This window comes from Eudoraea sp., from assembly GCF_039969275.1.
Classification (GTDB): domain Bacteria; phylum Bacteroidota; class Bacteroidia; order Flavobacteriales; family Flavobacteriaceae; genus Eudoraea.
Genome location: NZ_JBDVOC010000013.1, coordinates 1 through 57,671, shown reverse-complemented (window position 1 = coordinate 57,671; position 57,671 = coordinate 1). Strand labels below are relative to the sequence as shown.

Genomic DNA, 57,671 nt, shown 5'->3' with positions numbered 1-57,671 from the left:
TTCAGGATCGCCTCCATCCAGAGCCTCCACATAAATCAAGCTTGCAGGCAAGTCATTCCTCCAGCTAAATCTTCTTTTCCCTTTGCGGACAGCCATAAAACCCTTTGGCAGATCTTCAATCAAAGGAACCTTTATAACGGTCTCAACCTTTTGGCCATCCTTCGAATAAATAACAGTTTTGGAGGGAAATCTGCGATAAGGCACCAGGTATGAAAATGGTTTTTCAACAGTTGTTACCATTACGTATTCTCCATCCGGAGAAAACGTTATATTACTGTACATAGCTCCTTCAAGCCATTTTTCACTTTTTCCATCCAATGTAACTTTATAAAGCTCTGATAAAGCAAGTTGTTCAAAGTTATGCTCATCATTTTTATTTTTTAACAAATCCTGATAAGTTCTGTTTTGTGCTTTTTTTCCATCATTTACAGAGACCGTAGGGCCGGTAGGTACCGCGTTCTTTGTATCAATAAGTTCCAGCCTGTCAGGGGAAATCATTTTTACCAGGATGGCATTCCCATCCTCAAACCAGTTTATCACATTGCGAAGGTTGGCATTTGCCTTTGGTTCGGTCAGTTTTTTTGCTGTTTGTTCAATGATATCGACTACCCAGACTTCCACTCCCGAAGATGTTGTATTTGTGAATGCCATCTTCTTTTGATCAGGGGAGAAAGTAAAGTTGGCTAACTTAGGTTCTGATGGCAGTCCACTCACTTGAATTACCTCTGATTCATTATTTATGAGTGGTTTTATTTTTAAATTATTATAATAAGTCACCCTGCTTCCAATATTGGTTGTGGGATTAATTCTTAATCCTCCCAATCTCAATTCTTCCTGGGATATTTCTTCGATGCTTTTGAAGGCATCCCGATATAGAAAGATCATGAATTCTTTGTTGTCGTCAACAATTACAGATGGCGCCCGGGGTACATCTACAAGTTCAAGTATTTCCTTAGAAGGTTTTTGATAAGTAAGTGATTCCTGGGCTTGAACTTTTACTATTAATAATAAAAGAACTACATAAATTGAGTGTTTCATATTCTTTATTGTTTTCAGATAACTGTTTTGATTATTAAAAATAGTGCTTTACAAATCATATATTCTTCAGCTGGAATAAATGTATTAAAAAAGTGTAAGCTTGAAATACTTGCGCTGAGTAAACTGATTATTATTTGATGATATTATTTATCCGACCAAACTGCAAGTTCATTTTCAGAGGGATCAACAAAATGAAATCTGCGACCACCTGGAAAAGAAAAAATATCTTTTGTGATTTTACCACCAGCCTCGATAATTTTATTTTTTATCAAGTCAAGATTATTATGATATATAACAATTAATGCACCTTTTATAATTTCATTTTCAGTTTTTTCAAACCCTCCATTAAGTCCACTTTCCGAAAAAGCTGTATATGTTGGTCCATAATCTGTAAAGGTCCAATCAAAAGAGGCCATATAAAATTCTTTAATTTTTTCAAGGTCTATCGCTTTGAATTCAACATAATTAATATGATTATCTTTTATTTCCATTTTAACAGATTTAATTTATTATACTTTTATTAGATTCTTTTCCTTGAGTTTTAGCAAAGATTCAGATGCTAGTTTCCCGGGAGTTAGCGCGAACTTGCAACTCGTGCTTTTGCAATAAAAACCAGCATCGTTTGACTGGATTTATTCTTAAAAAAACTCAATAATTTTATTTGAAAAGTATACTTAGTTCTGACCTGTCTAATATAGTCCGAGCTACAAGCTCGAACAAGCGACTTTTTTTATTATAGCCAAGAATTTACAAAGGCTTTAACAGCACTGCTAAAAAGGTGTAGTTAAAGCCAATTATAGGTTATAACTATTTTTTACTTTTCTCCACTGCCGGTGGTGTCCATTCTTTATTTATTACACGCTGTTCAGGTGTATATAAGCGCAATGCTATTCTGAATAAGCCTGAAGGAGGACATGGCAACCAGTTACTTTCCTTGTCTTTGCCTGGAGATTCATGCTGGATATAAATGGTTAAGGAACCATCATCTCCATATTTCATACCACTTCGGTCACCAACGGCGTAACGATTTATTTCATTGTCTACCAAAAAGCTTTCTGCATCATACATGGTTAATGACCAAAATGCGATAGCCGGAGGCTCTTCCCCTTTTTTAAAGGTTAAAGTATAGTTGTTGGCCCCATCGAAGGCATTGCCTTCTGAATCTATCGGTGTATTTGGATAAAAAGCGTCCTCCAATAAATTTCCACCAACACCAACTAATGTCCAGGAAGCGCGATATGCATAACGTGTGCCAAAGCGTCCCATATCATAGGTCAATGACCAGTTGTTTACACTTTCTCCTAAATTACTAATACCTGCCATCATTTCTTTTTTACCTAGGGCAACACCTTCCTTAATGGCTGTCACAACTTCTGAATCAAAATTGCTCATTGAGAAGTCAGCTCCAGGTTTAATGCCTAATAGTTCAATTTTTTTCATCATTGCAGCATCGGTTTCATAGGGGGGGTTATCAACCAATAACTGATTCAATTTCTTAAAATATTCTTCTTCACTCATCATCATTATTTGTTGATTAACGAGCTTAGTTCCATCAAAACCTTCTTTTAGTGGAACCATTTCGGGTGGAGAATAATTTTTCCCCCATTGTGAAAGGGGTGTAAGTTTATATTGATCTTGCAAAGCATTAACAGCAGCATAATCTGAAGTGCCACTACAATACGTACGACCTCCAATCAACGTAATAGTAGTTGGTGTTTTCAATACTTCCATTCCTTTTGGCAATTCCCCCTTCCAATTCGGGCCTACAATTACATAATCAGCCGCTTTCCCGCCATGGGATCTGGAGCCAGGTGCAGCAGGCACTCCATTCCAGGCATCGATTAACTGCATAATCCAATAACGGTCCCCCATATCCGGCATTGATAGAATTACCGGTTCTTTTGTTAAGTCAAGACTGGCTAAAGAGTATAAATTATCAACATTAAATCCAACAATTGAACGATTGGATGCGTCAACGAATTCGCGAAAATGAGCGAACTGATTTACAGGTGCTTTTGCTCCTTCGGGTGTGGTTACATAGGAATTGAAATCGAATTGTATATCGATTAAGATTGCCGGAAGACCGAATAAGAACGCGTCTTTTGCAAGAACTTTAGCCTGCTCTGGGCTCAGTTCGGTTTGCTGACTACATGAATTGTTTGATAATCCTATTATAAGGAACAAAACAATTGAAATAAGAATTGAATTTTTCATCGTTATTCTTTTAAAGTTTGATTTATAGTTTTCAATTTTGTTTTCTGTCCAAACATTAATGGAGTGTCTAAAAGTGGAATACTATACCTAATGAGGGACCTTGAAGAAGCACATCGTATACGAAGAGATCCGTTCCACTGCCTTTTTCATATTTCATAGCATCCCATCTGTATGCAACAGCCACTTCGAATAATTTTGAAAATTGATATCCAGCAAAGGGATTGATTTGATATGCATAGGTTGAACCAATTCCAAATCCCCCAAATCCTGCGTGTATTCCAAGGCGCCATTTGCTTTCATTAAAACGTGTCATAAAACGAGCAACAATCAATGGGTCAAACCAAGTTTCGTCCATTGATAATTCTGAGCCTGGGAGAACATATTCACCGGGAGCAATTGTTAATGCAGAGCTAATTGAATTAATTCTACCTCCAATTCCAACTTCAGCCCAGGAATTAAGCCGATACATTCCGGCAACTGTAACTGCCAGTTGTTTCAGATTAATAGTGGCTTTTCGGCTAAGCAATGGCGTTACTCCTTCTGCTCCCAAATCTACATAGTACCCATCAAGAATGATTGCCCATTTACCGTTATTAGCCTCAAAGTATAACATGCCTCCAAGATCAAGATTATTGAATATATCCTCAGTGCTTGCACTAGCATCCGCTGGAAGCCCTTTAACAGTAATTTCTCCGCTCATATTAGGGAACAGGAGGTATGGAGCAGCAATAAAATTCCAGTTTTTCTCTTTAACCGCTTCCTCTTGAGCGCTTAATGGCAAAGTATAAAAGACTAGCAGAAAAATTGAAATTACAAGAACTGAGAAATTAAATTTGTTAAGTTTTGTTTTCATAATAATAAGAATTATTGGTGTAATTATTAGGCTCAAAAATTCTACATTTATTTCATGGTTAATTTATATTTAAAAGGCTTCTCCAATTCTAAAATATAATCCCCAATCGTCTTTTCCTGCGGCAATATCCATCCCAACGTTCATATGATTTTCGGGAAAAACGGTATAACGAAATCCGGCACCAATAGCGGGTAATAATTTGCCATCATCTTCTGAATTTATTCCATTGAAAACCATAGCAGAGCCAATGAATCCAATAAACCCAATTTTTTCATACGGATTCCAACGATATTCTGCTTGGAGCGCAACTATTTGTTCGCCTCTGTACTTTCCCTGTGAATAGCCCCGAATGTCTTTTCCTCCAACAACAAATTCCTGATTAAAACTTAATTCACCGATACCTGCACCTCCATAAAACCTTGCGGCTAACACATCCTGCTTTTTGCGAAAGGCAAAGAACTGATTATAATCTAATTCTACCTTTTGTGATATCAACTCATTACCCATAAATTCGGGGAATGTGCTATAATTTAAATTAGTTATCATCCCATTATATGGATAATAAACCGCATCTCTACCATCGTATGATATTATGGCTCCTAATCCTTTTAATATCTCTGTTTGTTCCTGTCTTGGAATTATTTCACCATCCGGTGACTCAAACTCCGGAATGACAGTTATCATTTTAGCATATTTATAATTTAGCCCAGCGTACAAATTGCCAATTACCTTACGCTGTAATTCAATTAGAAAAAAATCCGCATCTACATTGTAGTCTATATACCCTATATCAAATGGTCCGGACATAAAAAATTGATAATTTGTGACACCTATCCCACCTACCAGGGTAGCTCTATATTTGTCTTCATTAAAGTAGGTTTTGTTAAAAAATATCCCTAGCCAAGATTTATTGGTAGTATACATAAAAAGCCCTCCTGTTATAGACTGAGGAGAAATAGTATCTTTTTCACTTAGATTATACATAACCATTGGTAGCGCCCCTAATGTAAATCCTAAAGTTCGATCATAATTGATATACGGAACTGGGGCAAACTTACCATTGTGTCTCTTCCAGTAAGATGACTTAACATTATCGGATTGTTCTGTCTCAGATGATATTTCCTGAGCAAGAAGAATAGATTGGTTAGCTAAAATGAAAATTGCCAAGGTTAGTGATTTCAAGTACATGAGAGTATTATTATAAGGCAAAATTGGGGTATAATACATTCAAATAATATGACCTAAGTCAGGTTTGTCTGTACGTTGTCAAACAATTTTTAGAGTAGTAGCAAATCCTCTAACTTGCATCGAGCTTAGTCAGGAACAGTTTGCCAATATCCCCGTTAATTGGAGGAAAGACCCGGAAGACGTTTACTCTTTGGATTGTAATTAGGCGGTTATTAATTAAACTTTCATTACAATTTTGATCTTCTGCGCTCGTGTAGTACAAATTCCATAAAATTGTCTTATCCCCACCCTCAGAGTATGGTCTTTAATGTTCCCAATCTCATTTACATTTTTTGGATAACCTCCGGTCAAAAACAAAGAATTTAATTGTTTTAGGCTATGGATAAGGGTTTTGTGAAAAACAACTACTTTTCTGAAATCTGTTATAATGTCGGGAGAAATTCGGGAACAAAAAACCATTCAATTGTTATTCAACCTGACAGCTTTTAATTTGGTAGCGGGGACTGGATCGGAAGCGGTCCCGATAGTTCCTTCTCCATAGTATTACGAAGGAGAAGCTATCGGGAAGGCTTTACAAAGAAAACCGTGATATACTTTATCGTTATTTGGAATTTGGTGCTTGGAATTTTTAAAAGCGTTCTGGATTCATTTCGTTGCTAAGCAACGAAATGGGCCTTGGGAGTGGAACTAAGAAAGTATTGAAATACTTTGTTGTTATTTGGAATTTGGTGCTTGTAATTTTTAAAAGGGGTCTGGATTCATTTCGTTGCTAAGCAACGAAATGGGCCTTGGGAGGAGCTTCACAAAGAAAGCCATCAACCTCGCTAAACCGAGGTTGATTCTTTTCCTTCGTTCAAAAGCTCAAGTAAACTTGGCTTTTTCGCAAAGAAAAAGCCACCAACTTTCGTTGATGGCTTTCTTTGTAGCGGGGACTGGACTCGAACCAGCGACCTTCGGGTTATGAGCCCGACGAGCTACCTACTGCTCTACCCCGCGATGTGAACTTTCAATATTTTTACTGGCAGTCTTTTATGTTCTTTTCCCAAGTACGAGTAGGTACCCTGTCCTGAGGAATCGAAGGATACTGCTCTACCCCGCGATGTGGACGGCAAATATACGATGCTTTTTTAGTTAAATCAAAACTTAGTACTGGAATTATTTATCCCAACCACGCCCCAAAAAAGCTTAAATTCCATAACTTCGGAGCTTTAGTTTGTTTATGAAAATATTTAATGACTTTTTAGCAGCCGTACTTCCTTATACCGAATGGGTAATGCTCCTTTTAATTGTTGGTGGAGGCCTTTATCTGGTTGCGTACTCCAAATTACTTCCATATCGCTATTTTAAACACGCCATTCAAATAACCTCCGGAAAATATGATCACCCTGATGATCCTGGTGAGGTTAGTCATCTCCAGGCTTTGTCCTCGGCTGTTGCAGCTACCGTGGGATTGGGAAATATTTCAGGTGTGGCCATTGCTATTTACCTTGGCGGGCCCGGGGTTGTTTTCTGGATTTGGATGACAGCCCTGATAGGAATATGCATTAAATTTTATTCCTGTAGCCTGGCTATTATGTTCCGCGATAAGGATAGCGAGGGAAATTTGCAGGGAGGTCCCATGTACTACATTACAATGGGAATGGGTAAAAAAGCAAGACCCTTAGCGGTCTTCTTTTGTATTGCGGGCCTTTTTGGAGTGCTACCCGCCTTTACAACAAACCAGTTTACCCAAACATTAATGGGGGTGATTAACCCAAACGAAACCATTGCCGTTTTTGGCGATTTTAATTGGAAATTGGGAATTGGCATTGTGTTAAGTATAATAACTTCATTCGTTATTTTCGGAGGCCTTAAAAAAATTGCTAAGGTCGCTACGGCGATTGTACCCTTTATGGTCCTTTTATATTTGTTAGCTGTTATTATTATTATGGCTATGAACGCGGGGCAGATTTGGCCCTCTTTAGAATTAATTCTTGTAGAAGCATTCAATTTTAAAACAGCTGTGCAAGGAGGTTTATGGGGTCTTATCATTATCGGGATTAGACGAGCCGTTTTTTCCAACGAATCCGGGGTTGGGAATGCGCCTATGTACCATGGGCAGTCTAAAACAACAGAACCCATACAGGAAGGTTTAGTTGCTATGTTGGGCCCGTTTATAGATACCATTGTAGTGTGTACCTTAACGGCAGTGGTAATTATTTTGAGTGGGGCCTATTTAGATGCGGAGAGTAATGGAATTGTCATGACCCTGATCGCGTTTAAGAAATCACTCTTTGGTTTTGGCGATGTGCTTTTAATGGTCATAGTCTCTGCGTTTGCGCTTTCAACCCTGTTCACCTATTCCTATTACGGTACCAAATGCCTTTCATTTTTGACCAATGTTAAAGTAGGTAAACTCTATAATTATATTTATGTTGGGAGTATTACTTTTGCAGCGGTGGCTTCTGTAGATTTAGTGGTGAATTTGATTGACTTGTCCTTTGCACTCATGGTAATTCCCAATATGATTGCAGTGCTTTATTTATCGCCAAGAGTAAATATTGCGATGAAAACCTATTTTTCAAAAATGAAAGTATAATGGCTCACAAAGCAGGTTATGTGAATATCATTGGAAATCCCAATGTAGGAAAATCAACCCTTATGAACGCTTTTATTGGGGAGAAGCTTTCAATAATCACGGCAAAGGCTCAGACCACAAGACATCGGATCCTGGGTATTGTGAACGGTGAAGATTTCCAGCTAATTCTTTCAGATACCCCGGGTATTATTAAACCGGCCTACGAGTTGCAGGATTCAATGATGAAATTTGTAAAATCTGCATTTGAAGACGCGGATATCCTCATTTACATGGTTGAGATTGGTGAAAAGGCATTAAAGGACACCTCTTTTCTGGAAAAGCTTAAAGAAAGCAAGATTCCTGTGCTGCTATTACTTAATAAAATTGATGCTTCAGATCAACAAACGTTGGAAGAGCAAACACAATATTGGCAGGAACAACTTCCCTCTGCAGAGATTCATCCAATTTCTGCCCTGAGAAACTTCAATGTTAAGGAAGTGTTTGAACGTATTTTGGAATTATTGCCGGAAGCTCCTCCTTACTTTCCAAAAGACCAGTTAACAGATAAACCGGAACGATTTTTTGTGAACGAAATTATCCGTGAAAAGATTCTGGAACACTATAAAAAGGAGATTCCATATTCTGTTGAAATTGAAACAGAAGAATTTTTGGAGGATGAAAAGATAATCAGGATTAGATCGATTATTATGGTAGAACGAGAGTCTCAAAAGGGAATAATTATAGGGCATAAAGGAGCTGCGTTAAAAAGGGTAGGAGTAGCTTCCAGAAAGGATCTGGAAAAATTCTTTGATAAACAGGTGTATATTGAACTCTATGTAAAAGTTAACAAAAACTGGCGGAGCAACCCCAATCAACTTCGCAGGTTTGGGTATGATCAGAAATAAGTCAGCTTAAGTCTAAAACCTCTCTCATAAAATGGAACAATTGATTCATTTGTGGTTTACCTTTTCTTCTACCTGCTCTTCCAAAAGCGTATAATACGAACCATATTAAAACCATAAAAATCATCGCGCCCAGTTGGAGTCCGTATGATTTATCTAATGAGGCACTGGAATAGGCCCAAATACCGAAGATTATAAAAAATGTTCCCACCCCAAAATGTAAAAACATAAAAAATGTCCAAAGAGTGGGGTTGGGGCCGAATAAGCCATATAGCTTAGATTTTTCGTTGTCTATTTCGTTAATTTCCAAATGAAGTTGGGGAGACCAAAAATGAACATCTTTTTTTTGAAATTTTATAAAGACATGATCATCTATACGATTTATCAGAAAAGGTTCATTCCTTTCCTTTTCAAAAGACTCCAGTGCACTTTCCTTTGGCTGTTGAAGCTCCAAATTGAACCTTGGCCTTAGAACAATGTCATTGGGTAATGCTTTCATGCCTAGTTTTGTTTGCTCATAAAAGATACCTATTTCTTTTGAAACATCCATCTCAGAGCTATCTAAATATAACAGATCACAGTCCGATGCCCTATCTTTTATTTTTTATCTAGTTTCTTTAACACTAACTTTGCGGCCAAATTAGCAAGTATGGGCGCTATTGTAGCCATAGTAGGGAGGCCGAATGTGGGGAAATCTACATTCTTTAATCGTTTAATACAAAGACGTGAGGCCATTGTAGATGCTGTAAGCGGGGTAACGCGTGACAGGCATTATGGTAAGAGCGACTGGAACGGTAAGGAATTCTCATTAATAGATACCGGAGGCTATGTTCTGGGGAGTGATGATATCTTTGAACAGGAAATAGATAAACAGGTAAAATTGGCCATTGATGAGGCCGATGCAATAATTTTTATGGTAGATGTGGAAACCGGTATTACCGGTATGGATGAGGATGTAGCCAATTTATTGCGCCGTGCCCAAAAACCTGTTTTTTTGGCTGTTAATAAAGTAGATAACGCCAAAAGGGCGGAGGACGCAGTTGAGTTTTATGCACTCGGATTAGGAGATTATTACAACCTTTCCAGTATTAATGGCAGCGGCACGGGAGAATTATTGGATGCCCTTGTTGAGGTATTACCGGAAACCGAAGAAGTTGAAGATGAACTGCCCAGGTTTGCTGTAGTTGGGAGACCCAATGCAGGGAAATCTTCTTTTATCAATGCATTGATTGGTGAAGAAAGGTATATTGTTACAGACATAGCAGGCACCACACGTGATAGTATAGATACGAAGTACAACCGCTTTGGTTTTGAGTTTAATTTAGTAGATACAGCAGGTATTCGCCGAAAAGCGAAGGTAAAAGAGGATCTGGAATTTTATTCTGTCATGCGTTCTGTGAGAGCCATTGAGCACTGTGATGTTTGTTTACTATTGTTAGATGCTACCCGTGGATTTGACGGTCAGGTAGAAAACATTTTCTGGTTAGCACAGCGCAACAATAAGGGAATAGTGATCCTGGTTAACAAATGGGATTTAGTGGAGAAGGATACTCATGCAGTTAAGCAATACACCCAAAAAATTAAGCAGGCAATAGAACCCTTTACAGATGTTCCTATCCTTTTTATGTCCGTTCATACTAAACAGCGTATTTTTAAGGCCATAGAAACGGCTGTAGAAGTCTATCAAAATCGTTCTAAACGAATTCCTACCAGAAAACTTAATGATGTGCTGCTGCCCATAATAGAGCATACACCACCACCGGCCTACAAGGGGAAATATGTAAAGATTAAATATATTACCCAACTGCCTACCCCTTATCCGCAATTTGCTTTTTTCTGTAACCTGCCGCAATATGTACGGGAGCCTTACAAGAGGTTTTTGGAGAATAAATTGCGTGAGAATTTTGATTATACAGGAGTACCGGTTACGATATATATGCGGAAAAAATAAGGTAAGGCAGTATTTTTTCAAGAACAGGTATTTGCTTACCATCCACCGGAGGCACCGCCTCCGCCAAAGCCTCCACCACCGAAGCCACCGCCGAATCCGCCGCCACCACCAAAACCACCACTTCCGAACCCTCCTCCGGAAGATGAGCCACCATATCCGCCTCGGCCCATATTGCTGAGGATGATAATATCCCAAAGGTTTATTCCTTTTTTACGGCCTCCTCCTTTGCCTCCGCCACCTCTTCGGTTACGACTGCTAAGGATAATGATGATAACAATAAAAATAATAATGGGCAGGAATGCTCCAAAAGGGAAATTCCCGTTCCCCTCAGGAGGGCGTTCTTCTCTGAACTCACCGGTTAACACACTAAAGATGGCATCGGATCCTTTATCTAATCCTGCATAGTAGTCTCCTTCTTTAAATTCAGGAATAATAACATTTTCAATTATCCTTTTAGATAATGCATCTGTTAGCGATCCTTCCACACCATAACCGGTGTTAATGGCAACCCTTCGGTCTTCTCTTGCCAGAAGAAGTAGAATGCCATTATCCTTTACTGCTTGTCCAATTCCCCATGCTTCTCCCCACTGGGCACCCAGGTAGTTAATATTTTCACCTTCGGTTGATTTTATTATGGCAATAACAATTTGTGTGGAAGTGCTGTCAGAATAGCCGATAAGCTTCTGTTCTAAAGCATTTTTATCGCCAGGCGACAATAATCCTATAAAATCGTAAACACTGGTTTGGAGTTTTGGTTTTTCAGGGATCGTAAATTGAGCAAAAGCAGAGGTTCCCCACATCAGGAACAAAATAAGACTAACCTTTAGATACCTCATTGCTCAATTCATTTGTGTCATTCGGTTTCCATGGAAAGTGTGCCTTCAATTCTTCTCCGGCCATCAGAATTCCTTTAATAATCCCTTCTTTGAATTTCCCTTCTTTGAAACTATTCTGAATAACGTCTTTAGTGGAATTCCAAAAGTCATCCGGAACTACATCATCAATGCCTTTATCTCCGCAGATTACAAATTTTTTATCCTCCACCGCTACATAAATCAGCACTCCATTACTTTCTCGGGTATTATCCATTTTTAGTAGGTGAAAGACTTCCTGGGCCCTAACATAATGGTCTAATGGGGAAGATGGCTCTATATGTACCCTGATCTCTCCGGAAGTATTTTTTTCCGACTCCAGAATAGCATCTACGATCTCCTGTTCTTCGTCGGTAGTTAAGAAATCTTCTACAAGGGACATAGGCGCTTAATTACTCGAATTCAAAATTCACATCAGGGGCATTTTCAGAACCGGGATTTGCCTGGTAACGCGCCATTTCTTCAAATCCGAACCAACCTGCTAAAATTTTATTGGGAAATTTTTTAATATAGATGTCGTAGATATTTACTTGTTCATTATACCTATCCCTTGCTACATTAATCCGGTTTTCAGTTCCTTCTAATTGAGATTGTAATTCAAGGAAATTTTGATTGGCCTTTAAATCCGGATATCTTTCTACAGTAACAAGTAAACGTGATAATGCCGAAGACAATCCTGTTTGTGCTTCCTGGAAGGCAGCCATTTTGTCTGGCGTTAGATTATCTACATCTATTGTTGTTGAAGTAGCCTTTGCACGGGCTTCAATAACATCGGTTAAAGTACCTCTTTCGAAATCGGCCGCACCCTGTACCGTTTTCACCAAATTCCCAATAAGATCATTTCTTCTTTGATATGAACTTTCAACATTAGACCATGCAGTTTTGGCATTAGCTTCATATTCTACTGATGTATTATTAAAGCCAACTGCCCATTGATAAATTGCAAATGCAAAGACCAGGAGGACAATTACGGGAATTAACCATTTTTTCATAATCGTTTAATTAAGGTTATAGTATATGTTTAAAGTTGACCTTTTATTTTGATCAGTTCCGCCCTGATGCCCTCAAGCTTTTGTATGATCTCAAAATTTGATAAAGTCTTTTGTCTTTCCTCGCGCAAATGAGTTTTAGCACCTTCAAGAGTAAATCCACGCTCCTTAACCAAATGATATATTAGTTGGAGATTTTGAATGTCTTTTGGAGTGAATTTACGATTGCCTTTTGCATTCTTTTTTGGTTGGATAACATCAAATTCTTTTTCCCAGAAACGAATCAGGGAAGTATTTACATCAAAAGCCCTGGCGACTTCGCCAATCCCATAATAACGTTTTTCCGGTAATTCTATATGCATTAATCCAGTGATTGATTTTCCTGATTTGCGTATTTAAGCATGTTTTCAAATTCTTCGGCAGATAAACTTCCGTAATAGAAATTTATAGGATTTATGCGTTCTCCTTCTTTCCATACCTCATAATGCACATGAGGTGCTTCAGATCTGCCTGTGCTTCCAACAAAACCTATAAGGTCTCCCCGCTTCACTTTTTGACGCCTTTTTACATTGTATTTACTTAGATGACCGTATAGGGTCATATACCCGTATCCATGATCTATGCGAATATGCTTACCGTAACCAGAGGCATTATTATCTACGCGTTTCACGACACCATCTCCGGAGGCATAGATGGGTGTGCCTTTGGGAGCCGTAAAATCCATACCCCGATGCATTTTTCTTGCCTTAGTAAAAGGGTCTGACCGCCATCCAAATCCGGAAGCCATACGTGTAAGTTCTTCGTTATTTACTGGTTGTATGGCCGGGATGGCCGCCAAAAGTTTTTCTTTTTCCTCAGCCAGTTTGGTTATTTCATCCAGAGACTTAGATTGAATTACCATTTGTTTTTGTATGATATCCATTCGCTCTGTAGTGGAAACAATCATCTCAGAATTATTGAATCCTTCCAGAGATTTGTACCTGTTTACTCCTCCAAAACCAGCCTTGCGCTGTTCTTCAGGAATAGGATTGGCCTCAAAATAAAGACGGTAAATGTTATTATCTCTGTCTTCAATGTTACCCAGAACATACTCCATTTGCTCCATCTTTTTATTAAGAAGCTCAAATCGTAACTCATAATTTTTGGCTTCCCTTTGTAGAGAGAGTTCTCTGGGTGTATTTAAAATATTGGTATTTAGCAAAAGGATTAAACCAAGCAAACCGGAAATGATGGAGCCCAGGGTAAAGAGGGAAATATTCCTGTAGCGCCTGGATTTTTTTGGCTCTATCTTTCGATATGAAAGGGTGTCCGGATCGTAATAGTATTTTACCTTAGACATGAATGGATTTTATCCTATTTTTGTGCTTTCGTCTTATCAAAACAAACAAATATAAAAATTGTTTTGAACAAACAGTTAAATTTAATAAAACCTTGCCATTTTAGATGACTTCCAAGGAAATAAGAGCAAAATTTTTAGATTTTTTTAAGGAAAAAGGCCATAAAATTGTCCCTTCTGCACCTATGGTCATCAAGGATGACCCTAGCTTGATGTTTACCAATGCCGGAATGAATCAGTTCAAGGAGTTCTTTTTAGGCAATTCAGCCATAAAAAATCCAAGGATTGCAGATACGCAAAAGTGCCTTCGCGTGAGTGGTAAACATAATGATCTTGAAGAAGTAGGTAAAGATACTTACCATCATACGATGTTTGAAATGCTTGGAAATTGGAGCTTTGGAGATTATTTCAAAGAAGAAGCCATAAACTGGGCATGGGAATTCCTAACCAAGGTTTGTAAAATTGATAAGAATAGTCTTTATGTATCTGTATTTGAGGGTAGTTCGGATTCTGACAAACTGGAAATGGACATGGAAGCTTTTAATTTGTGGAAAAATATTGTGCCTGAAGACAGAATTATTAAAGGAGATAAAAAGGATAATTTTTGGGAAATGGGAGAGCAGGGACCATGCGGTCCTTCTTCGGAAATACATGTAGACATACGTTCTAAAGAAGAAAAGGAAAAGATTGACGGTGCTTCATTGGTAAACAAGGATCACCCTGAGGTAGTAGAGATTTGGAACCTGGTTTTTATCCAATACAATAGAAGAGCAAATGGTACACTGGAACCTCTTCCTGAAAAGCATGTGGATACCGGAATGGGTTTTGAACGTCTCTGTATGGTATTACAAGGTGTTCAATCCAATTATGATACTGATGTTTTTGCTCCCATCATACGGGAAATTGAAACAATCACCAGTATAGATTACAGAAAAAATGAAGATACAGATATTGCCATAAGGGTTATAGCCGATCATATTCGCGCGGTAGCCTTTTCTATTGCAGATGGTCAATTGCCAAGTAATACTGGAGCAGGTTATGTTATTCGGAGAATTTTGAGAAGGGCTATCAGGTATGGCTTTACGTTTTTGGATACCAAGAACCCCTTTATGTTTCGTTTAGTAAATGCACTTGTTTCCGGCATGGGTGAGGCTTTTCCCGAATTAAAGGAACAACGTAACCTTATAGAAAATGTGATTCGGGAGGAAGAACACTCCTTTTTAAGGACCCTGGAACAAGGTTTGCTATTACTGGATAGCGTTATTGCCAATACAAAGGGTGATACTGTAAATGGCAAAAAAGCATTTGAATTGTATGACACTTACGGATTTCCTATAGACTTAACCGCGCTAATTTTAAGTGAAAAAGGATTGAAATTGGACGAAAGCGGTTTTGAATTAGCGATGAAAGAACAAAAGGACCGTTCTAAAGCTGCATCTGAAGTTTCAAAAGACGATTGGACAGTTCTTATAGAAGATGCCCAACAGGAGTTTGTTGGCTATGATTCCTTAGAAGCCCAGGTAAAACTGGTAAAGTACAGAAAGGTAGTTTCTAAGAAGGAGGGAAGCCTGTTTCAATTGGTCTTCAATTTAACCCCTTTTTATCCGGAAGGTGGTGGCCAGGTCGGTGATAAAGGCTACCTGGAAGTACCTAACGGGGATGTAGTGTACATTTTAGATACAAAGAAGGAGAATAATGAAATAATACATTTCTCAAAAAATCTGCCTAAACATCCGCAGGAAGTCCTCACGGCCGTGGTAGATAAAAAGCAAAGGGAACGCACGGCTCGAAATCATACCGCTACCCATTTATTACACCAGGCCCTTAGGGAAATTTTGGGAAATCATGTTGAGCAAAAAGGTTCTGCGGTGCATTCGAAATACCTGCGATTTGATTTTTCTCATTTTGCAAAAATGACACTGGAGCAGCTCCACGATGTAGAAAATTTTGTAAATATGAGGATAGATGAACAACTACCCTTGGAAGAGCAGCGAGCGATACCAATGCAAAAGGCATTAAAAGAAGGGGCGATGGCCCTGTTTGGAGAAAAGTATGGAGATGCGGTACGTACAATAAGATTTGGACAGTCTATAGAACTATGTGGAGGCACACATGTTCCCAACACGGCAGATATTTGGCATTTTAAAATTGTTTCAGAAGGTGCAATTGCAGCAGGTATTCGCAGAATAGAAGCCATTTCTTCAGACGCGGTTAAAGATTTCTACCATGAAAACAACAGCAAGCTTTATGAGATAAGAAATCTTTTAAAAGGCACCATAGATCCAGTCAAGGCTGTTAAAATACTTCAGGAAGAAAATGCAAAATTGAAAAAGGAGGTGGAAGGTCTTGTACGATTAAAAGCTAAAAATCTTCAAACGACCTTAATCCGGAATATTGAGGAAATAAATGGCGCGCAATTTCTGGCACATAAAGTAGATTTAAATGCTTCAGGCATAAAGGACCTATCTTTTGAAATGGGGAAAGACCGGAAAAATCTTTTCCTTTTACTCGCATCAGAGCAGGACGGAAAAGCGACCTTATCATGTTATATATCTAAGGAACTGGTTGGATCAAGAAACCTTAATGCAGGACAAATTGTACGAGAATTAGGGAAATATATTGATGGTGGTGGAGGTGGTCAGCCATTCTTTGCTACAGCCGGAGGTAAAAATCCGGAAGGGATTCCTCTGGCTATGGAAAAAGCAAAGGAGTACCTAAAATAAAACATATGCGATTCTTTAAATCTACTACGGTTAATTGGAAATATATTGTGGGTGAAATCTTATTGATATTTTTTGGTATTAGCCTGGCTATTTGGTTTAACAACTGGAATGCCTCGAACACCACCAATGCGAATAAAAGAATTGCTATTGATAAGTTTGAAGAAGAGATACAAAATAATTTAAGTGAATTATACAGTGCAAGGGAAGTAAATCTTAAAATTCCAAAAGCAATTAAAGCCTATGAAGAAATCGTATCTGAGTCTTATGGACAGGCTGTGTCCAGCATTTCTGAAATGAAAAACTTTCAGGAGAACTATCCGGAATTTTTTATAATAAAAGATTCGTCACGAATCAATGACTCTTTATACAGGTATCTTGGGGATACCAGAATTCAATTGGAGCTTACTGCGTTATCGCAAATTGCATGGGAAACTTCAAGAAATATGGGAATAACCAATGAATTTGGTTATGAATGTCTCTATGGTCTGGAAAACATGTACAATGTTCAGCGCCTGGTTCAAAATGAAATGAATAAGGCCGCTGAGGCTCTACAAAATAAAGAAATTGAGCGTCTGAACCGAATTCTGGGAACTTTGAATCAGTTAGATGAACAATTAGAAGATGCTTATAATTTAATGTTGAAGAATATTGCTGATTGCATGTAACCTTACCAGGCAGACAATATGAAACTTCAAACAATAGTTCCATTACAATATGAAAAAGAACGGATAGATTATCAAAGTTCACTTTTACTCCTGGGCTCCTGTTTTATTGAAAATATTGGAAGGAAACTCAATTATTATCAATTTCAAACCCTTCAAAACCCTTTTGGCATATTGTTCCACCCAATAGCAATAGAAAACTTAATGATTCGTGCAATAGAGGAAAAAGCTTATGTAGACGCTGATGTTTTTTATTACAACGAACGCTGGCACTGTTTTGATGCGCATTCGGACCTAAGCGATCCATCTAAAGAGAACCTACTTAGCAATTTAAATAGTGCCCTTATTAATACAAGAAAACAGCTCGGGAAGTCTACTCATATAATAATTACCCTTGGTACAGCCTGGGTTTACAAAGATGTTAAAACTCAGAAAAGGGTAGCCAACTGCCATAAACTGCCGCAAAAGCAATTTAAGAAAGAGTTACTTACAGAAAGTGAAATTGAAGAATGTCTTAACAGGATAATATTAAAGATCAGTACGGTAAATGAAAGTGCTTCGGTAATTTTCACAATTTCCCCGGTAAGGCATTTAAAGGATGGATTTGTAGAAAATCAACGAAGTAAGGCAAATTTAATTTGCGCCATTGGAAAGATTGTGGAATTGGCCTCATCAAATAAAAACCTGTCCTATTTTCCGGCCTTTGAAATTATGCTGGACGAGCTAAGGGATTATAGATTTTATGCCGAAGATATGGTGCATCCTAATAATCTGGCAATTGACTATATCTGGAAAAAATTCAAAACTGTCTGGATATCTGAGAAGGCAGAACCAGTAATGAAAGTAGTTCAGGAAATTCAGAAAGGATTAGCCCATAGGCCTTTTAATAAAAAGGCAGAGCAGCATCAATTATTTTTGAAGTCGCTGGAAGAGAAAATTTCGCATCTTAAAAATGATTACCCATTTATGAATTTCGATATATGAAGCGAATTTTAGTAGGAATAGTAATCGCCATGGCCATGATTTTGATTTTTCAATCCTGGAACAAAGGCAAAGAGGAAAAATCTATTTTAAAGGAGAATAGTCTACTTATTCAACAGCAGATAAAAAATGTTTCCAAGATAATAGTCACCGAAGGCCACTTTTCTGAGGTATACAGTTATAAAGATTCGGAACAGCTGTTTGGTCCTTATTTTACTGCAGATAAGAAAGCTTTAGTAGTGGTGAATGCAGAAGTCACTGTTGCTTATGATCTAAATGAGGTTAATTTTGAAGTAGACGAAGCCACTAAAACCCTTAGGATAATGAATATTCCCGAGCCGGAGATTAAAATTAATCCGGATTTTGAGTATTATGATGTGACCGCGGATTATTTTAACCAGTTTGGCGCCGAAGATTATAATAAGATCAAGAATAATGTAAAGACTTCCCTGTTAAAGAAAGTGAAAGCTTCTTCTCTGCAAAAGAATGCAGAGAACAGATTAATAAGCGAACTCTCCAAATTCTATATACTGACCAATTCATTGGGATGGACGCTTTCCTATAATAATGAAATTGTTGACGAAGACATTTTCGAAATTTTCCCTTCTAACTGATTTTATTAAAACCAAAAGGTTGTTTCTTAGTCAAATTGTTCAACCGCCCATTTGATATATTGTTCCCAGTCATATTCGGTAACATCGTGTTTACCGGTTCGAATGTGATAGGCCACCGTATTTTGGATTGGAGAATTCACGTTGGGCATTTCATTTGATGGGATGCCTGTTTTTCCAAATAATGAATAAACTGGAGTAGCGTAGTATGCGGAAAGAAATTCTCCTTTAGGGTCTGCCCATTCATCTTCTTGTGCACTAGCAACATATAAAGGCCTTGGAGCAATTAAAGCAAGTAATTCATGTTGATCTACGGCCAGGTTCTCTTCTGCATTGTTGTATTTTTTGAAATTCTCTGAGAACCAATAAGGAAAATTATTATTTATTTGAGCCACAGTTTCCCCGAATTTACGTTTAGATAAGGCAGCTCCGCCACAACCTGAATCATTAGAAATTACTCCTGCAAACCTTTCATCCATTGCACCGGCCCATAATGCAGCTTTGCCCAATCTTGAATGGCCAAAAACAATCACTCCAGATTTATCAACTTCCATATCATTTGCCAGGTAATCCATGGCTCTGCTCAAAGCCCAGGCCCAGGCTCCAATGCCTCCCCATTCATCTTTGGCCGGCCTTTTCTGTCCTTCTGTATAGAACAATGAATGAAGACCATCTGTAAAATCATTTTTGTCAGGATCTATTTCTCCATAGTAAATAGTTGCCAAACCATAACCGGCTTCTATCATCTTGGTTATCGCCCATCTACTGGATCGCATTCCCCTGCTCTCTTCAGTTAAGGTATGGTTATTTATGCCCATTGATTCATTATTCAGAGACCAGGCTTTGGAGATAATAATATCAGGATCTTTATTAACGGTATGATTTCCATGAAAATTATACCCCAAAAAAAGAGGGGCCCGGTCAATCTTTTTTGGCAGGTATAAAAGCATCAGAAAGCTTAGAGTTTTACTATTTTTAGTAATGGTTACCTTTACTTGTCTTCGTTTGGCAAGTCCACCGAGCGCGGAGTTACTACCTTCTATAACTTCAAAAGTAAGAGCATCTAAAGTTCCGGGAACTTTCCCAAAAACCTGGGATTCAAAAAAGCTAATTAATTCTGGCCTTCTTAATTCGTTCCAGGAAGAGCTTGTCTGAATTTGTTTTTTAGAAAAAGTGGTTAAGGGATCGGGCAGATCAAACTCCGGGACTTTAGATTCGTCATAATTAGCAACAAATTGAGCATCCATAGGTTGAAGAACAAGGATTATACAAGTAAACAATAAATAATATTTCAACATGAATCACTAATTAACCAGTTGACCATCAACTAATAATAATCCGTCATCTATTAAATGACCCAATTTAGGATTATTTTGTTTAACGGTCTCCACATGCGAATGGATTTGTTGTGCAAATTCAAGATCGTTATTGTTTTTAGCCAATTCATAAAGTTCAATAGATAAAAGCCAGTCGTTTGGGTACTTTTCACATATTTCTTTAAACACCTTGTTTCTTGATATTGTAGTGTTACTACCCTCACGATATTCTCGTATCTGCTTATAATACTGCTCCAGTTTTTTACGAGCTTCAGATTTTATTGGTTTTATTGTTTCTGAGGAAACTTCGTGGGTCACTAAGTTGAAACTACTTAGATCCGCCGGGCCATTGAAAGCCGATACTACACGTTCTCCCACAGCCATATTATATAAACCGGATTCCGGATTAAAAAGTACTTCTTTACCATGGGTTACGGTACAGTTTCTGAATGTTATCAGAATGATTTTACCCATAAGATTTCTTGTCCCCGTTATAATTTCCCCATTTACCTTAATATCTCCTTCAAATTCAAGTGAGATAGTTTCCCCTTCATAGATATTATACGCTTTAAGGTCACGCGGACTCATGTCTTCTATAGCCAGATTAATACCTTTTAACTTCCCTACAGGTGAACCAAAACCTTCAGGATGATCTTGCCTGCTATGGCCAACCAATTCCTTTTCCCTGGAAGACAATGCCGTCTCACCATGGGTCTGAAGATATACTGGTTTGCCGTCATTTGAGATTACATTGCTAAATATTCCGGATATCTGTAGGCCAGTACTCAGTTCGACTGTCCCCAGTTCTTTGGCATTAATTAATTTAGTTACGCCTGAAAGGCCTCCTTTTCTTAATGACATAGTATTGGCATATTCTTCAAGAACCTGACTCAGATAGGCAAAATCCGGAGTAACAAAGAGTTGAGGTTGAGGTTTGGTAATATCAAAAGAAGTGTGCACTGCCTCTAAACTGTATGGTATTTTTTTTACTTTCTCTGTCATGCACCAGGCACTCTCACCAATGGAGGATAAAAGTCCCGCACCATAAATTTTTGGTTCTTCCACAGTTCCAATTAGCCCGTACTCCACGGTCCACCAATGTAAATTTCTAATAAGGGCCATTTCACTGGGTTCCCCCATATTTAGCTGTAATTCTTCAATTTCCTTCTCCGCTTTATCAATATCAACTCTGGCGGTACCAGGCGCTTCTTTTATTATGGAGAGGTGCCTGACGGCCTCATAAAGTTCATAATCCTTTGCGCTGGAAATGGCCTTAGAGCCAATTTCACCAAACCTTCTCAAATATTCTGCATATTCAGGATTTGCTATAATTGGTGCATGGCCAGCTCCTTCATGGATAATATCGGGTGCAGGGGTGTATTCAATATGTTCAAGTTGTCTTATGTCTGAGGCAATAACAAGCACATTATAGGCCTGGAATTCCATAAAGGCTGCCGGAGGAATAAACCCATCTACGGCAACTGCAGCCCATCCAATTTCTTTTAAAATACGATTCATCCCGTACATGTTAGGAATGTGATCTATGGAAATTCCGGTTTTATTCAGTCCTTCTACATACGATTTATGGGCTACAGTACTAAGATAGTCCACATTTTTCCGCATTACATAACGCCAGACAGCCTGATCAATGGCCGAATAATCCTCATAGTCCTGAGGTTTAATATATTGTTTAAGATGAGTGGGAAGTTTATCTAAAATAGGATTACTTTCGAAAGACATAACAGTTCATTAATGCCTTATAAAGATACAAAAAACCGCCCGAAGCGGGCGGTTATAAAATTAATTCGATGCAATAGCCTCCGGTGGATACTGCTGCAATATTTGTGAAACAAATTGACGAATACGTTTCTCTTTCTTTTCTATATTTTTTGTAGTATTCAGGGTGCCAACACCTCTTCCCTGCCAAACTAATTCTTTTCTTGCGGTATCTATTAAATCAATATATAATGAACCTTCTGTTCTTGTACTTACATTATTGCCATAATAACCGGGTCCCCAATAATAGGGGTTGTAATAACCGTAATAACCTGGCCAACCCCAGCCCCAGCCCCAGCCATAACCATAACCCCAGCCATTATATACATCTACCTCTACTCTCTCATTGGTAAAAATACTCACAAGAATATCTGGCTTATCGGACTTCACAAAGCCAAGGGAATCCATTTCCGTTTCAATTGCCCTAAGGATTCGTTTCTTATCCAGATCGGAAATCTGAGCCCTGTCTATTCCCGTTTTGTAAAACGCATAGCTCTTGTATTCCTTAAAATCGGTTTGCCTATCGTAGTCGGATAGAACATTTACCGAGGCACAAGAACTTAAGAAGAGAATGAAAAGTACCGGTAAAGCAACTATTTTTATCTTTTTCATAATAATATTTTTTGGGTTCGTCAACCGTTAAGAGTAAGAATATTGGCACAATTATCATGCCAAATACGCAGTTAAATTACTGCATATTTGTCTTTGCATTATACCCGTAAGGACAATGCCTGCAACTGCTCTCACAACAATACCCGCGTTTAAGATGATATTCTTTTGTAAAAACGCGATAACCTTCTTCAGACAAGTAAAAATCACCTTCTTCTACCGGCAATATCTTTTTCATAGGTGTAAAATTACAAGATTATTGTTAATAAAATAGTTCTCGATAATTCAAAACCCGATATAATATTTCGGATTCTATTGATATCAACTTAACGAATATGTTGGTAAGCTCTTCTGATTTATGGGTTAAAATTAAATTTAACAATTATCTTTGTTTAAAGCTGTTTATACAATTGCTTATGATTGTGATAATTAGACATTTTTTTTATAGGAATTACGTAGGCTTGTCTCTATGGCCGTTTATTATTCTAAAGAATGTTCATTTAAAACAAGATTCCGTTTTAATTAATCACGAAAGGATTCATTTACAACAACAACAGGAGCTTCTTATACTTCCTTTTTATTTTTTCTATATTTCAGAATGGCTGTTTAGATCTTTGTTTTATTTTGACAGCTATAAAGCATATCAAAATATTAGTTTTGAACGCGAGGCCTATCAAAATGAAACAAATATAGAATACCTTGAAACGAGAAAACGCTTTAGCTTTATTAAATATCTTTGGAGCTACTAAGCCCTGAACATGTGTTGGTCACCAATCAAAAAATATCTCTTCCCCTCTTAGAAAAGAAGAAAGTAGAACTTCACATAAAGCGTGAGGATTTGATTCATCCTCAAATTTCAGGTAATAAATATCGCAAACTTAAATACAATCTGCTTAAGGCTAAGGAATTGAAGTATGATACCTTACTAACTTTCGGTGGAGCATACTCGAATCATATTGCAGCAACTGCCTACGCTGGTAAGATGAATGGGATGAAGACTTTAGGAGTAATAAGAGGTGAGGAATTAGTTGGGTCATGGTCAAGTAATCCAACTTTGTATGCTGCACATAAACTAGGAATGAAGTTTAAATTTGTCTCCCGGGCAGACTACAGGAAAAAAGAAATTGCTGGATTTTTAGATAACTTAAAGGTAGAATTCGGGAATTTTTATATGGTTCCGGAGGGGGGGACGAACAAATTAGCTGTTATGGGTTGTGAGGAGATTCTTACCCCAAAAGACTCGAAATTTGATGAAATTTGTTGCTCAGTTGGAACCGGAGGCACTTTGGCAGGATTGATTAATAGTGCTACCCCCAACCAACATGTATTAGGTTTTCCTGCTCTTAAAGGCGACTTTTTAAAGAAAGATATTTGTAAATTTGTTGAAAATGGCAACTGGGAATTATGTACAGATTACCATTTTGGGGGCTATGCCAGGGTTAATGAATCATTAGTATCATTTATAAATGAAATGAATCAAAAGGTCGGAATACCCCTTGATCCGGTATATACGGGGAAAATGATATACGGCATATTAGACATGATTGCTAAAGATTATTTTAAACCCAGGACTAAAATATTGGCTATTCATACCGGTGGATTGCAAGGAATAGCAGGAATGAATTTATTTTTGAAAAGCAAAAATTTACCCATAATCGACATATGAAACACGCTACGCTTGCAGTTGTTTTGGTTTTTTTACTTCTAAGTTGTGGAACTAAAAAAAGGACTACCTATTCCAAGAAAGCATCATCTGAGGTTGTAAAGTCTAACAAAACCAATAAAGATGATACTAAGTTTCCTTTTCCGGAGGATGCCAAAAAGTTTACATACTTTTCAACTTCCTCTATTGAAGAGTATTTGGATACTTTTTCGGAAATAGCCCAATTTGAAATGAAAACCTATGGCATACCGGCCAGCATTACTTTGGCCCAGGGTATACTTGAAAGTGGTTATGGCACTGGGGCTCTTACCATAAAAACAAATAATCACTTCGGAATTAAGTGTCATAACGGATGGAATGGGGAGTTTGAATATCACGATGATGACGAAAAAGGGGAGTGTTTTAGAAAATACAATCATCCAATGTACTCCTTTAGGGATCACAGTATTTTTCTTTCATCCAGGGCGAGGTACGCCTCCCTTTTTGAGTTGAGGAGAGATGATTATAAAGGATGGGCAAAAGGGCTGAAAAAAGCAGGCTATGCTACTGATAAAAGTTATCCCCAAAAATTGATTTCCTTTATTGAAAGGTATCAACTCTACAAATACGACCGGGAAGTTTTGGATCGGGGGTATCTGGTTCAGGCAGAACCTAAAAAATATTATTACAAAAAGTATGTAGTCCAAAAAGGAGACACCTTATATTCAATATCCAGAACCTATTTTATTTCCGTCGATGAGTTGATGAAACTCAACGAAATGAACTCTAGTAACTTGTCTGTTGGACAGGAACTGAAGATTAAATCGGAAAGAACAAAATAACTAATATGATTTATCAGAGAAGTAGCGCCTTATTTTCTGAGGCTAAGAAATATATTCCGGGCGGTGTAAATTCTCCGGTCAGGGCTTTTAAGGCAGTTGGCGGTGATCCTGTTTTTGTTGAAAGGGCTCAGGGAGCTTATTTATATGATGTGGATGGAAATAGGTTAATTGACTATATTTCTTCCTGGGGTCCGCTGATTTTGGGGCATGCTTATGAACCTGTAATTAATGCAGTGATTAATAAAGCCAGGCTTGGTACTTCTTTTGGAATGCCTACCGAAATAGAGACAGAACTAGCTAAGCTGGCAGTTTCTATGGTTCCCAATATTGATAAGATTAGATTTGTAAATAGCGGAACAGAAGCTTGTATGAGTGCTATTCGTCTGGCGCGTGGATTTACAGGAAAAGAAAAGATCATAAAATTCGCCGGATGTTATCATGGACACTCAGATTCCTTTTTAATTGAGGCAGGAAGTGGTGCAGTAACATTTGGTAGTCCTAATAGTCCCGGAGTGACCAAAGGTACCGCAAAGGACACCTTATTGGCAGAATATAATAACCTGGAAAGTGTGATTACCCTGATTGCTGCTAACAAGAGTGAAATTGCCGCTATTATAATAGAGCCCATAGCTGGTAATATGGGTTGTATTGTTCCCTCTGATTATTTTATGGATGGACTTAGAAAGATATGTACAGAGGAAAATATTTTGTTGGTTTTTGATGAAGTAATGACGGGATTCCGGCTAAGCCGGGGTGGGGCACAAGAAGCCTTAGGAATAGATGCTGATATTGTTACTTATGGAAAGGTAATTGGTGGAGGACTTCCTGTAGGAGCGTTCGCCTCCAGAAATGAAATTATGGCTCATCTTGCTCCCGATGGACCTGTTTATCAGGCTGGTACCCTTAGTGGTAATCCTTTGGCTATGAGTGCCGGACTTGCTATGCTCACAGAATTAAATAATCGGCCTGAGATTTTTGATAGCCTTGATCAAAAGACAGCTTATCTTCATAAGGGCATGTCTTCCGTGTTCATAGAACATGGTATTCCTCATCAAATTAACCGTTTTGGTTCGATGATTTCAGTTCATTTTACTGAAAATCCAGTGATAGATTTTGGCAGTTCTGCCCAAGGTAACAATGAGTTATTCCGAAAGTATTTTCACGGAATGTTAGAGCAAGGAATATATCTTCCACCGAGTGCCTTTGAAAGCTATTTCTTAAATGATGCTATCACCTATAAAGATTTAGATAGTACAATTGAAGCCTTAAAGAAGGTTGCTCCCAGGTTGCTTTAAAATGCAGTAATAATAAAGAAACGGAATATAGAAAAGTTAAACCTTATTCTATACCCCGTTTTCCTTTAGCCTAGAGACCTATTTACCATGTCTCCTGCCGGAGTCGTGTTTTCTTTCACCGTCTTTTCTATGATTTCTGCGATGATGGTTAATACGTTCCCATTTTTGAAATTGCTCTTCTGAAAGAATTTGTTTCATCTTTCCTTTTTGGGCAATCATTCTATCCAATCGTTCATTTTGAAAGTCAAAACGTTCATCCGCACTTGGTTTAGATTGTTCTGCTTCTTCCTTTTTCACCTTCCGTTCCAACATTAAAGCCTTCCGTTCTTTTGCATTTTCCAAATTCACCTTTTGAATTTCCTTTTGTTGAGCGGTACTTAAATCCAAAGCCAAAGTCATCTTCTTTGTCTTAAGTATGGCAATTTGTTCGGGAGTCATATCTTTCATACCCCTTTGTTCAGAATTAAATTGCGGGCCTCTTTGAGAATAACCCAACATTCCAATTAATAATACCGTTGTTACTAATACTTTTTTCATGTGTTTATGTTTTTGTTATATCCTTTAGATTAGTATTTCATTAATTGGTTTAAACCACTTTCTGATATTATAAAAACTTTAACACCACTGAGAATTTAGATAAATGAATTCAATGTTTTTTGTCTAAAAGTCTTATTAATTACAAACAAAAAGGGCCCGGTTTTAACCGAACCCTTCTATTTGGGAATTTATATATGGATCTGTTATGTTAATTAAGATTTTCAGTTTCAATTAGGAATGCGGGTTTTAAATTTTCATCAGTAATTTCTACAACTTCCACTGATGTATATTCTTGTTCATGAATTTGATTGCTGTCTAAAGCATAGTAGGTAAATGCAGATAATACAAAACAAACAAAATAGAGCAGACTTTTAATTTTATAAGACATAATTCCGGGGTTTTTGTTCATCACTAAAGTATAACCAATAAAGAAAGAAGTATAATGATTGTTGTGAATGTCTCTCAAATTAGGGTTAAAAACGCTTTATATGTGGTTTAGAGCATTTCTGCCCGGATTTTATGTAAATGCACTTTACATTTAATAGCTTAAATAAGGTAATTCACCGAGCACTACTAGCGTGAAGGCACCGGATTTAGTATTTGATCTATGCGTTCTATTACATCCTGTAAATGATATTTACTCATGTTATCAGAAGTTCTTGGGATGGCATTTACTATATTTCTTTTTAGACCATTCAATTCTGCCCTTGCAACAGACCTGATATCAGACTGGCTTGTATTTATAACCGTGGCCTTTCGATAGCCTCCATTCGCTGGTTTTTTAGTTTTGCTTTCGGCCGTCATAAGGAATTCTAACCTGTCTATATGTGCCTTCTGCAGATTTCTTCTGTAGGTATCAATTTTATGGCCATTTCTGAGTTCAGACCAAAGACCCTTGCTCATATCTTTCATCATAGAATTTAAGGAATAGGCATCAACACCTAATTGTGTTTCCTGCTCTATAAGTCGCGCCATTCTGCCAAGGCTAAGGACATTGTTTAAAGATCGTACTTGCAGGGCCCTAACCCTTTCAACGGATCCCGAGTATTCTACTCTTCCAAATAGCTCATCATCCAATAGCCATTCCGGGGTTCTAAATAATTCTTGTTGAAGAAATTGCATACAGTTCTTCTGGTGTTCCTTAGGGACGGGACTATATACCTTACCTTCCTGGTCATACGTCTTGTAATATTCATACACGCCTCCAATGTTATTGGAGACATGTCCCATATATCTGTTGAACTGCCCAACTACCTGACCGTATAATTTTTCCAGATCATCATAATCTTTTCCTTCCTCTTCTGTCCATTTAATCAAATTAGGAACAATTCTTTTTAAATTCTCTATCCCATATTTGCCCGCTTTTATTGCGTTGTCCCCCAAATCTTCTGTCTGAGAACTTGGGTCAACCACATCTCCTATCTGCTGACTTCCAAATCGGTAAAGCGGGTCTCCGGCATGTTCAAGAATCCAACCATCCAGAATTTTCTTCTCTTCCTTATCTGTTTTGTTCAAGATTGGTCTGTAGCCCCATTTGATGGCGTATTTGTCATAAAATCCAATATTGGGCATAAGTGCCACATCCCCATCCCCGGGTTGCGCGACATAATTAAAACGGGCATAGTCCATAATTGAAGGGGCGGTTCCGTACGTTTTGGTGAAGGATTCAGAACGTAGTGAATCCACTGGGTATGCCACACTGCTTCCCATATTATGCGGTAATCCTAAAGTATGACCAACCTCATGCGAAGAAACAAATCGAATTAGGCGTCCCATAACTTCATCTTTAAAGGTCAGGCCTCTGGCATCATCATTTATAGCCGCTGTCTGAACAAAAAACCAATTGCGTAAGAGAGACATTACATTATGATACCAGTTGATATCTGATTCTAAAATCTCGCCACTTCTGGGGTCGCTAACATGTGGTCCATAGGCATTAGGTATAGGAGAAGCCAAATATCTAACAACCGAATATCTTACATCTTCAGGCGACCATTCCGGATCTTCTTCTTTTGATGGAGGATCTTTAGCCAGAATAGCATTTTTAAATCCTGCATTTTCAAAGGCAACTTGCCAGTCTTCTATACCTTGTTTAATATATGGGACCCATTTTTTTGGAGTGGCTCTGTCTACATAATAAACTATAGGCTTTTTGGGTTCCACCAATTCACCTCGTTTAAACTTTTCAATGTCCTTCTCTTTAACTTCCAGGCGCCACCTGTCCAGGAATTTTATTATTGTACTTTCCTGTGCATCCAGGCCGTAATCTGTTTGACCTCTGGAAAACCAGCCCACTCGTTTATCGAAATATCGTCTTTTCATGGGCGTTTTTGGCAAAAGAATCATAGAGTTATTGATTTCTATAGAGATGGATCCAAGGCTCACATTTGAAGGCGGATTAGCTGCGCTATAGGTCTTTACATGTCTTGCCTCCAGATTTAGCGGATAGCTTTTTAATGATTCTATATAACTCCTGCTCTCGTCCAACTTGGATACTTTATAACGCTTACGGTAAAACTCAGGCAGGCCTATGGCTTTAACATCCTTGATGAATAACTGATCGACATTTATTACCGTGGCAGGATTTAGAGAATCTTTTTTGAAGGCCTTAATATCAAAAGCGTATAAAACAGGTTCAAAATTGGAATTTACCACCGCTTCATGGACCGGGAGCGAGTCGTCTGCAACTACATTATAACTAACTACCCTTAATAATACTTTTTTAGGTTTCTTTTCCCAGCGCAATACATGAGTATTAATTTTTCCACCTCCAAAGCCTATTCCTGATGCCGTTTTAGAGATTCTGCTTACCATCAACATTTCTCTGTTGAAAAGGGAATCGGGGATTTCATAGAGATGTTTATCTTCAACAACGTGGACATTGAATAGCCCATTATCCGTGATGGCGTCTTTGGTAACAACTTTGGAATAGGGCTGTATTTTATCCTTTTTTGAACTTGTTTTTTCTTCCGTTTGTTCTGTATTATCCTTTTTCTTTTTGAAGATTTGGGCATCAGCATTGCTTGGAATACCTAAAGCAAATATTGCCAATAAAAATAATGGGAGAATTTTGTTTGCCATTGAATAGAGTTACAATTTGTTACGAATTGGCCAAAGAACTGAAAAAATAATCGAAACTATTGTTAATTATATCATAAGCATATTTTTTTTATATCAAAGAAAGAGGAGAATATAACTATCAGAGTAACAGCTATATAAATACTAAAAACACATCGGTAAATAGTGTTAAAAATTACAGTTTTGGTTGTTAAACAAAAGCCAATAGTGTAACAAATTAATTTTTCGACCGTCTTATATTCAAACAACGATCAACAAATAACAAATTATAAAATGAACAAATTATTTATATTATGTGGATTGGTAATGCTGGGCACAACCACCACACCGCAAGAAAGTAAATTAACTTCAAATTGTACAACATCAGAAGATAGTATTCATGTAAGTATAGCAGATGTAAATAGTCATGAATTACTTGCTATGGAGACAGAAACGGTATGGAAAGCGCCTAAACTTGTAAGCAGAATTTCTGTAAAAGCTCCAGAAGATATAAAAATGTCTGAAATTGTATTTATTGAAGAAGAGTCCTCGATAGATTTAGGATTTGATACAGCGGAATACCTTCCTGAAGGCTTTGATCCTTATAGTGTTTATTTTGATGTAAATTCTATTGTGTTCATTGATGATGAAACGACAGATCTGGGTTTTGATACGGAAGAGTATTTACCAACAAATTTTAATGCATATGCGAATCCCAACAGTATAGATGGAATTAATTATATAGAAGAAGAAGAAGTTGTTGATCTGGGATTTGATACAACAAAATATCTACCAGAGGGTTTTGATCCTTATGAATTCTATTTGGATCTGGATTCTGTAGAGTATATAGAAGATGAAGAAGAATTAGATTTTGATTTTAGTACTGAGGATTATTTACCAGCTGGATTTGATCCTTTATCAAGATAATAAGGGGATAGAAGATCTTTTTTCTATCGAATTATTGGGTTAGTCGCCACTAAAGCCTTTGTTCTGCAAAGGCTTTTTTTATTGGCCTACCATATTTTTGTAACCTTTTACACTGCCCATAAGTAAATTAACAAAAATTTAACTTAAAATAGCCAAATATAGAATTGCTATAAACTGTAATCGGTGACAGCGGTCTTGATAAATTTTTCAGTACTCTTTTGAACTGTTCTTAAGTTTTATCACCAGAAATTGAGAAATCCGTTTTTGAGGTCGGTATAGTCAATTGTTAATAGTATCTGAAGAGCAATAATAAGCATATTTCCTTGTTCTAACTTTACCTAAAATTTTAACCTATTAGCGTTATGAATAAACTAAAAACAATAATAAGCAGCTTTGTGATAGCAGCAACTATCAACGGGATAAATGCTCAGAATCCAAATGGTGATGAAAATCATTTTGATTTTAGCAGCATTGAATATATAGAAGAAGAAGATTTTGATCTTGGATTTAATACATCAGAATACCTTCCGGAAGATTTTGATCCTTATAAATATTATTTTGATCTGAATTCAATTTCTTTTGTGGAGGATGTATTTGTATATATTGATTCTGAAAAGAATTTACCAAGACATTTTGATGTATTTGCGAATCCGTCAGATTTTCGAAATGTGAGTTACATTGATCCAATGGACGAAGTACAATTGGAGTTGGATACAGAAGAATACTTGCCTGCGGACTTTAATCCTTATGCAAGAACTTCATCGATAAATCATAATCCCTTGTTTTAATTAAAACAGTAGAAAACTAATAAGCCCTGATCATTGTATCGGGGCTTTTTTTTAAAACATTATTGGGATTACATATTGGAAAACCAAGATCAATAAGACAACAGCGATAAGGTTTAAAATAATTCCAACTTTTGCCATCTGGTGAACCTTAATATAACCACTGGCAAAGACAATTGCATTTGGGGGGGTGGCCATTGGCAACATAAATGCACAACTACTGGCAATTGTCACAGGGATCAACAGGTATATGATTGGTATGTCCAAGCCAATCGCAATTCCCGCGACCACTGGAGCCAAAACGGCAACAAGGGCGACATTACTCATCAATTCGGTCATAAATAGCATAAGGATTATGAGAAGCGAAGCCGTAAACAGAATACTTATCTCACTGGTAGCTATAGCGTTGGATACAATATCGACAATTCCGCTTACAGACATTCCTTTTGCAAGAGCCAGTCCGCCTCCAAAGAGAATGAGAATACCCCAGGCTAATTTTTGAGTGTCATTCCACTTGATGATAAAATCACCTTTTCTGATATTATAGGGCACAGCAAAAAGTGAAATTGCAGCCATCATACTAATAATAGTATCCGAAAGCTCCAAACCTGGAATTATTTTGTTTATCAGAGTTCTAAAAATCCAAAGAAATACCGTTATCCCGAAAATAACCAAAACCATTTTTTCCTTACCCGAAGTAGGTCCTAATTTTTTCAATTCTGAGTGTATAACCTCCTTTGACGCCTTGAACTGAAGTTGCCTGTTTGGAAACATCCATTTTACCAGAACCAGGTAAGATATAATTAAGAGTATTATGGAGAAAGGAAGACCCAGGGTCATCCATTTTAGAAAGGAGATCTCAATGTTATATTCATTTTCTAATAGACCTATCATAACGGAGTTGGGAGGAGTTCCAATAACGGTGGCAATACCTCCTGCGTTAGCGGAAAAAGCTATCCCAAGCATAACACTAAGGGCAAAATTTTGATCATTTTTAGTGTAACCGTCTTCGTCATTAATTAATAAACCAATTACAGACATAGCTATGGGGAGCATTACTACTGTGCTGGCAGTATTACTTATCCACATGCTCAGTGAGGCCGTTGCTATCATGAATCCCAGTACCACCTTATTGGGGGTAGTGCCGGTTATTTTAATGATATTGAGGGCGATTCGTTTATGGAGGTTTACCTTTTCTAAGGCTAATGCCAACACAAACCCTCCGAAAAACAAGAAAATTATTGGACTTCCATAATTGGCGCCCACATCTGTTATTGGCATTATTTTCATAACAGGAAAAAGTACAAGCGGTAAAAGTGCTGTTACTGAAATGGAAACAGCTTCAGTAATCCACCATATAACCATCCATAAGGCAACGGCAATAACGCCATTAGCACTTTCATTTTCGGGAATAAAGTTTGGTAAATTTGTAAAAATGAAGAAAAGAAGCGGACCGGATATAAGTCCGAGTTTCTTGTTAAAGCCCATTTAGTGTATTTTGGGCTCTAAACTATACCTTTTACTTTAGTTTTAAAAATAAAAGGGAGCAAGCTTGCTCCCTTTTAAATTATCTGTAGAATGCTATTCATTCAAATTAATAGGATTCAGGTTTGTGTCTGTTGAGCCGTATAACAATTTTATCTCTCCTTCGATATCAAATCCGGCAATAAAAAATAAATTGCCATCGATGTTTAGTATTTCAGGCAGATAGTTTCCAGGATAATTAAGTTCTTTAATTTGACTTCCATTATTGTCAAATTTTCTTAAATTCTCCTCGCTGGATAGTACAAAGGAATTTCCTAAGGACACCATAGCCTGATTATTCTTTGTTTCTTCAAAATAAGATGATGATATCTTGGTGCCCGTTGCATTAGCCAGAGTGAGTTCACCATTTGCATACATCGCGATATTGCCGTTAGAAAGCTGTTCTAAATGATAACTTCCGTTCAGGTCATTAGAAGAACTGATTTTGGAATCCAGTACGGAATCCTCATATATAAAATGAGAAGTAACATTTAGACCGGAGTCAAAAAAGATTAACAAGGGTTTGTAGTTTGTTATTTTCGGATTGGTATCATTTTTACTAAAAACTGCTCCAAAAGCAATAAAGCCGTTTTCAACTTCAATCATATCACCAATCATGGAATCTGCATCTCCAAATGAATTAAGGACCACCTCAAATGCATCGCCTGAGGAATTTCTTGTTTCAACAGCCGTTTTGTAGATACTGCTATCTTCTTCAGTTCCAAAGTATAAGAAGTTAGCACCATCTGCAAGGTAACCGTAGCTGTGTTTGGTTGATGAATTTATTCCATTAAGAAAGCTCCAGGAACTGTTATAGTTTACTTCCTGAGTTCCATAAAGGCCATCCAATGTTCTTGAAAATACAAAATTCATATTTCCACTGGCATAAAAATTAACAAAAGCACTATTTGAATTATAAGGCTTATCCGCTATATAATTAAAGGATTGCATATAATTTTCATCTAATTCAGTGTAATAAAATTTCTCCCCACCTGTACTTTCAAGGTCTTCCAAAAGTTTTATATAATAGATTAATCCGTTCTCCGGGTTAATTCCTGTTTCCAAAGGTATTCCGTTAAATCCGTCAGCTATTTCCGGGAAAATAAAGAAGTCTTCTACTATTGCGTCATTCACCAGAACTTGTTTGGAAACTGTTTTCGTCTCCAGAGCTTCATCGGAGACCGTTAAGGCGATGGTATAATCTCCTGGCTTTCCGTAAACTACAGTAGGGTTTTCTTCTGTACGTGTTTCTCCGTTACCAAGATTATAGGAGTATGCAATCGCTCCTACAGAGCAATTGTTTATTTGCAGGTTTTCGCCTACCATAAGGATCTCTTTACTCACTTCAAAACATGCCACCAATGTTGAGTTTGGATCAGGATCAGAAGGAGATGCATCCTTAGAACAGGAAGTGCAAAATGCTGCTAAAATGATCAGAAAGTAGATTTTCTTCATAAAAACAGATTTGGGATTCTATTATTATAACGAAAATACCGGGGTCCTTATTTCAAATTTTAACACTCATTCGATGAAATGCACTAGATGTAAAATGCTGATAATGAATTAAATAAGGATAAAATAATTTTTTTATTGCTCATTTAATTCGCAAAGAAGCGTATCGCCCTCTTTTACCACTTTAGTTAAGCCCAATTTGTTCAAACCTTTAAGACCCTTATCCCACGCCTTATTACTTAATCCGGCAGCCTCTTTTAAAACCGCTAATGGCATGGATTTATGGGTTTTTAAGATGTTAAAAATCGCTTTTTCACTTTCATTTAATTCCAGTGGCTTTTTTTCGGGACGCATTTGTGGAAAGAACAAAACTTCCTGAATAGAGGCATTGTTTGTTAACAGCATTACCAGGCGGTCTACACCTATGCCAATCCCCGAAGTGGGGGGCATTCCGTATTCCAAAGCCCTAATAAAATCCTGATCAATAAACATAGCTTCATCATCCCCTTTTTCCGACAGTTTTAGCTGCTCTTCAAAGCGTTCGCGCTGATCAATAGGATCATTTAGTTCTGAGTAAGCGTTGGCAATTTCCTTCCCGTTAATCATAAGTTCAAACCGTTCTGTTAAGGCCGGATTCGTCCTGTGTTCCTTAGTTAGCGGACTCATTTCTTTTGGGTAATCTATAATGAAAGTAGGTTGTGTGTAGTGATGCTCACATTTTTCACCAAAAATCTCATCAATGAGCTTGCCAACACCCATACTTTCGTCTACTTCTATATCTAGTTTTATAGCCACATCGCGTACCGATTTTTCATCCATCCCTGCAACTTCGTAACCCGTATGCTCCTTAATGGCTTCAAGGATTGGGATACGTGGATAGGGCGCCTTAAAATCGATCTCCTTCTCACCCATAGCAATTTTTGTTGAACCATTGGCATCTATGGCTACTTTTTCCAACAACTGTTCCGTAGTATCCATCATCCAATTGTAATCCTTGTAGGCTACATAAAGCTCCATAATGGTAAATTCGGGATTATGGGTGCGGTCCATCCCTTCATTTCTGAAATCCTTGGAAAACTCATATACTCCGTCAAAACCACCCACAATGAGTCGCTTTAGATAAAGTTCATTAGCTATTCTTAGGTAAAGCGGTATATCCAGCGCATTATGGTGTGTTATAAAAGGTCTTGCAGCCGCTCCTCCCGGTATTGGCTGTAAAACAGGAGTCTCTACTTCTAAATATCCCTTATTATTTAAAAACTCACGGATACTATTGGTTATTTTGGTTCGCTTTATGAAAGTATCTTTAACTGTAGGATTAACAACCAGATCTACATAACGTTGGCGATAGCGTTGCTCGGGATCGTTAAACTCATCATATATATTGCCTTCTGCATCTTTTTTGGGAAGAGGCAATGGCCTTAAGGCTTTACTTAGGAGTGTAAAATCTTTAACCATAACGGTTTTCTCCCCGACCTGGGTAATAAATAGTTCTCCCTCTATACCAATGATGTCGCCAATATCCAATAATTTTTTATATACCTCATTGTATTTGGCCTTATCATCTGCCGGACAAATTTCATCCCGGTTAAAATAGACTTGAATACGTCCTTCACTATCCTGTAATTCTGCGAAGGAAGCTTTGCCCTGAATCCTTCTGGACATTAACCTCCCTGCAATTATAACCTTTTTCCCCTCTTTATAGTTGTTGGAAATGCCCACAGAAGTGGCATCTACTGGGAACAAGGCTGCAGGATAGGGATTAATCCCCATTTCCCGAAGCTTATTCAGTTTTTCTCTTCGTACGATTTCTTGCTCAGAAAGTTGCATAAACTGGTCATTAAAGCTGCAAATATAGGTACAATGCGTTAATCTATCAATCCAATATTTTCATTCTATTATGAAATGGGTTATCTCTAAATAACCTAATTCCAAATCATGATAAAAATCATAGATTACTTACCCAATCTTCACTTCATTTGTTCTCTATTTCCAATAATCGCTTATTGTTGATGGAATTATGATTGTTTTTGAGATTACTCAATACTTTAAGAAGAAAAAATAGCAAATACTCTAACTATAATTTTTTATATAAATTCTTTAAAAAATGAAAAAAATCGTATTCAGTATTTTAGCCTTAGTAGGTTTCGCATTACATTCCACAAGTCAGGAATTATCGCCATATATTGAGATTGGCAAATCGAATAATAGCATACAACAGATATCTGAAGATGTCTTGGCTGCACTTAAAGAAAATTCATTTCAGGTTTTGGGGTCTTACCATCCTGCGAACAGGAGTTCTTTAAAAGTGATTGCATTTACACGAAGTGATTTAAAAAATACAGTTATAAAAGTTGCTGACAGAGGAGCTCTTGCATCAGTATTTAAAGTAGGTCTGGTGGAGAAAGATGGGGAGGTTACTATTTCGTATACAAATCCTGATTATATCTTAAGAGCTTATTTAAGAGATAATTATAACTCCTACAAAAGTATTTTTGAAAAATTCAGTATAGATTTAAGAACAACATTTTCGGCTATTGGTAATGAATTCCTCCCTTTTGGTGGAACTGTAGAAGCCGATAAACTTAAAAAATATCATTATAAAATAATGATGCCCTATTTCACAGATCCTGTTGATTTAAATGAATTTGCATCATTTGAAGAAGGGCTTAAGCTAATTGAAGCTAATCTAAAAGCTAAAAAAGGAGAAACATTGCAGGTCTATAAGATTATTTACAGTAACGAAAAGGTTGCAGTATTTGGAGTGGGATTGAAAAGTAAGGAAGATGGCGAATCCCAGTTTTTACCGAAAATAGGAATGGATCATGCAGCCGCAATGCCTTATGAAATTATATTGCAAGGTAAGGAGGCAACCATGCTACATGGTAAATATAGAATTGCCTTGCATTGGCCAGACTTGACGATGGGTACATTTATGAAAATTATGAGCACCCCTGGTGATATAGAGGACACCCTGAAAGGACTTTGTGAAATTTCAGGAGCTGATAAAAACTCCTTATAATTGAATAGTAGCATTATTTAAAGTTGTTTCGTTTTTTGTTTATATAGGCCCTGTAAGTGCAGGGCCTATTGTTTAATAATTTTTCCAATAAATTTTGATCCTATTTGCTGTAACAAAACGCAAATACTTACGTCCAATAGTTACTCCTGTCCGGCAATTGGGCAGGGTGAATCATTAAACCTGAACTATGAGCTTTTGGAGAGTGTTGCTGGCTATTATATTTCCGCCTTTATCGGTCCTTGGTAAAGGTTGCGGATCTTTTCTTATTGTTCTGCTTTTAACCTTTTGCGGCTGGGTTCCCGGGGTAATAGCTGCTTTGGTGATCCTTAATAATCCCAGCTGAAGGTTGTATCTTTGCCTGCGATGAATAAGAAGGTTGCACTACAGGATATAGGCTTTAAAGGCTACAAAGAAACCTGGGACTACCAGGAACTGTTGTTTCAGCAAACGGTTGATCTTAAAATCAAGAACAGGCGGGAGGAAACCCTTCTGGAGACACCTAACCACTTCCTGTTTGTTGAACATCCACATGTATATACTTTAGGTAAGAGTGGGGATATGTCAAATCTGCTTGTCGATGAAAAATATTTGGAAACCAAAGGAGCACAATTCTACAAGATAAACAGGGGCGGAGACATTACTTATCATGGGCCGGGGCAGATTGTAGGCTACCCCATTCTGGATCTTGATAATTTCTTTACAGACATCCATAAATATTTACGCCTTCTTGAAGAAATGGTTATCCTTACCCTGGCTGAATATGGCTTAAAAGCGCAACGCTCAAAAGGCGAGACAGGAGTGTGGTTAGATGTTGGCACTCCCTTTGCCAGAAAGATCTGCGCCATGGGCGTACGCGCCAGTCGCTGGGTTACCATGCATGGGTTTGCCATGAATGTAAATGCAGATTTGGGTTATTTTGATTTAATGATTCCCTGTGGAATTAAAGGAAAGGCCGTCACTTCCTTGAATGTGGAATTGGGTAAAAAAGAAGTTTCAATGGCTGAAGTAAAGGAAAAATTGCTCAAACATTTTTCCCAGCTTTTTGAGGCAGAGATAATAAAAGAAAAGACCGGAGTCTAAGCCCCGGTTTTTAAATTTTGAAATACTATTTACTAAGGCTGGTAAGTACCATACTGGACATTAATTTACCATTTTTATTAAAAGTTTCCTGCTTAACCATACCAATATCTTCTGCAAGCCAAAGGCGTGATGGGAAATTTTGACTGGACATCATCATTTTAGATTGGTTTTCACTATAAATAACATAGCATTCAAAAGTGCCGGCGGGAGTAGTAATCGTTTCTTGTTTTTCCACTTTTCTGTTTATCATATCCACCTTAGAAGTCATACTCACACCACTCATACTCATTTTCATGGCTATATTGGCGTCCGGTAAGACTTGTCCCACTTCCAGATTATTCGGAAGTTCAATATCAGTTCCGGATACCTCCATTTCCATATCTCCAAATTGCTGAAGCATTTGATTAGACATTAAAGATTGATAGTCAATTGTTACAGTGTTTTCTGTACAGGAATAGGTAAATTCAGAATTAAAGGCTTCCTTACCTTTATCATCCATATATTTCATGACCATTGTGGCAGAAGTGCTGCTGCCCTCATCAATGACATTAGTTACCGTGTAGCTAATGGTTCCCTGAGTTTTACCTTTACCATCCATGGAAGTATACTCCAAAGTGGAACCTTCTTCCATAGGGTAATATTTACTGCAATTCTGAGCTGCAACTGGCATTGCAAAAACAAATAGCAATCCAATTAAAAATAGTTTTATTTTCATAGTTTATATTTTAATAAATTCTACTCTTCTGTTTTGTGCTTTACCTTCAGTAGTTCCGTTATCAACCACCGGCTCAGTTTCTCCCTTGCCATCTGTTTTAATACGACTGGTGCTAATACCAAACTCTTCGGTAAGGGCATTCATCACAGAGGCCGCTCTTAGCTTAGAAAGTTCAAGATTCGAAGCGTCACCTCCGTCCGCATCCGTATGTCCTACAATTAAAATATTCATACCGGATTCCTGCTGCAGGGCATCGGCTATCATCTTTAAGGTGCCGTAGGATTCTGGTTTAATTAACTCTGAACCCGAATCAAAAAGAATACCGGTAGTTGAGAACTTGCCATCTTTGAGTAATTTGCTTCGCAGGTCTTCCCCTCCCTCTGCCAGTTTAACATTAGTGATAAAAACAAATTGTTCTGTTTTTTCGCTGGGCATGTTATACAAATTAAATTTTATGAATTTAATAAAACCGGGTTCAATAAAACGTGGCAGATCTACTAATTTTCGTTCGTTCATCCACATTCTAAATCGCTTGCCATTAACAGCTACAGCCACATGTGCCAACTGTAGCACATCATTTCTCACATCTTTTTTAATGTAGTTTTGAACTGAATTTTCGCTATTAAAATAATTATAAACATAAACACCGGCATCAATATATTGCGCTAATGGAATGCCCATTTCCGCATAATTTCTTCCTTTGCGTAAGGAATTATTATCATCCAACGACAATGTTAAGCGGGCAGTGGAACTCGTATTCCTGTCAAGGCCTGTGGTGATCATATCAAATTCTACGGTAAACTCTTCGGGTAAGGTCTCAGGAAGATCTGGAACATAGATAGTTCTATCCGATAGTTTAAGCCATTTATCAGGACTGTCATCGAGTGTTACCACTTCCCCTGAACCGTTTGTATTCCATTTAGCCGGGAAATCTCCTATGTTGTCTTCAGAGAAATCGTCATACAACATTAAACGGTCCCCTGGCACAAAATCGTAATTAGTATAAACTTTAAGTGATTTAGGTCCGCTTGATTGAGCTGAATTACCGCTCCCACCTGATACATTAGGATTGTTACCACCTTCAACAGGAACCGGATTTTGCCCTTTTGCTTGTTTCCCTTTTTTACCAGGTTCCAAAATACTATCTAAAGCAGCGTCTGTTTTCTCCTGTGTTTCCTTCTCTACCCTTCTTTCAACTGTGCGTTCCGCAGCTCGTTCAGCTGCTTTTCCTAATTTTTTTAATAATTGAGCGCTTGCATCCGGGGTTACAAGTGAGAATAAAAGTAGTGGAAGAATAAGACGAAGTTGTCGTGCTAGTGTTTTCATGATTGTTGTGGTGTTAAGTGCCTCTTAAAATACGAAATTTTAGGCAAATCAGGGGGGTTTAAGTCTTCTTTTTTCGTCAAAAAAAACTTACAAATACCTAATTATTAGTGCTTTGTTGAAGAAAATTATATAAAAATTATTTAGTATTTGGGAGAATTGTATACACGGTTCATTTTAGTGTGTAATTGGTCTATGGAAAAGGCTTAGTTAATTTTGTAAAGCACAAGTGCATTCTCCTGATCCTTGCAAACAAATTCAATCTTACGGTCATTATCAATATCATCCAGGTCTATCCTGGAATACCCAAATACCGGAAAATTTTGTATTGGTAGCGCATTACTGTCAAACAAATGAACCTTTTGACTTTGGATGTCGGTTACACTGACGTAAATTTTATCATGAACATAAAAAATAACGGGATGGGTATAGACGCCTAAATCCAGTGTTACCTTCTTTCCTTTAATACTCAGCATATTTTCATTATTACTCACCAGGGTTTTGTTTGTAGCGTCCAGTCCGTGATCTTCAGCATAGTTAAACTTTGTTTTCGAAACTTTACCTTTAGTATCTATGGAATGAAGCGTACCCTTTTTATCCGTGACAATAAAATTATTTTTATATAAATAAGTGTTATTAGAGGAAAAATCAATTTTCTCGGTTACCTTAACTCGTGTATTACCTACACGATTCATTATTTTAAGGTCGCCATTTTCCAACATAAAAACCAAATAGTCTCTATTACCTATTTTAATATGTTTAGGCGCTGATAGTACCGGACTGCCTGTATCAGTATATTTAAAACCCCTTACAGTTTTACCCTTTGAATTATACATAAAAACTTTTGATCCCTGGGTAATGACAAAGCGATAATTTCTTTTTCCCTCATAATCAAATACCGCAAGTTCATTTAAATTCCCACCAGGGAAATTCATATTAAATGGAGCCACTTCTTTACCGTTTCTATCCAAAATGAGGAACTCATTTCCGGTAGTAAAAGCTAATTGTAATCGCCCGTTTTTATATAGGTCTACCTGACTTATTTTTCCTTGTATTCTCCCCTTTAATTGTTTTTTCCATAATATTTTACCCTGAGTGGATATTAAATACAAATTGTTATCCATGTCCTGTACCACAATTTCTTTTTTGTTGGTCCTGTGATTTTTAACAAATTGGGGGTCTGTTGCTAAATCACTATCTAATTCTACCCGGAATTGCGCTGAAATAGTATTCCTCTCTTTTTCCTTATACTTTTTTTGAATGAGTAGATTGGTATGATAAAAATTTGCATCGGCAACAATTTGTCCGGCAAAAATATAATTGGAAGATTCGGTTTTATTAAAATCATTAATTAGTTCCCTTGTGCAATGCATCTTCAGGATGTGCTGCATACCTATAGCATTAGCCATGAAAACAATGCTCGATTCATCTGCGAGAACTTTACGCGTGGTTTCATATAGCATACTTTTGTCAAATGTGGAGCCACTACTATTGTCCCGAATTATCCCTTGTAAGACATCCAGCTCTTCAGAAAAAATAAAGGTGTTTTCGAGTATGGTATAATAATTTGCTTTAAACTCCTTTAGCAGTGGATTAAAGTATTCATAAAGAAATTTGTTGCTTACAAGTTCGAAAGTTTCGCGGCCCATATATATGGCATTGTTGCTACTCTTATCCTCCAGGAACTGTGTGATATTTTCTGCGCCATAGGTACTTAAGATGACTGCTTTTTTGTTTTCTATAAACAGCACGCCAATTTCTTCCACAGTATTGAAAACACTGTCTCTTTTAAAGGCCGCCTCTAAATAGTCTTTCTGATTTTGGGCAAAAACATCATAATTATCAAAAGAAAAGGAAATAAACGCATCTGTCTTTTCCGGCATTTTTACACTTATGTTACTAACCAATGGTCTGGTATTCATAAATAGATCAAGCAAGTTTTTGGTGGTATCTGTGGCAATTGATACACCATTCAATTGCAGGAAGTCCTGAGATGGTTCTATGTCAAAGGTTACCCAATCTGCAAAACCTGAAAATCGTATTGTAGAATCTTTTTTAAGAACATAATCATCCATATAATTACTCTGTCCCAGATTTAAGTAAATAGATGCGGATTTATCAATATTCGAAGTTTCAAACAGCGAATTAAGAATTGGGTCAATTTCGGTATTATTTATGTTATCAATGATGTCATCAATTAGATTAAGAGATGATCCAAGTATAATTTGCTGATCGAGTTCAATGCTAAAAAAAGTAATTTGCTCTATTTCGTACCTCTTATAACTTCTGCCTTCAAAAGAGACTGATTCAATGGTAGGGCTTTCGTTCTTGTCAGGATTAATAAAACTCAGGGGTTTATCAGAAACATAAATGAATTCGCATTTTAAAGAATCAATTTTAGTAAAGGCCAGAATACCGCTGGTATCGCTTTGAACAAATTCAAGTGCTTTGATCCTGCCCAGGATATGGTCATAATTTGTTGTTGAATACAATGGCTTTAAGAAGTCATTGTTTTTAAGTTCGCTTTTTAGGTTCGTCAGATTATTAACTTTAATTATTACCGAAGCATTTTGGGGGAGATAATCTAAAAGTGGTGTTGTAGATTCTTTTTGTTTCTGGCAAGAGAGAATACAAAAAACAATGAAGGTGAAAACTAATATAAATCTCATTTAAAATGCTTTGCAGCAAATTTAGAACTTTATCTACTTTTATCTATGCGGTAAGCAGGGAAGTTATTTATGAAATAAAAACGAAATGACTTTCTGGGAACTAAACTCAAAAGGAAGTTCAGAAAGGTTTGCATTATAATTCAAACTTGAGTTGTTGGGGCAATAATTTAAAACTCTTTCTGTGATATTTGGTTATGCCGTAATCTATTATTGCTTGTCTATGCTCTTCGGTGCCATAACCCTTGTTTTGTTTCCAATTGTACATCGGAAATTCTTCATGAATTTTTTCCATATAGGCATCTCTGTAGGTTTTAGCCAATATTGATGCCGCAGCAATACTTTGAAATTTGCTATCCCCCTTTATAATGCATTTATAAGGAATTTCATTTATTGGCTTAAACCGGTTGCCATCCACTATTAAAAAGTTAGGCACTTTAGACAGCTTGTTTATAGCCTTATGCATCGCAAGTATTGAAGCGTTGAGAATATTAATATCATCAATTATATCTGTTTGAATTTGTGCAACACCATAACTTATTGCACTAACTTCTATTAAAGGGCGCAGCCTGTTTCTGGTAGATGCAGATAATTTCTTTGAATCATTAAGCGATTCTTCGGAAAACGAGCTTGGTAATATAACCGCGGCGGCTGTAACAGGTCCTGCCAGGCAGCCTCTTCCCGCTTCATCCGTTCCAGCTTCAAATTCACGTTCCCTATAAAATTTCAACATTTTTTAAGATTATTAACAAAAAAAATTAAACATAATTTAATTATTTCATCATTAATGTAACAATGTCGCAATTATGTAGAAAAATTTAACATAATTTAACTACAAACCTCCATATTTCTTGTGTAGTTAACATTTAATTAAGACTTTTGTAGTGACTAATTCAAAAATTCTATTTAAATGAGATCTAAGTTAACTTGGATGTTAACACCTATTTTGGTGTTATTCATCACTTTCTCTTATGGACAGGAGAAAACGATTTCGGGTAATGTGACAGACCAAAACGGGTTACCACTCCCGGGAGTATCTATTATAGTTGTTTCCACAGCTATAGGAACACAAACAGATTTTGACGGGAATTATTCAATACAGGCTAATGAAGGCGCTGTTCTTCGTTTTAGTTATATTGGACAAAAGACCGCTAACAGGACAATTGGTTCGGACAACATTATCAACCTTCAAATGGCAGAGGATGCTCAGGCATTGGAGGAAGTAGTTGTTACGGCTCTAGGCATTCAAAAAAGTACCAGAACCTTAGGGTATGGTACAGATGTTGTAAAAGGTGAGGAGTTGGTAAAAGCCAGAGAATCAAATATTGTTAACTCATTACAGGGAAAAGTAACGGGTGTACAAATTACCAATACTGGCGGTAACCTCGGAGGGTCATCTAAAATCATTATTCGTGGTGTGTCTTCTTTAAGTGGAGCAAACAATCCGCTTTGGGTTGTAGACGGAGTTTTGATTAACAATTCACAGACTCCTACTGGAAGTAGAATAACTGGTAACAGGGATTTTTCCAATGGAGCCTCAGCAGTGAACCCCGATGATGTTGAAAGTATTAATGTTTTGAAAGGTGCTGCCGCTACAGCTCTTTATGGTTCTCGTGCAGCAGCAGGAGCTATTATCGTCACTACCAAAAAAGGTAGAGCAGGAGATGGGGGAGCAACAGTATCATTCAATTCCTCTACAAGATTCGATAATTTGTTCAGGATACCGGATTTTCAGCAGGAATATGCGATGGGTACAAATGGTCAATACGATTCCGGTAGTGTGGGATTTGATTGGGGACCAAGAATTGTAGGGCAGACTGTTCCCAATGCACCAGTTACAAATACAACAGGGCAGCTTAGAGCTGTAAAGGATAATGGTATAAACGACTTTTTTAAAACGGGGATAACCCGGATCAACAACTTTTCCGTAGGGGATGCTAATGAAAAAATGGATTATAGGTTGAGTTTCACTTCCTTAAACCAGGATGGGATTTTGCCAGGATCTAGTTTAGACAGGATTACCATTGGCGCGAATGCTGGGGTAAGACATAATGAATGGTTGGAATCCAGGTTTAGTGTTCAGTATACTACTACAAAAACCAGGGGTACTGGTGCAACAGGTGCGAATGACCCAAACATTGTTAGTTTAGGTAATTCTTTCAGTAGTAATTTAGATCAGAACCTTTTCAATCCATGGATAGATGAATCTGGTAATCAAATAAACCACATTGTTGATAATCAGGGAGTATTATCCAATAACCCACTTTGGTTAAGGTACGAGAATAAGAATGACAGGGACGAGGATCGCGTTTTTGGTAACGCTCAGCTCACCTGGAAGCCGATAAGAAATTTCAGTATTTTAGGAAGAGTAGGTATTGACATTTCGGATGACAGACGTTTAATTACAAACCGAAAGGGTACCATACAACGTCTTTTTGGTGATTTTGATTCGGATAATATAAGAAGGAACGAGCTTACTTCAGATTTAATTGCTACCTATAGTAACGATTTTTCAGAAGATTTGTCGTTGACTGCTTTTGCAGGTTTGCAGTACAATTCAAGAATTTTTGAAAGACAGCGTATACAAGGTGTCGATCTTTTGATTCCAGAATTGTTTAGTCCTGCAAATGCGGCACAAGCAATTCCAGAAAGGGATTTCGCTCAAAGGACATTGTTTGGTGTCTATGCTTCTGCAGAAGTAGGATTTAGAGATTGGGCCATCTTAACCTTAACAGGTAGAAATGATACTTCGTCTACCTTGCCAGAGGACAATAACTCTTATTTTTATCCTTCTGCTAGTTTAGCATTTGTATTTACGGATGCTTTTAATATACAGGGTAAAGGATTGAGTTTTGGTAAATTTAGGGCAAGTTGGGCAAAGGTTGGTAATGATACCACTCCATACCTACTGGATTTTAATTTTAACCCTGTAACGACTGCAACAGGTCAGTATAGTCTGAATAACAATTTTCCATTCAATGGGGCATTGGCCTATTCCGCATCAAACACTATCCCGCCTGCTAACTTAGTTCCTGAAGAACAGACTTCCTATGAATTTGGATTGGATATGAAATTCTTTAACGGCAGGTTAAGCTTAGATGCTGCTTACTTTAACACTAAAAATGAGAATCAAATTTTAAACATTCCAATTCCAGAATCTACAGGTTTTGCTTTTAGAACAACAAATGTTGGTAGAGTAGATCAGAAAGGTTTCGAAATATCTCTTGATGCTCTTGCTGTTCAAAGTAAAAATGGGAATTTTGCATGGAACACAGCTTTGAACTTCTCTAAGGTAGATTCTGAAGTGGTTTCCTTAACGGAAGGTTTGGAACGTGTAGTAATAGCATCTGCCTTTAATAGTGTACAGGTGGTTGCGGTTCCTGGTGAAGAATTCCAATTATTTGCTATTCCACATCTTAAGGATGAAGAAACAGGAAGACCAATAATAGATCCTAACACAGGTAGAAGACAAGCGGGAGAAGCTACAACTTTAGGCTCCGTTCTACCCGATTGGACAGGTGGATGGGTGAACAACTTTAATTATAAAGGCCTTAGTTTAAACGTTACTATGGATGTTAGATGGGGAGGCGTTATGAAGTCTTCAACCGTCGAGGATTTACAGACCAGTGGTTTGGTTACAGAAACTCTTCAAAACAGAGAAGGAACTTTTATAGATACAGAAGGTGTCATTGTAACACAAGACGGTGATGGCAATATTATTGATAGAAGGGATAACGATGTACCTTTGTTAAACGCCGAGGATTTTTGGACTTCTTTAAATGACAATAGTGTTGCAGAGCCTTATATTTATGATGCAACCTATGTTAAATTAAGGGAAATTGGTTTATCATATACCTTTTCTTCTAAACTGTTGGGAAATAGTTTTATCAAAGGCCTAACAGTTGGTATTGAGGGAAGAAATCTTGCCCTTCTATATTCAAAAGTACCTCACATAGATCCTGAAGCTACATTGTTCGGTTCTGGTGCGGATGGTTTTGGAGTTGAAAGAGCCAGTGTTCCATCTACAAGGAGTTTAGGTTTTAATATAAGGTTAAGATTCTAATAAAAAAAAATTATAAGACATGAAAAGATTAAAATTAATTTTACTTTGTTTTGTGTTTATATCGGGTACCTTTTCATCTTGTGATGAGAAATTAGATATAAATACCGACCCCTTGGCAGCCACAAGTGCTGATCCAAATGCTGTACTGCCTTTTGTTTTTGTACAGTATTCTTCAAGAAAGGTAACGGAATTGGGAACCAGGATATGTGATGTATCACAATATATCTCAAATACATTCAATAGCCCAAAAAATGGTAGTACTAGTATTTTCCTTACCGGAAATACCTGGGGCATGATGTATAATCAGATTTTGGGTAACCTTTCTCTGGTTAAGGCAGATGCTACTGCAGCTGGTCCTACCCAGAATAACGTTAATGCAATTGCCACTATTCTTAGTGCTCATATTTATTTCGAGTTGACGAGTATTTGGGAAGATGTTCCTTATACCGAGGCACTTAATGGTCAGGATTTTCCTTCGCCAAATTTTGATGAACAGCAGACAGTACTTAACGGAGTAGTTTCTTTATATGATGAGGCCATCGCGCTTATCGATAATAGACAACTCGACGGAGAGTTTGCTATAAGCGCTACCAGTGATCAGTACTATGGTGGTGATATGGCTAAATGGAGAATTTTGGCAAATTCCTTAAAATTACGAGCTTTAATGCTGTTGCGAAATGGAGGAGCCAATGTAGATGCTCAAATTAATGCAACATTAGGTCAACCATTGATGTCAACAAATGATGAAGCTGCATATCTTATCTATTCAGGTGACCCTGGTGCTCAGAATGGAATGAAGACTATTATAACGGCATTCTTTGGACCTGATAATGAAAGCCAGAATGTATTTGGTCCTGGGCCACCAATAGACAATCTTTTAAGAGGCTCTGGTGATCCAAGATACGACCTTTGGGTAGCAAGAAACGACTTGCCCGCTCCTGAACTCGCTTTCTTTCCAGATAATTCAACTTCTGTGTTGAGTAATAATATCATTAGATTTGATCTACCTGATATGTTAATGCTGCCGTCAGAAATTGATCTATATAAAGCTGAATTAGCGCTTAACGGGTTTGCTGCTGCCGGATCTGCAGATGCCAATTACAGAGCGGGTGTTGAAAACTCATTGAGATGGTGGGGGCAAGACATTCCCGGGGTATTGGCTACGCTTACGGAAGCGGATATTACAGGTTATGTTAGTAGCTTACCTGCTCCTAGTATTGTGGATGTTTATCAGCAACAATATCTTTCAGCATTCCTGCAGCCTGTAATGGCATGGACTCATATAAGAAGAAATAAGATCCCTGTGCTGGATGCACCACCGGCTTCTACAATTGGAACGACTTTGAGGAGATTTAACTATCCTCCCGATGAAGTTACTAGTAATGTAAATACGCCAGCTAATTTGCCTACCGAAACACCAATGTGGTTTGAAAACTAATAAAAACGTAAAAAAGATGAAAAAAATAGTATATATAGCATCCGCGTTGGCACTCATTTTAACTGGATGTACAGAAGAATATGATCTTAACGACCGAGGACTTACGGTTGAAGAATTGCCTGGATATGTGGCTTTTGATTCACCTGGTACAAATGTAAATCCTGATCCTGTTATTGTGACAGAAGATGAAGGTACCTTAGAGTTAAATGTTGAAGTGCCTACTGGAACATTATCTACGGTTACTGTAACATACTCTTTCAGCGGTACGGCTGTCTTTGGAACAGACTTTATTGTAGATGGAGCAACCAGTGCAGGAGGGACTTTGGAAATTAATTTGCCAACTGAACCTGCTGTTGATGGCAGACCTATTAACGAGGATATCATTGTGGAACTTTTACCGGATGATGTTGCCGATGGGAATAAGACATTAATTGTCACCTTGGAGACAGCTTCCAATGCTGAAGGAGCTTTGGAAGTAGGTCGTGGAGGTACAGATTTATTAAAATCTATAACTGTAGATATCTTAGATATTGACTAAAGATTCTTAAGTAATTAATACAATGAATGAAAAGGGTCGCCTATTACATGGCGACCCTTTTTTTTGTTCCATTCCTATAATCGTTTTTATCGTCAAATACAATTAAGATTTGAACTGGTATTGTACAAATACCAGCTAAGCTATTGCGAATTTCAGATTCATAGCGCGCCCACTTATTTAAAATCTATACACCCAACAGTATCTCGAATCATAGTAATTGTATCCTTAACTGCATACAGGAAGACAACTTAACTCACCTATTAATACATATTCTTAGTTTTAATACAAACTGTATAGTAGATCTGATTCCTTTATGTTCTAGATACAGCAAGGCCCAAATGCCGTCGAATTCTATAGAGGCTAAGTTGCAAATAGCCTTGGCAGCTTAGCTTGCCATAAATTCTGGTCTTAAATAGCACGTCTTTTATTCTACCGCAAATTCAAAAATTTCAGAAGTAGAGGAGTTACTTTGACTATCTGTAGTAATTACTAACCAGTAATAGGTTGTTCCAGAAGTTATAGGGGCATCTAAATTACTTTCTTCTGTAGTACCCAATTCTGTTGTTGGATTTGTTTCCGTTCCAAAGAAAACGGTATACCCTACTATGTCATCATCAATATCGCTGGCAGTCCATTGTAAATTCACAGATACAGCGGAAGCAATAGTTGCTCCTCTTGCCGGATTAATCGCCTCTGCAGGAAAAGGTGCATAGTTTTCTATTCCTGGTCCTTGATTGTAAAACTTTGCTTTTGCACTTGAAGCAGTTTCATTGGTGCCGTTTGCTTTCGATACTACAAACCACTCGTAAGGGGTTCCCCTTTCAATTGTTATGGTGGCATCGTTAGTGGTCGAATTTGATTTTGTTGAGGTGTTGGTATTTATATTTCTAAGATTAACCTCATAACTATCTGTATTTTCAGACTCATTCCACTGAAAAGTGACCGCACTTTTGGTTTCATCGGTACCGGATATCACACCTTCATTACATTCCGTATTATCAGCCGGAAAAACCAAAGTGGCTGCCGATGGTGCAGCGACCACCAGGGGGGGAGGCGTACCATCAGTACTGGACTCACCACCGCAGGCCATCAGTAAAAACAATATAATAACCGAATAAAATTTGGATGCTATTTTCATTTTCTTATAATCTTATAGTTTAACAATGTGTTCTCCGTTCTCACATTAAGTAAATAGATGCCTTTGGCCAGAACATCGACATTAAACTTAACTTCATTATCTATGATGTTAAACGGTTTGCTGAACACTTTTAAACCGTTAATAGTAAACAGGGTTAATTCTACCCGCTTTGTCCTATTGGAATTGCCCATATAAACAGTTAGATCACCACTTGATACGGGATTTGGATAAATAAAAAGTTCAGAGGTTAAGACAATAGTTTCTTCATAAATTCCCTGGCAATCTTTGTCCGTCTTAACAAAGAGTGTATTCTCAACTTCAGAAAGAGGCAAGGTAATAGAACTTTCAGCAGTCTCATATCTATTTCCATTAAGCGTAATAATATAGTTTTTTCCACCGCTGAAATTCAAAACCACCTCATTTTTAAGAGAACTTATTTTTGAGGAAACAGAAAGTGCTTCTGGTTCTGATATGGTTACATCAAAGCAGTTTTCGTAGCCAGCTTGTCCCTCAACCGTTATGCACACGGTATAACTACCAGCGGCCAAATTTTCAAAAGCCGTAGAATTGGTAAAATTAATGGGGGAATCTACTCCAGTCCCCGTTAGTGTGGCCGTATAGTTTAAGGCAGATTCTGCTGTAATTTCTATACTTCCATTGTTACTGGAAATACAGGACTCCCCAATAGACAATACTCTGAAATTCGTACTTGGTAGCGAAAACACCGCACATCCGGTAACATCAACAACAGCATCTGCTGGGGTATTCGGACAGGTATCTATTGTATTGGGCACTCCATCATTATCATTATCGTCATCACAAACATCTCCAATATTGTCATCGTCAGCATCTTCTTGATTTGCGTTGGCAATAAGTGGACAATTGTCGTTAATATCTAAAACTCCATCGTTATCATCATCTGTATCGCAAACATCACCCTCCCCGTCTGAATCGGTATCTAGTTGATTGGAATTAGATATCAACGGGCAGTTATCATTCACATCTAAAATACCATCGTTGTCATCATCGTCATCGTCCTGGAAACCATCAACAACAAAATCATCAATTATCACTCCTTCTCTGGTTACAGCGGGATCGGACTGGAAAACTATACGGAAAATCACATTGCCTTCTCCTGTCAAATCTGTTTCACCTAATGCTGCATTGGCCACAAAGTCGTAGGCGTACTCTTGTAGTTCACCCATTTGACCATCTGGAATTTCCCCGGTCCATTGTGCGCCGGGACAATTCTGACAATCATCGTCAGTCCCTGAAGAAGTATTAGTCCTATCGCTATTATACCAATTAGGTTCACTATTTATGTTACCTAATACATTCCAATTAGTTCCCGAATCTGTTGAATATTCAACATAAACAATATCAAAATTAAGCTCAAGATCAAAGGCCATTTTAAATTTTAGTACCGGAGCAACTATGTTTGAAAGCTCGTAGCAGTTACTGACTAGAAATGCTTTTGTATTGTCCGGATGATTACCGTCAAGGCTGGTACCGTATACTTGTGTCCCTGATGATGCGGTCCCCAATTTAGTACCCGTTGGAACCCCTAATTCCCAAAGAACGTCCTCTGTTCTGTCGTTAAATGTCAAAAGAGCGTCGTCAATTGTTTCAAAGGTGTTTACCGAACCACCTAAACCAAATCCATTACTATAGAAAATACTTTTGATTTTATTGTTATCCGCAAAAGCATCGTTTGTTATCTTGGCTTCTGCATTTAAGGTTACAAGACCAATAATATTTGGATTTTGAAATGGTAATGTTATTGTGGTTTCAGCGTCGCTAACCAAATTACCGGTCCATTGAAAAGTTTGGTCCCCGCCATCATTGAGACTATAAACCACGTCAATTGAGGTAATATCATTTAAGCCTTTATTTTTGACTGCGATTCCCGGTGCAAATTCCCCGCAAAGCACCATACCGGAAGTAGGGGTAACGGATATTATCTCTAAATCATTATCGGGAACTTTGATTGGTATAGGCGATTGCCATACTCCCCTTCCATACGTAGAAGCGGTAAGGATCCCGTCAACAAGATTTATATCTAAATCACTGACCGAAACACTAGGCAATCCTGTAAAATAATCCTCCCATTCCGTCAATGTATCATCTAATCTATAGACGCCCAAGCTCGTAGCGACGTAGATGGGATTGTCCACATTTCTGCCTTGATGAACTATTGCAAAGTACGCCTGGTCTTGAGGTAAATTTAGTGTTAAGTCAATTACAGCTCCAGCTGTCCCGTTTACGCCTACTGGAACCTTAAAAACTCCTCTTAAATCTTGCTGTTGATTTTGGGCAATACCAACTCGGTTGGAAGTGGTAACATAGATAAAAGATCCATCCGTAGTATTGATTGCGATATCCGAGATGCCGGAGTCAAAAACATTAAACTCACTAAAATTTATGCCACCGTCATCACTTCGAAATACTGTATTTCCTTCAGCGGCATATAATACCAGTGGGTTATTAGGATCAACTTCTAAATCGTCAATGGGCGTATTTCCAAGATCATCTGATAATCTTTCCCAGGTATTTCCATTTAATTTGTAAACGGCATCATAACCCGCGTATACATCTCCTTCACTGCTTAATGCCAGTGGTGTTATCCAATTGCCATTGCCTGCCGGAGAATTAATTGCTCCTACCGTCTGGCCTGAGTTGGTTGATACAAACAAGGGATCTCCGAATTGTACGAATCCATATACAATATTATTATTGCTGGGATCAACTTCATAATCCATTCCATCACCACCAGTATAAACATTCCAGACATCATTGTTTCTTATAAATCCTGAATTATCCTGTAATCCTCCCACCATTTTTCCCGAGTCATCCTTTGCTACAGAAATACGATAAAATTGTCCCACGGCAATACCATTGATTGTGTAATCCTGAAAAGTGACTCCTCCGTCTTCGGAAACATAAATGCCCCCATCGCTACCACAGTACAATTTGTTATTGAAGAACTTTAAAGTATGAATATCTGCATGGGTATAGGCAGGGGTATTGTTGAACCATTGATTTAGCTGTCCAAAATTCGCTCCTCCATCTGTACTTTTCCAAATATTTAAACAACCTACATATAGTTCATCCGCATTTGTAGGAGATACTTCAATGGCAAGATCAAACCAGGCCTGATTGGATTCAAGAATATTTGTATTGTTAGCGGTTTCAGTAAACGAATTTCCACCATTATCGGATCTGAATAATCCCTGGTAGCTATAATTATTACTTTGGGTATTTGCGCTTAAGATGTATACTACTTCCGGATCGTCTGGGCTAACCCCAAGTACCAGCCTACCTGAATCATTAGGTAAACCATCCTCAATTCTAGTAAAAGTTTCACCGTCGGTGGATTTATAATATGAGGAGACCGAAACGGCATAGACTGTATTCGGATCACCTGGTTTAAGTTTAAAATCGGCGATATTTCCGGGTCGTTTCACATCAAAAGTTACCCCCGCATCTGTTGATTTATAAAGCCCGCGATTTGAACCTACCCAAATAATATTCGAATTTGTTGGGTCTATCACGATTTCGTTTGTCAATAGATTAATATTTGGCGTAGACGGGTTAAGCCCTGTCTCTTGCCAGGATGTGCCGCCATCTGTAGATTTAAAAACGCCTATACTGTAAGAGTCCGCAGCATCGTCATCTCCCGTGGATATGTAAATTATATTGGAGTTGTTGGGGTCAATTGCTATTCCGGAAACTCCTATTTGTAAAAAATTATCAAACAGACTTGTCCAGCTACTACCGGCGTCTGTAGATTTCCATAATCCTCCAGCCGGAGCACCAACATACCAAACATTGGCATTGTTAGGATCTACAGCTATTGCATTTATCCTTCCCTGTCCCGGGAGCCTTCCTGACTGAGCTCCATGAGTAAAAGGACCTATAGACGTCCAATCACTTACAGGATTGATAGCTTTACCAATAGTGTTTTCCTGCTTTTTCTTATATGCCGCCCATAACTGTTCTGAGGTAGGTAGATTACCATTAGCATCCACAAAATTCATCCAGTAATTTTCCCAGCGCATATAAGGTTTAAAACCACTTCCTTTCTCCTTACTATCTTTACCTTCCCAATACTTGTGGAATGCTTCAGATATTTCATAAATGGAATAGGTGTCTACTGAGGAACTTGCAGTCCTGGCCTTTGTTTTAGAAGTTTTTGATTTTTTCAAATCTTTCATCCATGGCGCTCCTTCATTAAATTGCGCATGCGAAAAGGAGCCTGCTAGCAGGAGGAGAACCACCAATTTTCTTAACATGTATTTTTTTTGCTAATATCCTGAAAAAACTAGGAATATTCAATTTTTTCTGCCAAACTACAGTAATTTGTGTTTTAATATAGCTATAATTTGTGAACTATTGATTTTTTGAAAGTTTTATGTCTATTCAAACTTTCACATTTATTTAGGAACAAAAAAATTAACTTTGCGGACAACATTTAAAATTATCATTTTCCTTAGGCAGAATAATCCTATTACAAGTTATTGCTTTATTATTATGAACAGTTGGATATGAATCTGGCATTTCAAAAACTGTAACCAAAGTCTTTACATGAGATATCTCCTTTTGCTATTCCTGGTTTTAATGAGCCAATCACTTTTTTCGCAAAAAGATTCCATTGCACCTTCCAAAGTGAAAGACACTGCCGCGTTTCGTATGAAGAAAGTTAAAAAGGCCAAAGAAAAAGATAGTATAGAAATTACGATCAGGGATTATAAAATTGTTTCTTACTCAAGAGACTCTACCTATCTGGATACTACTCTTAGTATACAAAAAGAATATAAATACAATTATTTGCGAAGGGATGATTTTGAATTAATGCCTTTTTCCAATGTAGGCCAGCCTTATAATCACCTTGGTCTCAATTTAGAACGCAACACTCTTTACCCTTCTATTGGTTCTAAAGCGAGACATTTTAATTATATGGAGGTGGAGGATATATCTTATTACAATGTAGCCACGCCTATGACAGACCTTTTTTTTAAGACCACTTTTGAACAGGGTCAGCTATTGGATGCAATGCTGACCTTTAACACATCACGCAGATTTAACCTCTCATTAGCTTATAAAGGGTTTAGGTCTTTAGGAAAGTATCAGTGGAGTCAGGTCAAATCTGGAAATTTTAAATCTACTGCTAACTATGTGACAGAGAATGGCCGGTACAGATTAAGGGCACACTGGACATCTCAGGAAATTGAAGGGGAAGAAAATGGCGGAATTTCTAATAAAGAACTACAGTTCGAATCTGAAGACCCCGAATTTAAAGATCGGTCCAGAATAGATGTTTTTTTTACGGATGCCCAGAATATACTACTAGGTAAAAGATATTTTCTTGAGCACCAATACAGATTGATTAAAAAGGAAACTGATTCGCTTAACTCCACATCTAATTACCTGGGGTTTGGACACACTTTTACTTACGAATCCAAGAGTTACAAATTTCAACAGGATACTGAAAACGAATTTTTTGGAGCTGCCTTGGTAAGCCCTATTGGTGACAGGGCGAACTTAAAGACTATGTATAATGAGATTAATGCAGAGTTTTCTAACAGAACACTGGGTGTTTTAAAAGCATCTGTTAATTTGTATAACTACAATTATTTTTTTAATAGTACAATTACGACAGATGAAGGCTTTATTCCAAATAGGCTGAAAGGAGAAGAAGTAGCTATAGGGGCAAAGTACAAAAAGCAGATAGGGGGTTTTATGCTACAAGGCGGTGTCGCTTTCAATATCACGGGAGAATTAACAGGAAATATTATTGATGCGTCTGCCAGCTTCCAAATAAATGAAAAGAATAAAATTAGTGCCAGCATACATTCTTCATCCCGATTGCCAAATTTTAATTTCTTGTTGTATCAGTCTGACTATGAAAATTATAATTGGTACAATGTTCAAAACTTTGAAAAAGAACGTCTGAGCAGTCTGCAATTTAACCTGGAATCGCAGGTATGGGGTGATTTAAGCGCAAAATATACAACCACAGACAATTATACTTATTTTGCTTCTCTTGCAAATGATGAACAAGCTGATGCCAATTTGGAGAATGCTTATATAAAACCATTTCAGGAAGGGAATAGCATAAATTACTTAAAAGTCAAATACTTTAAAGAATTTAAATTTGGAAGCTGGGCATTGAGCAATACTCTGATGTATCAGAATGTCACACAGGATAATGAGGTATTAAATCTACCCACATTTACCACAAGAAATACGCTTTATTTTACTAAGCATGTTTTCAAGAAGGCGATGTTCTTACAAACGGGAGTAACCTTTAAATATTTTAGTAGTTATAATATGGACGCTTATAATCCTTTGCTGGCAGAATTTTATACACAGAACCGGGAGAAACTAGGAGGATTTCCATTATTAGATTTTTTTATAAACGCAAAAGTCAAAACTGCGAGGATATATCTTAAAGCAGAACATTTTAATTCTTCATTTACAGGGAATAGTTTTTATGCTGCTCCTGATTACCCATATCGTGATTTTGTAATACGGTTTGGGTTAGTATGGAATTTCTTCTCCTAATTAGATTTTAAAACTGCAAATAAATACAGCTTCAGATTGTAGGTCTGACTTTTATCCGCTGTTTTGTTAGGAACTTCTTTTATACTTAATTTGATTATTAGCTAAAATATTTGGGTATTATATCAATAATATTTAATGGTGAAAGCTTCATTTTCAAGCTGTTATGATTTAATAATTTTTATAGTATAATTTTTTTTGATTTAGGGTTGTACAAGGAAAAAAAGTGCTTTATATTTGCACCCGCTTAGCTGGGCAGTAGTAACGGTTAGGTTAGGAATAAGTAATAGGAGCTACTGAATTAAGGAAGTTCATTGACATATTGACAGACAGCGTTTTTCTGCTTATTTTTTTTTAGGAAATGATAGGTAGGAGAATTTGAATTATTTTAAGATTAAGAATACAAACAAGGGTTAGGATACAATTTTCATAGTTTATATAGGCGTAGAAGTATTTTACGATACAACAATGAAGAGTTTGATCCTGGC

General features: G+C 37.5%; 47 protein-coding genes and 1 tRNA gene (1 of these 48 running past the window's edge). 19 read left to right on the top strand and 29 right to left on the bottom strand.

All coding sequences use genetic code 11. From position 1 onward, the window contains the following. The 7 genes from ABJH90_RS11575 to ABJH90_RS11545 form a co-directional block, all read right to left on the bottom strand. Positions 1 to 1,038 carry the start of a prolyl oligopeptidase family serine peptidase gene (locus ABJH90_RS11575; protein ID WP_348143331.1) on the bottom strand. Its footprint begins 1,407 nt before the window's first position, so 1,038 of the gene's 2,445 nt are visible here — the first part of the coding sequence; the start codon lies at positions 1,036 to 1,038; its stop codon lies beyond the left edge, outside the window. A 143-nt stretch (positions 1,039 to 1,181) separates the two neighbouring features. Then, positions 1,182 to 1,529: a VOC family protein gene (locus ABJH90_RS11570; RefSeq protein ID WP_348143329.1), complete on the bottom strand. Its 348-nt coding sequence runs from the start codon at positions 1,527 to 1,529 to the stop codon at positions 1,182 to 1,184. Between the two features lie 316 nt (positions 1,530 to 1,845). Next, a complete protein-coding gene (locus ABJH90_RS11565; protein WP_348143326.1) occupies positions 1,846 to 3,252 on the bottom strand; it encodes a DUF1254 domain-containing protein in 1,407 nt (468 codons plus the stop codon). 67 nt (positions 3,253 to 3,319) lie between these two features. Beyond that, positions 3,320 to 4,105, bottom strand: a complete 786-nt coding sequence (locus ABJH90_RS11560) for a hypothetical protein (RefSeq protein WP_348143323.1) — start codon at positions 4,103 to 4,105, stop codon at positions 3,320 to 3,322. A gap of 69 nt (positions 4,106 to 4,174) precedes the next feature. Then, positions 4,175 to 5,287: a BamA/TamA family outer membrane protein gene (locus ABJH90_RS11555; protein WP_348143321.1), complete on the bottom strand. Its 1,113-nt coding sequence runs from the start codon at positions 5,285 to 5,287 to the stop codon at positions 4,175 to 4,177. A gap of 222 nt (positions 5,288 to 5,509) precedes the next feature. Continuing rightward, on the bottom strand, positions 5,510 to 5,752 hold the full coding sequence (locus tag ABJH90_RS11550) for a hypothetical protein (RefSeq protein ID WP_348143318.1): 243 nt from the start codon (positions 5,750 to 5,752) through the stop codon (positions 5,510 to 5,512). Positions 5,753 to 6,216: 464 nt separating this feature from the next. Continuing rightward, a tRNA-Met gene (locus ABJH90_RS11545) sits at positions 6,217 to 6,289 on the bottom strand. A gap of 223 nt (positions 6,290 to 6,512) precedes the next feature. On the opposite strand from ABJH90_RS11545, the gene ABJH90_RS11540 reads away from it, so the two are divergent. Continuing rightward, positions 6,513 to 7,871: an alanine/glycine:cation symporter family protein gene (locus ABJH90_RS11540; RefSeq protein ID WP_348143315.1), complete on the top strand. Its 1,359-nt coding sequence runs from the start codon at positions 6,513 to 6,515 to the stop codon at positions 7,869 to 7,871. Then, positions 7,871 to 8,755, top strand: a complete 885-nt coding sequence (gene era / locus ABJH90_RS11535) for a GTPase Era (RefSeq protein WP_348143312.1) — start codon at positions 7,871 to 7,873, stop codon at positions 8,753 to 8,755. Before ABJH90_RS11540 ends, era begins: the two co-directional genes overlap by 1 nt. 1 nt (position 8,756) lies before the next feature. Here the strand turns inward: era and ABJH90_RS11530 are convergent, their stop codons facing one another. Then, positions 8,757 to 9,302 carry a GTP-binding protein gene (locus ABJH90_RS11530; protein ID WP_348143309.1) on the bottom strand — a complete coding sequence of 182 codons (546 nt, stop codon included), beginning with the start codon at positions 9,300 to 9,302 and terminating at the stop codon, positions 8,757 to 8,759. Positions 9,303 to 9,401: 99 nt separating this feature from the next. On the opposite strand from ABJH90_RS11530, the gene der reads away from it, so the two are divergent. Further along, positions 9,402 to 10,703, top strand: coding sequence for a ribosome biogenesis GTPase Der (der, locus tag ABJH90_RS11525; RefSeq protein WP_348143306.1), 1,302 nt, complete (start codon positions 9,402 to 9,404; stop codon positions 10,701 to 10,703). Positions 10,704 to 10,738: 35 nt separating this feature from the next. Here der and ABJH90_RS11520 read toward each other — a convergent pair whose 3' ends face one another. Genes ABJH90_RS11520 through ABJH90_RS11500 form a run of 5 tightly spaced genes read right to left on the bottom strand, consistent with a single transcriptional unit; the run spans position 10,739 to position 13,903 of the window. Next, a complete protein-coding gene (locus tag ABJH90_RS11520; protein ID WP_348143303.1) occupies positions 10,739 to 11,539 on the bottom strand; it encodes a TPM domain-containing protein in 801 nt (266 codons plus the stop codon). Continuing rightward, entirely contained in the window at positions 11,520 to 11,957 is a 438-nt protein-coding gene (locus ABJH90_RS11515; RefSeq protein WP_348143300.1) for a TPM domain-containing protein, read from the bottom strand. The genes ABJH90_RS11520 and ABJH90_RS11515 overlap by 20 nt, the downstream gene beginning before the upstream one ends. 10 nt (positions 11,958 to 11,967) lie before the next feature. Further along, positions 11,968 to 12,567, bottom strand: coding sequence for a LemA family protein (locus ABJH90_RS11510; RefSeq protein ID WP_348143297.1), 600 nt, complete (start codon positions 12,565 to 12,567; stop codon positions 11,968 to 11,970). A gap of 29 nt (positions 12,568 to 12,596) precedes the next feature. Beyond that, positions 12,597 to 12,926: a MerR family transcriptional regulator gene (locus ABJH90_RS11505; RefSeq protein ID WP_348143294.1), complete on the bottom strand. Its 330-nt coding sequence runs from the start codon at positions 12,924 to 12,926 to the stop codon at positions 12,597 to 12,599. Then, positions 12,926 to 13,903, bottom strand: coding sequence for a M23 family metallopeptidase (locus ABJH90_RS11500; protein WP_348143291.1), 978 nt, complete (start codon positions 13,901 to 13,903; stop codon positions 12,926 to 12,928). The genes ABJH90_RS11505 and ABJH90_RS11500 overlap by 1 nt, the downstream gene beginning before the upstream one ends. 104 nt (positions 13,904 to 14,007) lie before the next feature. Here ABJH90_RS11500 and alaS point away from each other — a divergent pair, with 104 nt between their 5' ends. From alaS to ABJH90_RS11480, 4 genes are read left to right on the top strand one after another with little or no spacing between them, the layout of a single operon-like run. Next, positions 14,008 to 16,623: an alanine--tRNA ligase gene (gene alaS / locus ABJH90_RS11495; protein ID WP_348143289.1), complete on the top strand. Its 2,616-nt coding sequence runs from the start codon at positions 14,008 to 14,010 to the stop codon at positions 16,621 to 16,623. Between the two features lie 5 nt (positions 16,624 to 16,628). After that, positions 16,629 to 17,288, top strand: coding sequence for a hypothetical protein (locus tag ABJH90_RS11490; protein ID WP_348143286.1), 660 nt, complete (start codon positions 16,629 to 16,631; stop codon positions 17,286 to 17,288). 18 nt (positions 17,289 to 17,306) lie between these two features. Beyond that, the gene (locus ABJH90_RS11485) at positions 17,307 to 18,269 is read left to right on the top strand and encodes a GSCFA domain-containing protein (protein WP_348143283.1); all 963 of its coding nucleotides are present in this window, start codon (positions 17,307 to 17,309) and stop codon (positions 18,267 to 18,269) included. Beyond that, complete coding sequence (locus tag ABJH90_RS11480) at positions 18,266 to 18,880, top strand: DUF4230 domain-containing protein (RefSeq protein ID WP_348143281.1); 615 nt, start codon at positions 18,266 to 18,268, stop codon at positions 18,878 to 18,880. The genes ABJH90_RS11485 and ABJH90_RS11480 overlap by 4 nt, the downstream gene beginning before the upstream one ends. Positions 18,881 to 18,906: 26 nt before the next feature. Here ABJH90_RS11480 and ABJH90_RS11475 read toward each other — a convergent pair whose 3' ends face one another. The 4 genes from ABJH90_RS11475 to ABJH90_RS11460 form a co-directional block, all read right to left on the bottom strand. After that, positions 18,907 to 20,175 carry an acetylxylan esterase gene (locus ABJH90_RS11475; RefSeq protein ID WP_348143278.1) on the bottom strand — a complete coding sequence of 423 codons (1,269 nt, stop codon included), beginning with the start codon at positions 20,173 to 20,175 and terminating at the stop codon, positions 18,907 to 18,909. A gap of 6 nt (positions 20,176 to 20,181) precedes the next feature. After that, on the bottom strand, positions 20,182 to 21,933 hold the full coding sequence (locus ABJH90_RS11470) for an aromatic amino acid hydroxylase (protein WP_348143275.1): 1,752 nt from the start codon (positions 21,931 to 21,933) through the stop codon (positions 20,182 to 20,184). Between the two features lie 60 nt (positions 21,934 to 21,993). After that, positions 21,994 to 22,581 carry a DUF4136 domain-containing protein gene (locus ABJH90_RS11465; RefSeq protein ID WP_348143272.1) on the bottom strand — a complete coding sequence of 196 codons (588 nt, stop codon included), beginning with the start codon at positions 22,579 to 22,581 and terminating at the stop codon, positions 21,994 to 21,996. Between the two features lie 76 nt (positions 22,582 to 22,657). Next, positions 22,658 to 22,816, bottom strand: a complete 159-nt coding sequence (locus ABJH90_RS11460) for a DUF5522 domain-containing protein (RefSeq protein WP_348143269.1) — start codon at positions 22,814 to 22,816, stop codon at positions 22,658 to 22,660. A gap of 498 nt (positions 22,817 to 23,314) precedes the next feature. Here ABJH90_RS11460 and ABJH90_RS11455 point away from each other — a divergent pair, with 498 nt between their 5' ends. Genes ABJH90_RS11455 through hemL form a run of 3 tightly spaced genes read left to right on the top strand, consistent with a single transcriptional unit; the run spans position 23,315 to position 26,357 of the window. Continuing rightward, entirely contained in the window at positions 23,315 to 24,244 is a 930-nt protein-coding gene (locus tag ABJH90_RS11455) for a pyridoxal-phosphate dependent enzyme (RefSeq protein ID WP_348143267.1), read from the top strand. Then, on the top strand, positions 24,241 to 25,062 hold the full coding sequence (locus ABJH90_RS11450; protein WP_348143264.1) for a glucosaminidase domain-containing protein: 822 nt from the start codon (positions 24,241 to 24,243) through the stop codon (positions 25,060 to 25,062). The genes ABJH90_RS11455 and ABJH90_RS11450 overlap by 4 nt, the downstream gene beginning before the upstream one ends. A 5-nt stretch (positions 25,063 to 25,067) precedes the next feature. Further along, positions 25,068 to 26,357 carry a glutamate-1-semialdehyde 2,1-aminomutase gene (hemL, locus tag ABJH90_RS11445; RefSeq protein ID WP_348143261.1) on the top strand — a complete coding sequence of 430 codons (1,290 nt, stop codon included), beginning with the start codon at positions 25,068 to 25,070 and terminating at the stop codon, positions 26,355 to 26,357. Between the two features lie 78 nt (positions 26,358 to 26,435). Here the strand turns inward: hemL and ABJH90_RS11440 are convergent, their stop codons facing one another. From ABJH90_RS11440 to ABJH90_RS11430, 3 genes are all read right to left on the bottom strand, one after another. Further along, entirely contained in the window at positions 26,436 to 26,894 is a 459-nt protein-coding gene (locus ABJH90_RS11440) for a hypothetical protein (protein ID WP_348143258.1), read from the bottom strand. Between the two features lie 208 nt (positions 26,895 to 27,102). Next, positions 27,103 to 27,282: a hypothetical protein gene (locus tag ABJH90_RS11435; protein WP_348143255.1), complete on the bottom strand. Its 180-nt coding sequence runs from the start codon at positions 27,280 to 27,282 to the stop codon at positions 27,103 to 27,105. 185 nt (positions 27,283 to 27,467) lie between these two features. Continuing rightward, positions 27,468 to 29,975 carry a zinc-dependent metalloprotease gene (locus ABJH90_RS11430; protein ID WP_348143252.1) on the bottom strand — a complete coding sequence of 836 codons (2,508 nt, stop codon included), beginning with the start codon at positions 29,973 to 29,975 and terminating at the stop codon, positions 27,468 to 27,470. Between the two features lie 270 nt (positions 29,976 to 30,245). Here ABJH90_RS11430 and ABJH90_RS11425 point away from each other — a divergent pair, with 270 nt between their 5' ends. Both ABJH90_RS11425 and ABJH90_RS11420 read left to right on the top strand, forming a co-directional pair. Beyond that, a complete protein-coding gene (locus ABJH90_RS11425; RefSeq protein ID WP_348143249.1) occupies positions 30,246 to 30,878 on the top strand; it encodes a hypothetical protein in 633 nt (210 codons plus the stop codon). A gap of 362 nt (positions 30,879 to 31,240) precedes the next feature. Then, positions 31,241 to 31,666 carry a hypothetical protein gene (locus tag ABJH90_RS11420; protein WP_348143246.1) on the top strand — a complete coding sequence of 142 codons (426 nt, stop codon included), beginning with the start codon at positions 31,241 to 31,243 and terminating at the stop codon, positions 31,664 to 31,666. A gap of 51 nt (positions 31,667 to 31,717) precedes the next feature. On the opposite strand, the gene ABJH90_RS11415 is transcribed toward ABJH90_RS11420, so the two are convergent. From ABJH90_RS11415 to lysS, 3 genes are all read right to left on the bottom strand, one after another. After that, entirely contained in the window at positions 31,718 to 33,151 is a 1,434-nt protein-coding gene (locus ABJH90_RS11415) for a DASS family sodium-coupled anion symporter (RefSeq protein WP_348143243.1), read from the bottom strand. Positions 33,152 to 33,244: 93 nt separating this feature from the next. Beyond that, entirely contained in the window at positions 33,245 to 34,642 is a 1,398-nt protein-coding gene (locus ABJH90_RS11410; RefSeq protein WP_348143241.1) for a PKD domain-containing protein, read from the bottom strand. 132 nt (positions 34,643 to 34,774) lie between these two features. After that, positions 34,775 to 36,469: a lysine--tRNA ligase gene (gene lysS, locus ABJH90_RS11405; protein ID WP_348143238.1), complete on the bottom strand. Its 1,695-nt coding sequence runs from the start codon at positions 36,467 to 36,469 to the stop codon at positions 34,775 to 34,777. 277 nt (positions 36,470 to 36,746) lie between these two features. On the opposite strand from lysS, the gene ABJH90_RS11400 reads away from it, so the two are divergent. The 3 genes from ABJH90_RS11400 (at position 36,747) to lipB (ending at position 38,741) form a co-directional block, all read left to right on the top strand. Then, positions 36,747 to 37,661, top strand: a complete 915-nt coding sequence (locus ABJH90_RS11400) for a hypothetical protein (RefSeq protein ID WP_348143235.1) — start codon at positions 36,747 to 36,749, stop codon at positions 37,659 to 37,661. A gap of 187 nt (positions 37,662 to 37,848) precedes the next feature. After that, positions 37,849 to 38,004 carry a YqaE/Pmp3 family membrane protein gene (locus ABJH90_RS11395; RefSeq protein ID WP_297691811.1) on the top strand — a complete coding sequence of 52 codons (156 nt, stop codon included), beginning with the start codon at positions 37,849 to 37,851 and terminating at the stop codon, positions 38,002 to 38,004. A gap of 20 nt (positions 38,005 to 38,024) precedes the next feature. Further along, the gene (gene lipB / locus ABJH90_RS11390; protein ID WP_348143232.1) at positions 38,025 to 38,741 is read left to right on the top strand and encodes a lipoyl(octanoyl) transferase LipB; all 717 of its coding nucleotides are present in this window, start codon (positions 38,025 to 38,027) and stop codon (positions 38,739 to 38,741) included. A 25-nt stretch (positions 38,742 to 38,766) separates the two neighbouring features. Here lipB and ABJH90_RS11385 read toward each other — a convergent pair whose 3' ends face one another. The 4 genes from ABJH90_RS11385 to ABJH90_RS11370 all read right to left on the bottom strand — a co-directional run bounded on the left by ABJH90_RS11385 (position 38,767) and on the right by ABJH90_RS11370 (position 44,178). Next, positions 38,767 to 39,456: a hypothetical protein gene (locus ABJH90_RS11385; protein ID WP_348143229.1), complete on the bottom strand. Its 690-nt coding sequence runs from the start codon at positions 39,454 to 39,456 to the stop codon at positions 38,767 to 38,769. Positions 39,457 to 39,459: 3 nt separating this feature from the next. Next, on the bottom strand, positions 39,460 to 40,782 hold the full coding sequence (locus ABJH90_RS11380) for an OmpA family protein (protein ID WP_348143226.1): 1,323 nt from the start codon (positions 40,780 to 40,782) through the stop codon (positions 39,460 to 39,462). A 203-nt stretch (positions 40,783 to 40,985) separates the two neighbouring features. Beyond that, a complete protein-coding gene (locus tag ABJH90_RS11375) occupies positions 40,986 to 43,448 on the bottom strand; it encodes a ribonuclease HII (RefSeq protein ID WP_348143223.1) in 2,463 nt (820 codons plus the stop codon). 133 nt (positions 43,449 to 43,581) lie between these two features. Beyond that, the gene (locus ABJH90_RS11370; RefSeq protein WP_348143220.1) at positions 43,582 to 44,178 is read right to left on the bottom strand and encodes a ribonuclease HII; all 597 of its coding nucleotides are present in this window, start codon (positions 44,176 to 44,178) and stop codon (positions 43,582 to 43,584) included. A 177-nt stretch (positions 44,179 to 44,355) separates the two neighbouring features. Between ABJH90_RS11370 and ABJH90_RS11365 the strand changes: the two genes are divergently transcribed. From ABJH90_RS11365 to ABJH90_RS11355, 3 genes are read left to right on the top strand one after another with little or no spacing between them, the layout of a single operon-like run. Continuing rightward, the gene (locus ABJH90_RS11365) at positions 44,356 to 47,508 is read left to right on the top strand and encodes a SusC/RagA family TonB-linked outer membrane protein (RefSeq protein WP_348143217.1); all 3,153 of its coding nucleotides are present in this window, start codon (positions 44,356 to 44,358) and stop codon (positions 47,506 to 47,508) included. Positions 47,509 to 47,527: 19 nt separating this feature from the next. Then, the gene (locus ABJH90_RS11360; protein ID WP_348143214.1) at positions 47,528 to 48,946 is read left to right on the top strand and encodes a SusD/RagB family nutrient-binding outer membrane lipoprotein; all 1,419 of its coding nucleotides are present in this window, start codon (positions 47,528 to 47,530) and stop codon (positions 48,944 to 48,946) included. A gap of 16 nt (positions 48,947 to 48,962) precedes the next feature. Next, complete coding sequence (locus tag ABJH90_RS11355) at positions 48,963 to 49,484, top strand: hypothetical protein (RefSeq protein ID WP_348143211.1); 522 nt, start codon at positions 48,963 to 48,965, stop codon at positions 49,482 to 49,484. 424 nt (positions 49,485 to 49,908) lie between these two features. Here the strand turns inward: ABJH90_RS11355 and ABJH90_RS11350 are convergent, their stop codons facing one another. After that, complete coding sequence (locus ABJH90_RS11350) at positions 49,909 to 50,622, bottom strand: hypothetical protein (RefSeq protein WP_348143208.1); 714 nt, start codon at positions 50,620 to 50,622, stop codon at positions 49,909 to 49,911. After that, positions 50,619 to 54,914 carry a thrombospondin type 3 repeat-containing protein gene (locus ABJH90_RS11345; RefSeq protein WP_348143205.1) on the bottom strand — a complete coding sequence of 1,432 codons (4,296 nt, stop codon included), beginning with the start codon at positions 54,912 to 54,914 and terminating at the stop codon, positions 50,619 to 50,621. The genes ABJH90_RS11350 and ABJH90_RS11345 overlap by 4 nt, the downstream gene beginning before the upstream one ends. 292 nt (positions 54,915 to 55,206) lie before the next feature. On the opposite strand from ABJH90_RS11345, the gene ABJH90_RS11340 reads away from it, so the two are divergent. Then, positions 55,207 to 57,186, top strand: a complete 1,980-nt coding sequence (locus tag ABJH90_RS11340; protein ID WP_348319485.1) for a putative porin — start codon at positions 55,207 to 55,209, stop codon at positions 57,184 to 57,186. The last annotated feature ends 485 nt before the right edge of the window (positions 57,187 to 57,671 follow it).

Coding starts and splice junctions, on each gene's coding strand:
- ABJH90_RS11570 (WP_348143329.1), bottom strand. CDS start 1,529: ATGGAAATAAAAGATAATCATATTAATTATGTTGAATTCAAAGCGATA.
- ABJH90_RS11565 (WP_348143326.1), bottom strand. CDS start 3,252: ATGAAAAATTCAATTCTTATTTCAATTGTTTTGTTCCTTATAATAGGA.
- ABJH90_RS11560 (WP_348143323.1), bottom strand. CDS start 4,105: ATGAAAACAAAACTTAACAAATTTAATTTCTCAGTTCTTGTAATTTCA.
- ABJH90_RS11550 (WP_348143318.1), bottom strand. CDS start 5,752: ATGGTTTTTTGTTCCCGAATTTCTCCCGACATTATAACAGATTTCAGA.
- ABJH90_RS11540 (WP_348143315.1), top strand. CDS start 6,513: ATGAAAATATTTAATGACTTTTTAGCAGCCGTACTTCCTTATACCGAA.
- era (WP_348143312.1), top strand. CDS start 7,871: ATGGCTCACAAAGCAGGTTATGTGAATATCATTGGAAATCCCAATGTA.
- ABJH90_RS11530 (WP_348143309.1), bottom strand. CDS start 9,302: ATGGATGTTTCAAAAGAAATAGGTATCTTTTATGAGCAAACAAAACTA.
- der (WP_348143306.1), top strand. CDS start 9,402: ATGGGCGCTATTGTAGCCATAGTAGGGAGGCCGAATGTGGGGAAATCT.
- ABJH90_RS11520 (WP_348143303.1), bottom strand. CDS start 11,539: ATGAGGTATCTAAAGGTTAGTCTTATTTTGTTCCTGATGTGGGGAACC.
- ABJH90_RS11515 (WP_348143300.1), bottom strand. CDS start 11,957: ATGTCCCTTGTAGAAGATTTCTTAACTACCGACGAAGAACAGGAGATC.
- ABJH90_RS11510 (WP_348143297.1), bottom strand. CDS start 12,567: ATGAAAAAATGGTTAATTCCCGTAATTGTCCTCCTGGTCTTTGCATTT.
- ABJH90_RS11505 (WP_348143294.1), bottom strand. CDS start 12,926: ATGCATATAGAATTACCGGAAAAACGTTATTATGGGATTGGCGAAGTC.
- ABJH90_RS11500 (WP_348143291.1), bottom strand. CDS start 13,903: ATGTCTAAGGTAAAATACTATTACGATCCGGACACCCTTTCATATCGA.
- alaS (WP_348143289.1), top strand. CDS start 14,008: ATGACTTCCAAGGAAATAAGAGCAAAATTTTTAGATTTTTTTAAGGAA.
- ABJH90_RS11490 (WP_348143286.1), top strand. CDS start 16,629: ATGCGATTCTTTAAATCTACTACGGTTAATTGGAAATATATTGTGGGT.
- ABJH90_RS11485 (WP_348143283.1), top strand. CDS start 17,307: ATGAAACTTCAAACAATAGTTCCATTACAATATGAAAAAGAACGGATA.
- ABJH90_RS11480 (WP_348143281.1), top strand. CDS start 18,266: ATGAAGCGAATTTTAGTAGGAATAGTAATCGCCATGGCCATGATTTTG.
- ABJH90_RS11475 (WP_348143278.1), bottom strand. CDS start 20,175: ATGTTGAAATATTATTTATTGTTTACTTGTATAATCCTTGTTCTTCAA.
- ABJH90_RS11470 (WP_348143275.1), bottom strand. CDS start 21,933: ATGTCTTTCGAAAGTAATCCTATTTTAGATAAACTTCCCACTCATCTT.
- ABJH90_RS11465 (WP_348143272.1), bottom strand. CDS start 22,581: ATGAAAAAGATAAAAATAGTTGCTTTACCGGTACTTTTCATTCTCTTC.
- ABJH90_RS11460 (WP_348143269.1), bottom strand. CDS start 22,816: ATGAAAAAGATATTGCCGGTAGAAGAAGGTGATTTTTACTTGTCTGAA.
- ABJH90_RS11450 (WP_348143264.1), top strand. CDS start 24,241: ATGAAACACGCTACGCTTGCAGTTGTTTTGGTTTTTTTACTTCTAAGT.
- hemL (WP_348143261.1), top strand. CDS start 25,068: ATGATTTATCAGAGAAGTAGCGCCTTATTTTCTGAGGCTAAGAAATAT.
- ABJH90_RS11440 (WP_348143258.1), bottom strand. CDS start 26,894: ATGAAAAAAGTATTAGTAACAACGGTATTATTAATTGGAATGTTGGGT.
- ABJH90_RS11435 (WP_348143255.1), bottom strand. CDS start 27,282: ATGTCTTATAAAATTAAAAGTCTGCTCTATTTTGTTTGTTTTGTATTA.
- ABJH90_RS11430 (WP_348143252.1), bottom strand. CDS start 29,975: ATGGCAAACAAAATTCTCCCATTATTTTTATTGGCAATATTTGCTTTA.
- ABJH90_RS11425 (WP_348143249.1), top strand. CDS start 30,246: ATGAACAAATTATTTATATTATGTGGATTGGTAATGCTGGGCACAACC.
- ABJH90_RS11420 (WP_348143246.1), top strand. CDS start 31,241: ATGAATAAACTAAAAACAATAATAAGCAGCTTTGTGATAGCAGCAACT.
- ABJH90_RS11415 (WP_348143243.1), bottom strand. CDS start 33,151: ATGGGCTTTAACAAGAAACTCGGACTTATATCCGGTCCGCTTCTTTTC.
- ABJH90_RS11410 (WP_348143241.1), bottom strand. CDS start 34,642: ATGAAGAAAATCTACTTTCTGATCATTTTAGCAGCATTTTGCACTTCC.
- lysS (WP_348143238.1), bottom strand. CDS start 36,469: ATGCAACTTTCTGAGCAAGAAATCGTACGAAGAGAAAAACTGAATAAG.
- ABJH90_RS11400 (WP_348143235.1), top strand. CDS start 36,747: ATGAAAAAAATCGTATTCAGTATTTTAGCCTTAGTAGGTTTCGCATTA.
- ABJH90_RS11395 (WP_297691811.1), top strand. CDS start 37,849: ATGAGCTTTTGGAGAGTGTTGCTGGCTATTATATTTCCGCCTTTATCG.
- lipB (WP_348143232.1), top strand. CDS start 38,025: ATGAATAAGAAGGTTGCACTACAGGATATAGGCTTTAAAGGCTACAAA.
- ABJH90_RS11385 (WP_348143229.1), bottom strand. CDS start 39,456: ATGAAAATAAAACTATTTTTAATTGGATTGCTATTTGTTTTTGCAATG.
- ABJH90_RS11380 (WP_348143226.1), bottom strand. CDS start 40,782: ATGAAAACACTAGCACGACAACTTCGTCTTATTCTTCCACTACTTTTA.
- ABJH90_RS11375 (WP_348143223.1), bottom strand. CDS start 43,448: ATGAGATTTATATTAGTTTTCACCTTCATTGTTTTTTGTATTCTCTCT.
- ABJH90_RS11370 (WP_348143220.1), bottom strand. CDS start 44,178: ATGTTGAAATTTTATAGGGAACGTGAATTTGAAGCTGGAACGGATGAA.
- ABJH90_RS11365 (WP_348143217.1), top strand. CDS start 44,356: ATGAGATCTAAGTTAACTTGGATGTTAACACCTATTTTGGTGTTATTC.
- ABJH90_RS11360 (WP_348143214.1), top strand. CDS start 47,528: ATGAAAAGATTAAAATTAATTTTACTTTGTTTTGTGTTTATATCGGGT.
- ABJH90_RS11355 (WP_348143211.1), top strand. CDS start 48,963: ATGAAAAAAATAGTATATATAGCATCCGCGTTGGCACTCATTTTAACT.
- ABJH90_RS11350 (WP_348143208.1), bottom strand. CDS start 50,622: ATGAAAATAGCATCCAAATTTTATTCGGTTATTATATTGTTTTTACTG.
- ABJH90_RS11345 (WP_348143205.1), bottom strand. CDS start 54,914: ATGTTAAGAAAATTGGTGGTTCTCCTCCTGCTAGCAGGCTCCTTTTCG.
- ABJH90_RS11340 (WP_348319485.1), top strand. CDS start 55,207: ATGAGATATCTCCTTTTGCTATTCCTGGTTTTAATGAGCCAATCACTT.